A 56,392-nucleotide genomic window follows, 5' to 3' on the forward strand; every position below is an offset into this window, starting at 1 on the left:
GTGTTAAAAAGTGTTCACCATCTCCCCGAACACCTGTCTACCATGTCCCCGGACTGTACACCCCATGGGAGAGGGTGTAATCGTTCCCTCTCCCTGTGGGAGAGGGTTAGGGTGAGGGCATCAGGCAGCGCAGTCGTTGCAATATAGCCATCAACACCTCCTCCTCGTTTGTCCTGAATTCATTATTCCAGAACCGTAGTATTTCCCAGCCGTTCGCATTCAAAAATTCAGCACGACGTGAATCATACATTTCGTTGTTCTGATGTTGTCCACCATCCAGCTCAATGATCAGTTTCGCCTTAAAGCAGGCAAAATCTACGATATACGCACCAATCGGCATCTGGCGGCGAAACTTATAGCCAAAGAAGCGGCGTCCCCTGAGTAAATACCAGAGGCGTAACTCTTCGGGCGTCATGTGTTTGCGGAGTTGTTTTGATTTGTCCATCCCCACACTCTGCCAGCCTCTCCCTCAGCCGGCAGCGCGGGATGCAAAATCCTGAATCAGCCTTCAGATTCTTCGGCGAGGAACAGCTCGAGAAGGGAGTTTAAGAACAGTTTGCCGTGCTCGGTGATCTGCCAGTATTCCTCACATTCCGTGAGATACCCCTTCGCCAGCGCTTCGTCAATCTGTGGACGAATCACTGCCTCCGGCAGCCCGGTGTAACGCGAAAATTCCGCACGCGGTGCGGCTTCCAGCAGGCGGAAGCGGTTCATAAAGAACTCAAACGGTTTATCCACCGCCTCGACATCATGCTGACGTTCCAGGTAACGGCCTTCCATATAGCCACGCGGGTGGCGGGTCTTCGCCGTGCGCAGAATGCGCCCATCCGGGAAAGTCACTTTACCGTGCGCGCCGCAGCCAATCCCCAGATAGTCGCCAAACCGCCAGTAGTTCAGGTTGTGCTGACACTGGTAGCCCGGCTTCGCATAGGCGGACGTTTCATACTGCTGATAGCCTGCGGCAGTCAAAAGCCTGTGGCCCTGCTCGAAGATATCCCACAGGGCGTCGTCATCCGGCAGCACTGGCGGGCGCGAACCAAACAGCGTGTTGGGCTCGATGGTGAGCTGGTACCACGAAAGGTGTGGCGGGTTCAGTTCAATCGCCTGGCGCAGGTCGTCCAGCGCCTCGTCCAGCGACTGGTCCGGCAGGCCGTGCATCAAATCCAGGTTGAAGCTGCGAAGATTAAGCCCCGTCGCCAGCGTTGCCGCACGCTTCGCCTCTTCCGGGCCGTGAATGCGCCCCAGGCGTTTCAGTTTCGGCTCGCTAAAGCTCTGCACACCGATGGAGATGCGGTTCACGCCTGCACGCTGATACTCGACAAAACGGTCGGCCTCAACGGTGCCGGGGTTGGCTTCCATCGTAATTTCAGCATCCGCTGCCAGGTTCAGGCGCGCACGCACGCCGTCCAGCAGCGTTTGCATCGCCGGGCCTGACAGCAGGCTCGGCGTACCGCCACCAATGAAAATGGTCTTAACTTCACGTCCCTGTGCGTACGCGACATCGGCGTCCAGGTCGGCCAGCAGATGCGCAACGTAGTCATCGTGCGGCACTTCGCCCTTCAGCGCGTGCGAGTTGAAATCACAGTACGGGCATTTCTGCACGCACCACGGGATGTGAATATAAAGACTCAGAGGTGGCAGATTAGCCATTACGCAGTGCTTCCAGTAACAGTTTCAGGGCGCGTCCGCGGTGGGAAATCTCGCTTTTCTCTTCGCGGGTCAGTTCCGCAGCGGTCTTGCCCTCGGACGGGACAAAGAAAATAGGGTCGTAGCCAAAACCGCCGTTACCTGCCGCTTCGCGGGTAATCACTCCCGGCCAGCTGCCGTGGCAGACGATGGGGGTCGGGTCTTCCGCATGACGCATATAGACCAGCACGCAGTGGAACTGCGCGGTACGCTGCTCGTCCGGCACGTCTTTCAGCGCGACAAGCAGCTTTTCCAGATTCTGCTGGTCGGTCGCGTCCACGCCGGAATAGCGTGCAGAGTAGATCCCCGGCGCGCCGCCGAGAAAATCGACCGCCAGGCCGGAGTCGTCAGCGATTGCGGGCAGGCCCGTAATCTGTGCGGCATGGCGTGCTTTCAGGATCGCGTTTTCGATAAACGTCAGCCCCGTCTCGTCGGCGGAATCCACGCCGAGCTCGGTCTGGGCGACCACATCCAGCCCAAAATCATGTAATAGCGAGGCCAGCTCGCGCACTTTACCGGCATTACCGGTCGCGAGAACAACTTTCTGCATGGTTTAGTCCTGTTCTGTCAAAGCCGCGACTTCCGTCGGGATAGATTGCGGGTTGAGGATTTTTACCTGTTTATGCCGCCCCAGTTCGCCTTTTTCAATGATGACCTGGCTTTTAGCCACGCGAAACTGTTTTGCCAGATATTTGGTCAGATGCGCGTTCGCCTGGCCGTCAACGGGCGGGGCAGTGATGGCGACTTTTAACTCGTCGCCATGCAGTCCAACAATAGTGTCACGGCTGGCTTTCGGCTGAATATACAGCCGTAAAACCAGCCCGTCAGCGCAGGTGCTTACTGCACTCATAGCGCCATCCACAGCCCCGGCAGCAGCATATCGCCCGTGGACTGTAACAGCTCGGCGATCCCCATGTTGACCACATAAAGCAGCAGAACGAGGATCATCGGCGAAAAATCGATACCGCCCATAGACGGAAGCAGGTTACGGATCGGACGCAGCAGCGGTTCGGCCAGCTGAATCAAGGCGTACTCCACCGGGCTACGACCCTGGCTGACCCAGCTCATGATGGCCATCACCAGCAGCACCCAGAAGATCAGCAGACCGATGGTTTTAATCAGGATCAGGACGGCTGCAATCCAGATGATCGGCTGGAAGGTAATGACCATAAACAGCACGATTGCTTTGATAACGCTCAGAATAAACGCCACCAGCAAAGACGCGCTGTCGATGGGACCCATTGCCGGGATAATACGGCGCAGCGGTCCGACAACAGGTTGCGTGATTTTCACGACAAACTGCGAGAACGGGTTGTAAAAATCACAGCGGGCCCACTGCATCCAGACGCGCAGCAAAAGCGCCATCGTATACAGCTCAATGACCGTTGAGAGCAGGAAAGTCAACGTCTTCATGGCGTTCCTCAGGTTTCCTTATTATTGGGTGTAGTCGCGCGCACCGAAAATGGCTGTACCGATGCGCACCATAGTGCTGCCTGCCGCGATGGCGGCTTCCATATCATCCGACATGCCCAGAGAAAGCGTGTCTACCGTGTCATAGCGCGCTTTAAGCGCCTCAAATGCTACAGCCATTTGCTGTGCCACGGCAAACTGCCTTTCATAACTTGACTCAGGGGCTGGAATGGCCATCAGCCCGCGCAGGGTTAAGCGCGGCAGGGCGGCCACCTCTGCCGCCAGCGCATCTAATTCACCGAGCGCAATGCCGGACTTGCTGTTTTCATCGCTGATGTTGACCTGAATCAGCACGTTAAGCGCAGGCAACTCTGCCGGACGCTGGTCATTCAGGCGGGTCGCAATGCGCAGACGGTCAATGGTGTGGCACCAGTCGAAGTGCTCTGCCACCAGACGGCTTTTGTTCGACTGCAGGGGACCAATAAAGTGCCACTGCAGAGACGTATTCCCCTGTTGCTGGAAGTAGCGAATTTTGTCCACGCCTTCCTGTACGTAGTTTTCACCAAACGCTTGCTGGCCTGCATCAATGGCTTCTGCGATGGCGCTCGCAGGCTTCGTTTTGCTGACTGCAAGTAACGTAATTTCTTCTGAAGCACGGCCGCAACGCGTTGCGGCGGTTGAGATTTTGTCCCGGACCTGTGCCAGGTTATGCGCAATGTCGTTCATTTTCCGAGGAGTAGTCTATGGATGTGGAAGAAATTGTGGCCCTTAGTGTAAAGCATAACGTCTCCGATCTACACCTGTGCAGTGATTCGCCACCCCGCTGGCGCAGAACAGGCCGTCTTGAGCCGGCACCGTTTCCGCCTCCGGACGTTGAAGCATTGCTAAAAGCGTGGCTCAACGACGAGCAGCAGGGAATATGGTGGGCAAACGGGCAGGTGGATTTTGCGATGACGGTATCGGGGGGCCAGCGCCTGCGCGGCAGTGCCTTCAGGCAGATGAGAGGTGTTTCCGTAACGCTGCGGCTGTTGCCGCGAACCTGTCCGCAACTCGCTTCGTTGGGCGTGCCGCGGGCCACTTCGGAACTGTTATCCAATGATGCCGGGTTGATTCTGGTGACGGGGGCAACCGGTAGCGGCAAATCCACTACGCTCGCTGCGATGGTCGATTTTCTCAACCATCATACCGACGGCCATATCCTCACGCTTGAAGACCCGGTGGAGTTTATCTACCAGAGTGAACGCTGCCTGATACAACAGCGGGAGATAGGCCAGCACACGCCGTCATTTGCGGAAGCGCTGCGCGGTGCGTTACGCGAGGATCCGGACGTGATCCTGCTGGGGGAGCTGCGCGACAGCGAGACAATCCGCCTGGCGCTGACGGCGGCCGAAACCGGGCATCTGGTGCTGGCGACGCTGCATACGCGCGGGGCATCGCAGGCGATTGAACGGCTGGTCGATACGTTTCCGGCGCAGGAGAAAGATCCGGTGCGCAACCAGCTGGCCGGCAGCCTGCGGGCGGTGCTGGCGCAGAGGCTGGTTCCCGATCTCCAGGATGGACGCGTCGCGCTGTATGAACTGCTGGTGAATACCGCTGCGGCGGCGAATCTGATTCGCGAAGGAAAAACGTGGCAACTGCCCGGCATCATTCAAACCGGTCAGCAGGCGGGCATGCAGAACTTTGACCAGAGCCTGGCGGAGAGACGGGCGCAGGGGCGGCTGTAGGCCCCTTGCTCAGAAGCCCTGTTCGAAATAGCTTTCGAGGATGATGACGGCAGAAGCGGAGTCCACGCTGCCTTTGTTGAGCGCCCGGAAGCCGCCGTGTTCAAACAGACCCGCACGTGCTTCGACAGTGCTGAGACGCTCGTCGTGAAGCTTCACGGAAACGCCAAAGCGACCGTGGATTTTATTGGCAAATTTACGCGCCCTGGCGGTAAGCGGCTGTTCTGTGCCATCCATGTTGAGCGGCAGCCCAACAATCACGTCATCCGGTTGCCACTCTTTAAGCAGACGTTCAATGAGATTCCAGTCTGGCGTGCCGTCGTTGGCCTTCAGGGCCGTCAGCGGACGTGCGGTGCCGGTAATGCGCTGACCCACGGCGACGCCAATGCTTTTGGTGCCAAAATCAAAGGCCAGAAGTGTTCCGCTCATCAGGCGTGCCCCGCTACGCCAGGCATGGTCAGAATATCAATGCCAATCAGTTTCGCCGCGTCACGCCAGCGATCGGCGATAGGGGTTTTAAACAGGATATTCATGTCCGCTGGGGCGGTGAGCCAGGCGTTATCGAGGATCTCTTGCTCAAGCTGGCCTTTTTCCCACGAGGAATAGCCCAGCGCCACCAGCACTTCTGAAGGCTGCTCAGCGGTGCCCAGCGTTTCAAGCACGTCGCGCGAGGTGGTGATGACGGTGTTATCCGAGATGCGAATACTGGAAGCGAATACCGGCGGCGTATGAAGAATAAAACCGCGATCTTCTGCAAGAGGTCCACCCAGCATCACGGGTTTATCCAGCCGGATTTCCGGCAAGCGCGCTTCAGCCGGGATTTTCAGCTTGTCCAGAATCCCTTCAACCTGAAGATTTTCCAGCGGTTTGTTGATGATAATGCCCATCGCGCCGTCTTCATTGTATTCACAAATATACACCACAGCGCGGCGAAAAATCGGGTCCTGGAGAGCAGGCATGGCAATAAGAAAGTGATGCTGTAAATTCATTGTCAGAGGTACTGTTTCCTGGTTTAAAAAGCGACAGCGACCAGTATGCGGAGAAACCCGGGCGCTGTCACTCATTGGTGGGTTATTTCTGCAGGCGTTTTTCGATGGCGTCCATCAGCATTCCGGTGATCGAGACCGGGAATTCCGCTTCAATTTCACGAATGCAGGTGGGGCTGGTGACGTTCACTTCAGTCAGACGATCGCCGATGATATCCAGGCCAACGAAGATAAGCCCCTTCGCCTTAAGGGTCGGACCGACGCGGCGGGCAATTTCCCAGTCACTTTCGGTCAGCGGGCGCGGCTCACCGCGGCCACCAGCGGCCAGGTTACCGCGGGTTTCGCCACCCTGCGGGATGCGTGCAAGGCAGTAAGGAACCGGTTCGCCATCCACCACCAGCACGCGTTTGTCGCCGTCTTTGATCGCCGGAATATAGTTCTGCGCCATGCAGTAACGGGTGCCCAGCTCGGTCAGGGTTTCGGCAATCACGCCAATGTTCGGATCGCCTTCTTTCACGCGGAAAATCGACGCGCCGCCCATGCCGTCCAGCGGCTTCATGATGATATCACCGTGTTTCTGCCAGAATTCCTTCAACTGGGTTTTGCTGCGGGTCACCAGCGTTTCAGGCGTCAGGTCAGAGAACCAGGCGGTGTAGAGTTTTTCATTACAGTCGCGCAGGCTCTGCGGTTTGTTGACAATCAGCGTCCCTTTCTCTTCTGCACGTTCAAGGATATAGGTGCAGTAGATATACTCGGTGTCGAATGGCGGATCTTTACGCATCAGAATGACGTTGAGATCGGCAAGCGCGATGTCCTGCTCTGTGCCGAATTCGTACCATTTGTCGTAGTTCTGCTCGACGTTAACGATGCGGGTGCGCGCCCGGGCTTCACCGTTGATCAGGTAAAGATCGTTCATCTCCATATAGTGGAGTTCATAGCCGCGACGCTGCGCTTCCAGCAGCATAGCGAAGCTGGAATCTTTCTTGATGTTAATGTTTGCGATGGGGTCCATCACGATGCCGAGCTTGATCATCTTTCTCTCCAATATGCGTCAACCCAGATCGCCAAACCGTACCTGTAGCGCGGTAATGGCCGTGAGTGCCGTTGTCTCAGTGCGCAGAACGCGAGGTCCCAACAGAATATCAGTAAACTGGTAACGCGCCGTCATCGCGATTTCATCCGCCGAAAGCCCACCTTCGGGACCAATCAGCAGGCGTACGCGCTCGACGGGCAAGGGCAGCGTATTGATGCTGGCGCTGGCGCGCGGATGAAGATTGAGCTTCAGCCCACTTTCCTCTTCTGCACACCACGCCTCCAGATCCATCGCCGGGCGGATCTCCGGAATACGGTTACGGCCGCACTGTTCACAAGCCGCAATGGCAATTTTCTGCCACTGCTGGATCTTCTTGTTCAGACGTTCCGCATCCAGTTTAACGCCACAGCGCTCGGAAAAAAGTGGCGTAATGAGGCTTACACCGAGTTCAATGGATTTCTGAATGGTGAACTCCATCTTTTCCCCGCGCGACATCACCTGGCCCAGATGAATGTGCAGCGGTGATTCGCGATCATCCACCTCGCCATGCAGCACGCTAACGTGCACGCTTTTTTTATCGGACCGCGTAATTTGTGCGTCGAAAACCTGGTTAGAGCCATCGAACAACTGAATGGCCTGACCTGCGCTCATGCGCAGCACGCGACCAACGTGGTTGGCGGCGTCATCAGACAGGGCGATTTCTCGGCCTGCGGTAATCAGTTCAGGATGGTAAATGCGGGGAATGCGCATAGTCAGAAATTCCGTGTGTCATACGATGTAAGCAAATTGCCGCTAGTGTAGGTTAGCTCTTTTGCGCCTGGCAAGCCCGCTGGACGTAAGGGTTATGATTCCCCTGAACCCTGGCGATGCGTTCGTCGCGCTGGCATTCCCACTCTGTCACCGGGTATTGCTTGTCCCAGGCGTTGAACAGCTGCGTCTGCTGGCGGGAAAGGTTGAGGTTGTAACGGTCACGCATATAGAAGTAGGTGCGGGCAATACTGCCGCGCGCGCGGGCAGGAGGATCGGCGACTTTCTCTTTGAAATCAACCTTCATTCCACACTGGCCGTACTGGCCTTCGCCACCGTTCCACTGGCTGTACATGAAATTGCCGCGGTCGCCATTCACTTCACCCACAGCGGGCTGCAGGTTATGCATATCGCTTTCCATCTGGCGATAAACCGGATCTTTGGCGCAGTTTTTACGTCCGCCATCCTGCCAGCACTGGCGCTGGTGACCAAACTGCCATGCCGGAACGACATGTTCCCATTCAATACGGCTGGCGCGGTTTTCGTTTTTACGCACCTTATATCCGCAAGACTCAAGGTCAACGACCCCTTTTTTACCCTGCCAGTTAATTTTACAGCCGCAGTAGAAATCGCCCGGCACGTCAGCGTTAACCTTTACACCGGCCGCTTTGGCCTGAGAGAAACTGGTGATACCGTCAGCCAGCGCGTGGCCTGAGAGCGCCGTCGTCAAAAAGGCGACCGCGAGAGAAACATTACGGGACATCTTACACTCCGTGTCAAAACGAGCCCGCAACGTAACGAATGTTGTTCCTGTATGCAATCAGTCAGATCAGGAAAGTTCCTGAAAGTTCAGGTGATTATTCCGCAACCAGCGGTTCACCGCATTTCACGCAGCGGTAGGTCGCTTCGCCGCGCACCACGCGATTATGGCGACGGACGGTAAGCTGGTGCTGCTGACACTGGCAGCGGTAGGGGAAGGTATTGCGGCGTACTGATTCCAGCTCGAACTGATGGGTCCGGCGCGCCGGAACGCCGAGCACCGCCTCCATCATCCACTTCCACTCTTTCCCGTGGGGGGCGACGCGCCCAAAGTGCTTCCACACCAGCAGGTGCGCCAGCTCATGCGGTACCACTTCATCGATAAACGCCTGCTGATTTTCCATCATCAGAACCGGGTTAAGGCGGATCTCATAAGACTCAAGCCAGGCGGTACCGGCCGCGGTGCCACGCTGCTGATACACGATCTTAGGTTCAGGATAGTTGCGACCGAGCTTCAGGTTCGCCTGGGCAAGTTTTTCCCGCAGGCTGCGCATAACGGCTTGCTGGATGGCAATGGGGAGACGGGGAGCTTTCATAGGGGCAGAGCATAAAGCGCGAAGCGGGGAGGTGCAAGGGGCACCTCCCGCGTGAGGATTAGTCGTGGGCGCCGATTTCGCGCAGAGGACGACCTTTCATCAGGTTACGTTCAATATGTTCCAGGGACACATGTTTGGTTTCTGGAACCAGCCAGATGGTCAGCACAATAAAGAAGATGTTCAGACCGGCGTAAACCCAGAAGGTGTTGGCGTTACCCAGGGTGTTGAGCATGGTCAGGAACGTTGCGCCGACGATCATGTTGGCAATCCAGTTCGTTGCGGTAGAGCAGGTGATACCAAAATCACGCCCTTTCAGCGGCTGAATTTCGGAGCAGAGCACCCAAATCAGCGGACCGGCGCTCATCGCAAACCCGACGATAAACATTAGCAGCATGCCTACCGCAAAGTACTGTGCGGTTGGTGAGTGAATGCCTACGTGCATCATGGTCCCGAGGACACCCATGCCGGCCGCCATCACCAGGAAGCCCAGCGTCAGGGTTGGCTTACGTCCCCAGCGGTCCACCAGGCCGATGGCGATAAAGGTCGCCAGCACGTTGGTCAGACCCACGATGACTGTCCCCCACATCTGCTCGGTGGTGTTGGTGTAACCCGCCAGCTCAAAGATTTTTGGCGCGTAGTACATGATGACGTTCATCCCGGTGAACTGCTGCATGACCTGCAACAGCACGCCGAGGAAGACCGCACGGCGGAAGTTACTGTTCTCTTTGAACAGCGCCCAGCCAGACTGTTTAATCTTCAGGCTTTCGCGGATCTCTTCCAGTTCGTTCTTCGCCTCTGCGCTGGTATCACGCAGGCGAAGCAACACGCGCTCGGCATCGACGAAACGGCGTTTAGCGGCAAACCAGCGCGGGCTGTCCGGCAGGAAGAAGACGCCAATCAGCAGCAGAACCGCAGGGATAATGATCACGCCGAGCATCCAGCGCCATGCGCCGCTGTAGCTAAACGCGGTATCGGAAAGGTATGCGCCCAAAATACCGATGGTAATCATCAGCTGGTACATCGAGATCATGCTGCCGCGGATCTTTTCCGGCGCGATTTCCGACAGGTAAAGCGGTGCGGTGTAGGATGCCACGCCCACGGCCAGACCGAGCAGCACACGGGAAACCAGCAGCACTTCAACGTTAGGCGCAGCGGCAGAGAAGAGTGAACCGGCAACGAACAGGATCGCGCCGATCATCAGACTCTTTTTACGTCCGAGTTTGAAGGAGAGCCAGCCGCTACCGACGGCCCCGACGGCAGCACCAAACATCATGGAGCTGACCACCCACTCCTGGGTGTGAGCGCTGATCTGGAACTCTTCAGTGATAAAGGGTAATGCACCGGCAATTACGCCGATATCCAGGCCAAAAAGTAATCCTGCCAGGGCGGCGAGGAAACAGACGAAGAAAGTCATCGCCTTGTTGGACGTACGCCCCTGTTTTTTATTGTCAGGCATTATGCCCTCCAGTTGGGTTATCAGTTTTATTGATATTAAGGGTAGGTGAGCGACCCGTAAAAATATGTGAGATTAATCACATTGGTGTAATCGGTTACACTAATGTGCAACCGTAAATAAAATTAAGGCTTTGAAAATATAGAGGTAAATGAGGTGATGTGCATCGCGAAAGAGCACATTTCAGACTTAACTGAAAGGGGATGTAACAGCAGAAGAAAGGCGATCATGCAAAGAGAATATTCTGAAAGCGGAAGGCTTCCGTTGCGGTGTAATCGGTTCCATATAGTACGCCTTTCAGCCGCCACCCGACAAAAAAAGGCCAGCCCGAAGGCTGGCCTTTTAAAAGAGATGTCAGTCGATTACTTCAGACCGGCAGCTTCACGCAGCAGGGCGGCTTTGTCGGTTTTTTCCCATGGGAAATGTTCGCGACCAAAGTGACCGTATGCAGCGGTTTCTTTGTAGATAGGGTGCAGCAGATCCAGCATCTGAATCAGGCCGTATGGACGCAGGTCGAAGAACTCGCGCACCAGCAGGGTCAGCTGTTCTGAAGGCACTTTCTCAGTACCAAAGGTTTCAACCATGATGGAGGTGGGTTCCGCCACGCCGATAGCATAGGAAACCTGAATCTCACAGCGGTCAGCCAGGCCGGCAGCAACGATGTTTTTCGCCACATAACGCGCCGCATACGCCGCAGAACGGTCCACTTTAGACGGGTCTTTACCGGAGAACGCACCGCCGCCGTGACGCGCCATGCCGCCGTAGGTATCAACGATGATTTTACGGCCGGTCAGACCGCAGTCACCCATTGGGCCGCCGATCACAAAGCGTCCGGTTGGGTTGATGAAGAATTTGGTTGCGCTGCTCAGCCATTCAGTCGGCAGAACAGGTTTGATGATCTCTTCCATCACTGCTTCCTGCAGGGATTTCTGATCGATCTCTTCTGAATGCTGGGTAGAGAGAACCACCGCGTCAATGCCGACGATTTTGCCGTCGTCGTACTGGAAGGTCACCTGGCTTTTCGCATCCGGACGTAGCCACGGCAGGGTACCGTTTTTACGTACTTCAGCCTGGCGCTGCACCAGACGGTGTGCGTAGGTGACAGGTGCTGGCATCAGCACGTCGGTTTCGTTGGTTGCATAGCCGAACATCAGGCCCTGGTCACCCGCACCCTGTTCCAGCGGATCGGCACGGTCAACGCCCTGGTTGATGTCTGGAGACTGTTTGCCAATCGCGCTCAGTACCGCGCAGGAGTTGGCATCAAAGCCCATATCAGAATGCACATAACCGATCTCACGCACCGTGTTACGGGTGATCTCTTCGATATCAACCCATGCGCTGGTGGTGATCTCACCGCCAACCAGAACCATGCCGGTTTTGACATAGGTTTCACACGCTACGCGCGCTTTTGGATCCTGGGCCAGGATCGCATCCAGCACCGCATCGGAGATTTGGTCAGCAATTTTATCAGGATGTCCTTCTGATACGGACTCGGACGTAAACAGGTGTTTTGCCATGTTTTATTTCACCTAAGAGGAATTTGGTTAGCTCAAGCTGCTGTGTGGAATAGCCAAAGGAGATAATTCTACCAAGGCCTGCAGGTTTTTGACACTGGCAGTATGAGTGTTAATCAGTATAGATGGATTAACATCTGGATGGCTATTTTAGGTCACTTCTTCGCCCGATTTCCAGTTTTTTTTGACTCACCTCTCACTGAGTTGAAAACAGCGCTGGAAATTTTTCCTGACGGTACTGGCAACACGCGCATTTTTGTTTTGCTTTTTAGCCCCCTTCTCGGTATAAAACGCGGCGCGCGGCTCATATCCGTCATACTTCAAGTTTCATGTGCGTTGGCTTCCTCGCTCACCCCAGTCACTTACTTTTGTAAGCTCCCGGGGATTCGCTGCGTCGCCGCCTTCCTGAAACTCGAATTATTTAGGATAACCAAAAAAGCGCTCGATGGATTCATCGTGTCGCCACTTCCAGCCGGGTTAAGCAGTGAACTTTTAGCTTTGGCTTGTGGTCCGTTTCAACAGAGGCGGCCGTGGAGGTGATACGAGATAATGAACCATCGTTTTTCGCTAATTCAGCGCAGCCGTTCTGGCGCGCATTTGATTCCCGCAACCCGCATTTCTAGTCTGCAAACCTGCCGATGTTATACCCATCTCGGCGCTTCTCAGGATTCCAGGGCCGGTCACGCTTTGTGAAAACTGAACAAGGGCGCTCTTGTTAATACAAGAGTTTTCTCGTGGTTTCGCCGAACCTTGTCATACAGAGTTCGGATACGTGTTTTACAATGATATGAATAAGAAACCGGTCGCACGGTCTGGATTTCAGCATACTCTGCTGAGAAACGGAGCCGTTTATGGGTTGTTATCGCCGTATAACGCTGCGATAGTAGTCAACTGTTTTACACTTAATACAAAGAGTTGAGGTTCGCTATGTCTGACGACATGTCTTCTTTTTCGCCTTCGTCAGCGGGCGAACAGGGTGTACTACGTTCTATGCAGGAGGTTGCGATGAGCTCCCAGGAAGCCAGCAAGATGCTGCGCACTTACAATATTGCCTGGTGGGGCAATAACTACTACGACGTCAACGAACTGGGCCACATTAGCGTCTGCCCGGATCCCGACGTCCCTGAAGCGCGCGTGGATCTTGCCAAACTGGTAAAAGCCCGCGAAGCACAGGGCCAGCGTTTGCCTGCACTGTTCTGCTTCCCGCAGATCCTGCAACACCGTCTGCGTTCGATTAACGCCGCGTTCAAGCGTGCGCGTGAATCTTACGGCTATAAAGGCGACTACTTCCTGGTTTACCCGATCAAGGTGAACCAGCACCGCCGCGTGATTGAATCCCTGATCCACTCCGGTGAACCGCTGGGTCTGGAAGCGGGCTCCAAGGCAGAGCTGATGGCCGTGCTGGCGCATGCGGGCATGACCCGTTCGGTGATCGTCTGTAACGGTTATAAGGACCGTGAGTATATTCGTCTGGCGCTGATTGGCGAGAAGATGGGCCACAAGGTCTATCTGGTTATCGAGAAGATGACCGAAATTGCGATCGTGCTGGAAGAGGCCGAGCGTCTGAACGTGGTGCCACGTCTTGGCGTGCGTGCGCGTCTGGCATCCCAGGGGTCCGGTAAATGGCAGTCGTCCGGTGGCGAAAAATCCAAGTTCGGCCTGGCGGCCAACCAGGTGCTGCAGCTGGTGGAAATTCTCCGCGAGCGCGGTCGTCTGGACAGCATTCAGCTGCTGCACTTCCACCTCGGCTCGCAGATGGCCAACATTCGCGATATCGCCACTGGCGTGCGTGAATCAGCGCGTTTCTACGTTGAACTGCATAAGCTTGGCGTCAATATTCAGTGCTTTGACGTGGGCGGCGGACTGGGCGTGGACTATGAAGGTACCCGCTCGCAGTCCGACTGCTCCGTGAACTACGGCCTGAACGAATACGCCAACAACATTATCTGGGCGATTGGCGATGCCTGTGAAGAGCATGGCCTGCCGCACCCGACGGTGATCACCGAATCCGGACGTGCCGTTACGGCGCACCATACCGTGCTGGTCTCGAATATCATTGGCGTTGAGCGCAGCGAAACCACCGAAGCGACGCCGCCGGCAGAGGATGCTCCGCGTTCCCTGCAAAGCATGTGGGAAACCTGGCAGGAGATGCACGAGCCGGGCACGCGTCGTTCCCTGCGCGAGTGGCTGCACGACAGCCAGATGGATCTGCACGATATTCACGTCGGCTACTCTTCAGGCACCTTTAGCCTGCAGGAGCGCGCGTGGGCAGAGCAGCTCTATCTGAACATGTGCCACGAAGTGCAGAAGCAGCTCGATCCGAGCAACCGTGCGCACCGTCCGATTATCGACGAGCTGCAGGAACGTATGGCGGACAAGATTTACGTCAACTTCTCGCTGTTCCAGTCGATGCCGGATGCCTGGGGTATCGATCAGCTGTTCCCGGTTCTGCCGCTGGAAGGGCTGAATCATGCTCCGGAACGTCGTGCGGTGCTGCTGGATATTACCTGCGACTCTGACGGCGCTATCGACCACTACGTAGATGGCGACGGTATCGCCACGACGATGCCAATGCCGGAATATGACCCGGAGAACCCGCCAATGCTGGGCTTCTTTATGGTCGGGGCGTATCAGGAGATCCTCGGCAACATGCACAACCTGTTCGGTGATACCGAAGCGGTTGACGTGTTTGTCTTCCCTGACGGCAGCGTGGAAGTTGAGCTGTCCGACGAAGGGGACACCGTGGCGGACATGCTGGAATATGTGCAGCTGGATCCGAAAACGCTGCTGACCCAGTTCCGCGATCAGGTGAAAAACACCGGTCTGGACGATGCGCTGCAGCAGCAGTTCCTGGAAGAGTTTGAAGCGGGTCTGTACGGGTATACGTATCTGGAAGACGAGTAGTCGCTGATGCCCGGTGGCGCTGCGCTTACCGGGCCTACGACTGTAGGCCGGATAAGGCGAAGCCGTCATCCGGCAGAGTGCTATACTCACTTGAACCCGTATGCATTACCGGCGATAATTCGCCCCAATTAGCGATTTACGAATCAATCCCTTCCTCGTCGGGTTTAACGACGCGGAGGGGATTTTTTTTACATAGACTTTGAATGAGGTCAGGACATGAGCACTTTAGGTCATCAGTACGATAACTCTCTGGTATCTAACGCGTTTGGTTTTTTACGCCTTCCGATGAACTTCCAGCCGTACGACAGCGATGCTGACTGGGTCATCACCGGTGTGCCGTTCGATATGGCCACTTCTGGTCGCGCGGGTGGTCGTCACGGCCCGGCAGCGATCCGTCAGGTTTCCACTAACCTGGCCTGGGAGCATAACCGCTTCCCGTGGAACTTCGACATGCGTGAGCGCCTGAACGTGGTTGACTGCGGTGACCTGGTGTACGCCTTCGGTGACGCGCGTGAGATGAGCGAAAAGCTGCAGGCCCATGCCGAGAAGCTGCTGGCTGCCGGTAAGCGCATGCTCTCCTTTGGCGGCGACCACTTCGTGACCCTGCCACTGCTGCGCGCCCACGCGAAGCACTTCGGTAAAATGGCGCTAGTGCACTTCGATGCACATACCGACACCTATGCGAACGGCTGCGAGTTCGACCACGGCACTATGTTCTTCACCGCGCCGAACGAAGGTCTGATCGACCCGAACCACTCCGTGCAGATTGGTATCCGTACCGAGTTCGACAAAGACAACGGCTTCACCGTGCTGGATGCGGGCCAGGTTAACGATCGCGGCGTGGATGACATCATCGCGCAGGTGAAACAGATCGTGGGTGATATGCCTGTCTATCTGACCTTCGACATTGACTGCCTGGATCCGGCATTTGCCCCGGGTACCGGTACGCCGGTGATCGGCGGCCTGACCTCAGACCGTGCCATTAAACTGGTGCGCGGCCTGAAGGATCTGAACATTGTCGGGATGGACGTGGTGGAAGTGGCCCCTGCCTATGACCAGTCCGAGATCACTGCGCTGGCCGCAGCGACTCTGGCACTGGAAATGCTGTACATCCAGGCAGCGAAAAAAGGCGAATAAGCCAGCCCCTCGTGGCGTAAAAAAACCTCTCCGCGGAGAGGTTTTTTTTCATCAGAACACGTTAAACGGGTACTCCACGTAAGCGCGGATTTCGTCCCCACCGACGTTGTAATCGCTGGCGTTGCTGGAGACGCGCAGGACGGAGTAACGCAGTTTGAGTTTAAGATCCTTCGCCGGACCATCCTGCACCTGGTACTGGATCTGGTTAAACCACTCGTGCTCTTTGCCGTTGCTGGTTTCAGACGTTTTGATATTGTCACCACGCACGTAGGCGGTGGTCCAGCTCAGACCCGGCAGGCCGAGACCCGCGAAGTCCAGACCGTAAGAAGCCTGCCATGAACGTTCGTCTTCACCGTTGAAATCTGACCAGTAGGAGTTCGCCAGCCAGATGGTGTTGCCACCGTCACCCACGCCGCCCTGGTCGCGGTAGCCGCCGTAGTTGTAGCCGGTGCTGCCGCTGCTCTGCTGGTACGCCACTTTAAACGTGTGAATATCCCAGATATAGCTTGCCGCCAGGCTCCAGATGGTGTTGCTGCGGCCCGTGTTGAGGCTGTCAGCGTAACTCTGATCCAGACGGGAGTTATACCCGTTGAAGTCGAGCACCAGCTGTTGTCCGGTGCTGAACGGCTGTTTGAAGTTCATGCCCAGATACCGCTTGTTCATCACCTCTTCATTATGCGAGGCGTACAGCGCGCCGCTGAACTGGTCGTTGAACTGGTAGCTTGCGCCGCCGAAGGAGAGACTCTTCAGTCCGCTGTCGTGGCGATCGTCGCTTTTACGCTGCTCGTCGGTGAAGTAACCGGCGTTGATTTCCAGACCGTCGATCTCTTTTGAGGTCAGCATGGTGCCGGTATAGCTTTCAAACAGCAGGCGGGAGCTGTCGGCATTAACGATGGGCAGCTCAGGGCGCTGATTACCGTAGCTCAGGACGGTGTTTGAAAAGCGCATTTTTGCGGTTGCACCAAACTTTGCCAGATCGGATTTCGCCCGGCCGTCGTCTTCCTGTTTAAAGAAGTCGATGCCACCCGCGCCGCTCTTGCCGCGACCACCGTCCAGACGCACGCCGTATTGCGCGATGCCATCGACCCCAAAGCCCACCACGCCTTCGGTATAGCCGGATTCAAAGGTCGCGATGATGCCCTGGCCCCATTCGGCTTTATCCTGCTGGCCCTGATGGTAATCACGGCTGATATACGCATTACGTAAAAACAGGTTCAAATGGCTGTCGTTAATAAAACCCTGGCTGTCGGATTGCTGGCTTGCAGCGGCGGGTAATGCGGCAAATAAGCTTAAAGCAACTAATGATAATTCTTTTTTCACGGAGGGAACGTCTCTGTATGGATATATTAATTTGAATGACTGCGGACGTGATAATTACCGGAAAGATTAACGTTTGCAATAATAATGTGACCAAAGATTTCAATGGGTAAAGCTGATTTGGCGGGGCTTCTGGAGGGCGTTACCGATACGTGCGGTTAAGTTGACAATTCATGCGAAATAAAAAGGAGGCAAATTTGCCTCCTTCCAAAATTATTTAATTCCGTCTGCTGCCATACGGTCGCGAATATGCTGTGCGCGTTCTTCTGAGGCCGGATGATCGTCAAACATGGAGCTTTGGCGTCCCGCTTCCAGTTTGGCCAGTTTTTCAAAGCTGGTGGCTAAACCGGAAGGATTAATCCCGCGTTTGCGCAACAGATCGTAGGAGTAGTCATCCGCTTCGGACTCCTGGCGCTGTGAGAACTGGGAGTTAACCAGTTTTTCACCGACATCGCCCAGTTGTGATTGTGACAGGCTGCCAACGATACCGCCCGCTGAGGCCGCCGCTGCGCGAATGGCATTGGTGCCCAGGGCAACCTGCATCCCTTTCTTCACGTGGCCGAGCGCAACGTGGCCCATCTCATGGCCGATGACCGCTTCGACTTCATTGTCATTCATCATGTCCATCAGCCCGCTATAGACGCGGATACAGCCGTTCGCCATGGCGAACGCGTTCACGTCTTTCGCCATGTAAACCTTATAATTCACCGGCTGGCCGTTGATGTTATCGCCCAGCGCGGAAGCAATCTTATTCAGACGCTGCGTGTAGGTACTGTTAGCCGGCGCGAGGGTGGCTTTTCCGTCCATATCTTTACAGGCCTGGTCGCTCAGCGCTTTAACCTGCGCATCGCTCAGGGAATAGGCCTGAAAGGCTTCTGCGCCTGACGTCATCAGACCGTTAGAATCCATATTCTGACAGCCGCTCAGCAGGAGCGTTGTACCCAGGGCCAGCACTATTGCACGCATTTTCATGAGGTTGTTTCCGTACTCGTTAATCTGAATAAAATCTGAAAAGTGCACCGGCAGCGAAGCCGGACTCGGGCTAAGTATAAGGAATATCGACGAGGCCGGGCGAGCAGATTGCGCAACATGCGAGCATGATCCAGAGATTTCTTAAGCTGCAAAAGAATGGTCCATGTACATGGCATGCCGCTTGGGTTACATTGTTGGCACTTTTTTCCGGCGTAGCCCAAAACGCGCTGTCGTCAAGGGCATGGCCTTTAACAGTCCGATCTGGAGTTAAAATGTCCTCACGTAAAGAGCTTGCTAATGCTATTCGTGCGCTGAGCATGGACGCAGTACAGAAAGCCAAATCCGGCCACCCAGGGGCCCCTATGGGTATGGCTGATATCGCCGAAGTCCTGTGGCGTGATTTCCTGAACCACAACCCGCAGAACCCGTCATGGGCTGACCGCGACCGTTTCGTACTGTCTAACGGCCACGGCTCTATGCTGATTTATAGCCTGCTGCATCTCACAGGCTACGATCTGCCTATCGAAGAGCTGAAAAACTTCCGTCAGCTGCACTCCAAAACACCAGGTCACCCGGAAGTGGGTTACACCGCTGGCGTAGAAACCACCACCGGCCCACTGGGTCAGGGTATTGCTAACGCAGTGGGTATGGCGATTGCTGAGAAAACCCTGGCGGCGCAGTTCAACCGTCCTGGTCATGACATCGTTGACCACTTCACCTATGCGTTCATGGGTGACGGCTGCATGATGGAAGGCATTTCTCACGAAGTGTGCTCTCTGGCAGGTACCCTGAAGCTGGGCAAACTGGTTGCGTTCTATGACGACAACGGCATCTCCATCGACGGTCACGTTGAAGGCTGGTTCACTGATGACACCGCTAAACGTTTCGAAGCCTACGGCTGGCACGTGGTGCGTGGCGTTGATGGCCACGATGCTGACTCGATTAAACGTGCGGTAGAAGAAGCGCGCGCTGTCACTGACAAACCATCCCTGCTGATGTGCAAAACCATCATCGGCTTTGGTTCACCGAACAAAGCGGGTACTCACGACTCCCACGGTGCGCCACTGGGCGACGCGGAAATCGCGCTGACCCGTGAAGCGCTGGGCTGGAAACACCCTGCATTCGAAATCCCTTCTGACATTTATGCGCAGTGGGATGCAAAAGAAGCAGGTCAGGCCAAAGAAGCGGCATGGAACGAGAAGTTTGCTGCGTACGCGAAAGCCTTCCCGCAGGAAGCGGCTGAATTCACCCGTCGTATGAAAGGTGACATGCCGTCTGACTTCGACGCGAAAGCGAACGAGTTCATTGCTAAACTGCAGGCGAACCCATCCAAAATCGCCAGCCGTAAAGCGTCTCAGAACGCGATCGAAGCGTTCGGTCCTCTGCTTCCGGAATTCCTTGGCGGCTCCGCTGACCTGGCTCCGTCTAACCTGACCCTGTGGTCTGGCTCTAAGCCAATCAACGAAGATACTGCCGGTAACTACATCCATTACGGTGTCCGTGAATTCGGTATGACGGCGATCGCGAACGGTATCGCGCTGCACGGTGGTTTCCTGCCGTACACCTCTACCTTCCTGATGTTCGTGGAATATGCACGTAACGCCGTGCGTATGGCTGCGCTGATGAAACAGCGTCAGGTGATGGTCTATACCCACGACTCCATCGGTCTGGGCGAAGATGGTCCAACTCACCAGCCGGTAGAGCAGGTGGCTTCCCTGCGTGTGACCCCGAACATGAGCACATGGCGTCCATGTGACCAGGTTGAGTCCGCTGTGGCGTGGAAATACGGTGTTGAGCGTCAGGACGGCCCAACCGCGTTGATCCTCTCCCGTCAGAACCTGGCTCAGCAGGATCGTACGCCAGAGCAGCTGGCGAACATCGCTCGCGGTGGTTATGTGCTGAAAGATTGCGCAGGCCAGCCTGAGCTGATCTTCATCGCAACCGGTTCTGAAGTGGAACTGGCTGTCGCCGCCTGGGACAAACTGACTGCCGAAGGCGTAAAAGCGCGCGTGGTATCCATGCCGTCTACCGATGCGTTCGACAAACAGGATGCTGCTTACCGTGAATCCGTTCTGCCTAAAGCGGTAACCGCGCGTGTGGCAGTGGAAGCGGGTATCGCTGACTACTGGTTCAAATATGTGGGCCTGAACGGCGCCATCGTCGGTATGACCACTTTCGGTGAATCTGCTCCGGCAGAACAGCTGTTCGAAGAGTTCGGCTTCACCGTTGAGAACGTTGTCGCGAAAGCGAAAGAACTGCTGTAATTGTTTGTACGGTGCGGGCTGATGCCCTCACCCCAGCCCTCTCCCACTGGGAGAGGGTGCAAACACTAAAAACGGTAACCTCTCGGTTACCGTTTTGCTTTTACCTCGCCGTAAATTATTCCACCTAAAATGTGACGCAAGTCATATAGCTTGCTTATTCATCTGGACAGACATTCCTTTTATTCCTCGTTTCGCTTATTCTTGCTGAAGCGTTTCAGTCGATTAAATGTTCGACAATTGACCAATCAATCGCAGTTTGTGACAGCAAGGATTCCCCTTCGGGCGTAGCTGGATTACTCTTTCAGCCACCTCAAACCCAGGGAGTGCTTTGCAGGAGATCTATGACCGTACGCGTAGCGATTAATGGCTTCGGTCGCATCGGGCGTAATGTGGTTCGTGCTCTGTATGAATCCGGACGTCGGGCGGAAATAACCGTGGTGGCAATCAATGAACTGGCGGATGCTACGGGCATGGCGCATTTATTGAAATATGACACCAGCCACGGACGCTTTGCCTGGGATGTGCGCCAGGACAGAGATCAGCTCTATGTGGGTGACGACGCTATTCGTGTGCTGCATGAGAGCAGCATTTCCGGGCTACCCTGGCGCGAACTGGGTGTGGATGTGGTGCTTGACTGTACCGGTGTGTATGGCAACCGCGAACATGGCGAAGCGCATCTCGCGGCAGGTGCGAAGAAAGTCCTGTTCTCCCATCCCGGCAGTAACGACCTCGACGCGACCGTCGTGTTTGGCGTCAACCAGCATGAGCTGCAAGCTGAACACCGCATTGTCTCCAACGCCTCCTGTACCACTAACTGCATTATTCCGGTCATCAAACTGTTAGACGATGCGTATGGCATTGAATCCGGTACCGTGACCACGATTCACTCCGCCATGCACGATCAACAGGTAATTGACGCTTACCACCCGGATTTACGGCGCACGCGTGCAGCGAGCCAGTCAATCATTCCGGTGGATACCAAACTGGCGGCAGGGATCACCCGAATTTTTCCGCAGTTTAATGACCGCTTTGAAGCGATTGCCGTGCGTGTTCCGACGATCAACGTCACCGCCATCGACCTGAGCGTGACGGTGAAAAAACCGGTAAAAGCCTGTGAAGTCAACCAGTTGCTGCAAAAAGCGGCACAGGGGGCATTTCATGGTATAGTTGACTATACGGAATTACCGTTGGTCTCAGTGGATTTTAACCACGACCCGCACAGCGCCATCGTCGATGGTACTCAAACGCGCGTCAGTGGCGCACACCTTATCAAGACGCTGGTCTGGTGTGATAACGAATGGGGCTTTGCTAACCGAATGCTCGACACCACGTTAGCAATGGCCGCTCAAGGTTTCAGGTAAGACGCATCGTGCGTCTGCAAAACTTTAAGAATCAACGAGAGGATTCACCATGTCTGTAATTAAGATGACCGATCTGGATCTGGCTGGTAAACGCGTTTTCATCCGTGCTGATCTGAACGTACCGGTTAAAGATGGCAAAGTGACCAGTGACGCGCGTATCCGTGCATCACTGCCAACCATCGAACTGGCTCTGAAGCAGGGCGCGAAAGTGATGGTTACCTCCCACCTGGGTCGTCCAACCGAAGGCGAGTACAACGAAGAGTTCTCTCTGCTGCCAGTTGTTAATTACCTGAAAGACAAACTGTCCAACCCGGTTCGCCTGGTAAAAGATTACCTGGACGGCGTTGAAGTTGCTGCCGGTGAACTGGTGGTTCTGGAAAACGTTCGCTTCAACAAAGGCGAGAAGAAAGACGACGAAACCCTGTCAAAAAAATACGCTGCACTGTGCGACGTATTCGTGATGGATGCTTTCGGTACGGCTCACCGTGCGCAGGCGTCTACCCACGGTATCGGTAAATTTGCAGACGTTGCGTGTGCCGGTCCTCTGCTGGCTGACGAACTGGAAGCACTGGGTAAAGCACTGAAAGAACCCGCTCGCCCAATGGTGGCTATCGTGGGTGGTTCTAAAGTGTCTACCAAACTGACCGTTCTGGATTCCCTGTCTAAAATCGCTGACCAGCTGATCGTTGGCGGTGGTATCGCGAACACCTTCGTTGCCGCTCAGGGCCACAACGTCGGTAAATCCCTGTATGAAGCAGACCTGGTTGACGAAGCTAAACGCCTGCTGGGTACCTGCGATATCCCGGTTCCAACGGATGTTCGCGTCGCAACCGAGTTCTCTGAAACCGCGACTGCGACCCTGAAATCTGTAAACGACATCAAAGATGAAGAGCAGATTCTGGACCTGGGCGACGTTTCTGCACAGAAACTGGCTGAAATCCTGAAGAACGCAAAAACTATCCTGTGGAACGGTCCTGTTGGCGTGTTCGAATTCCCGAACTTCCGCAAAGGTACTGAAATCGTTGCTAACGCTATCGCAGACAGCGAAGCGTTCTCTATCGCAGGCGGCGGTGACACCCTGGCAGCAATCGACCTGTTCGGTATCGCTGACAAGATCTCCTACATCTCCACTGGTGGCGGTGCATTCCTCGAATTCGTGGAAGGTAAAGTACTGCCAGCAGTAGCAATGCTCGAAGAGCGCGCTAAGAAGTAAGCCATTCAGGGGCAGGGAAACCTGCCCAATTTTCAGCGCGCTTTTAAGAGCTCGCACCTTTTCTAACGGCCGAAGATACAGGACTAAGCAACATGTCTAAAATTTTTGATTTCGTAAAACCTGGCGTGATCACTGGTGATGACGTACAGAAAGTGTTCCAGGTAGCTAAAGAAAACAACTTCGCTCTGCCAGCAGTAAACTGCGTGGGTACCGACTCCATCAACGCCGTACTGGAAACCGCTGCAAAAGTTAAAGCGCCGGTTATCGTTCAGTTCTCTAACGGCGGTGCTGCGTTTATCGCGGGTAAAGGCGTGAAAACTGACATTCCTCAGGGTGCTGCTATCCTGGGCGCGATCTCAGGTGCGCACCACGTACACCAGATGGCTGAACACTACGGTGTTCCTGTTATCCTGCACACTGACCACTGCGCGAAGAAACTGCTGCCGTGGATCGACGGTCTGCTGGACGCGGGTGAAAAACACTTCGCGGCAACCGGTAAGCCACTGTTCTCTTCTCACATGATCGACCTGTCTGAAGAATCCCTGCACGAAAACATCGAAATCTGCTCTAAATACCTGGCGCGCATGGCCAAAATGGACATGACCCTGGAAATCGAACTGGGTTGCACCGGTGGTGAAGAAGACGGCGTGGACAACAGCCACATGGACGCTTCTGCCCTGTACACTCAGCCAGAAGACGTTGATTACGCTTACACCGAGCTGAGCAAAATCAGCCCACGCTTCACCATCGCAGCGTCCTTCGGTAACGTACACGGCGTTTACAAACCAGGTAACGTGGTTCTGACCCCGACCATCCTGCGTGACTCTCAGGAATACGTGTCCAAAAAACACAACCTGCCGCACAACAGCCTGAACTTCGTCTTCCACGGCGGTTCCGGTTCTTCTGCTCAGGAAATCAAAGACTCCGTAAGCTACGGCGTAGTGAAAATGAACATCGATACCGACACCCAGTGGGCAACCTGGGACGGTATTCTGCAGTACTACAAAGCGAACGAAGCTTACCTGCAGGGCCAGCTGGGCAACCCGAAAGGCGAAGACCAGCCGAACAAGAAATACTACGATCCACGCGTATGGCTGCGCGCAGCGCAGACGTCCATGGTGACCCGTCTGGAGCAGGCTTTCAAAGAACTGAACGCGATCGACGTTCTGTAATCAGAGCTGCTAACAGCATCAGAAGGCCCGCAAATGCGGGCCTTTTTTTATGCTTTTTCAATAGCCTGTCGGGCTGGTTTTTGTGATCTGTTTGGCAAATCCGGTGCTTTTTGTTTACCCTTTACTGACCTGCCTGTCTCCACGGGGGATGGATTTTATGTTTGGGTTTAACAAAAGGAAGAATAAATGGAACAACTCGATGTTGTAGACAGCATCAATACCGCCGGTAACTGGCTGGTGCGCAACCAGGCACTGCTGCTGAGCTATGCCGTGAACATTGTCGCGGCGATCGCCATCATTATCGTCGGGATGATCGTGGCGCGTATTGTCTCGAATGCGGTTAACCGAGTGATGCTGGCTCGTCATATTGACGCTACGGTCGCTGATTTCCTCTCCGCACTGGTGCGCTACGGCATCATCGCCTTTACGCTGATTGCTGCCCTGGGGCGCGTGGGCGTACAGACGGCATCCGTCATCGCAGTGCTCGGTGCCGCCGGCCTGGCTATTGGTCTGGCACTGCAGGGCTCGCTGGCGAACCTGGCGGCAGGTGTCTTGCTGGTAACCTTCCGCCCGTTCCGCTCAGGTGAATATGTCGACCTTGGCGGCATTGCCGGAACCGTGCTGCAGGTGCAGATTTTCTCAACGACACTGCGTACCGTTGATGGCCGCATCGTGGTCGTGCCGAACGGGAAAATCATTGCAGGCAACATCATTAACTTCTCCCGTGAACCGGTGCGTCGTAACGAGCTGATTATCAGTGTGGCGTATGACTCCGATATCGATCAGGTGAAGACGCTGATTAGCAACATCATTGCCTCAGACGATCGCATTCTGAAAGACAAAGAGCAGACCGTTCGTCTGAACGAACTGGGGGCATCATCTATTAACTTTGTGGTGCGTATCTGGAGCAAGAGTAGCGATCTGCAAAATGTCTACTGGGACGTGCTGGAGCGTATTAAGCGCGACTTCGACGCCAACGGCATCAGCTTCCCGTACCCGCAGATGGACGTCAACGTCAAAAAAGTCAAAGAAGCAGAATAACATCCTCAGGCCCGGTACGCGCTCGCGCCACCGGGCTTTACTTTTATAAGCCCCGCTAATCCCCAATTAATATTATCAATTTCCTCTAATGTGATTCACGCAGTATAGTCTGCTTCCAGGACAATACAGTGAGAATCTCGTCATGTTATCGTATTACTTTCAAGGGCTTGCATTAGGTGCGGCCATGATCCTTCCCCTCGGTCCACAAAATGCGTTTGTGATGAACCAGGGCATCCGCCGCCAGTATCATCTGATGATTGCCCTGCTGTGCGCGGTAAGCGATTTACTGCTGATCTGTGCCGGCATATTTGGCGGTAGCGCACTGCTGATGCAGTCTCCCTGGCTGCTGGCGCTGGTTACCTGGGGCGGCGTGGCGTTCCTGCTCTGGTATGGTTTCGGCGCGCTGAAAACGGCCATGAGCAGCAACCTCGAACTGGCAAGCGCTGAAGTGATGAAGCAGGGGCGATGGAAGATTATCGTCACCATGCTGGCGGTGACCTGGCTTAACCCGCATGTTTACCTTGATACCTTCGTGGTGCTGGGCAGCCTGGGCGGACAGCTGGACGTTGAACCTAAACGCTGGTTTGCGCTCGGTACGGTAAGCGCCTCTTTCCTCTGGTTCTTCGGACTCGCGATTCTGGCGGCCTGGCTGGCCCCTCGTCTGCGTACGGCCAAAGCGCAGCGGATCATCAACACGCTGGTGGGCGTGGTGATGTGGTTTATCGCCTTTCAGCTGGCAAAAGAGGGGATTCACCATGTCCAGCAATTGTTCAACTAAGCCTTGTCTTATGGACAACTGAACAAGACGCGCTAAGCTTGCTGGCATGCGCCCTGTTGTTGGGGCACTCTTTGCAACATGGAGGAATGACAGTGAAGTTTAAGGTGATGGCCCTGGCGGCATTAGTAAGTTTAGGTGCGGTGTCGGTGCAGGCAAGTGAACTGCCGGATGGTCCGCACATCGTCACGTCAGGCACCGCAAGCGTGGATGCGGTACCCGATGTTGCAACGCTGGCAATTGAAGTGAATGTGGCCGCGAAAGATGCGGCGTCTGCCAAGAAGCAGGCTGACGATCGCGTTGCGCAATACCTCTCTTTCCTTGAGCAGAACGGTGTCGGTAAAAAAGATATCAACTCCGCTAACCTGCGCACTCAACCCGATTACGACTACCAGAACGGCAAAAGTATCCTGAAGGGCTACCGTGCCGTACGTACCGTTGAAGTGACCGTCCGTCAGTTGGATAAGCTGAACGCTTTGCTGGATGGCGCGCTGAAGGCGGGCCTGAATGAAATTCGTTCCGTGTCACTGGGTGTTGCGCAACCCGAGAAATACAAAGACCAGGCACGTAAAGCGGCAATTGATGACGCAATGCACCAGGCACAGCAGCTGGCTGCCGGTTTTAACAGCAAGCTCGGCCCGGTATACAGCGTGCGTTACCACGTCTCTAACTACCAGCCAAGCCCGATGGTGCGAATGATGAAAGCCGATGCGGCGCCGGTATCCGCTCAGGAAACTTACGAGCAGCCGACGATCCAGTTCGACGATCAGGTTGATGTGGTGTTCCAGCTGGAACCCGTTGCAGCACAGCCGAAACCTGCACAATAATCAACAGGCCGGGTAAGGCGTAGCCGCCACCCGGCTTTTCTTTTAATCCTGTCGCAACACCCTATGCCCGTAGGCCAGCAGCGCGTCGGTGACGTTGCGCATCATGCGGCTTTCTGGCGCAAAACGGTGCCAGTAGAGCATCCGGCGCTGATACAGCCCCGGCGTCAAATCAATCAGCTCTCCGCTTTTCAACTCTTTCTCAATCTGCAGATGCGGGATCATGCAGCAGGTCGTGCCCTGACGCGCAAGCTGCACGAAGGCTTCCGATGAGTTAACGATATGACACGGCACGCTGCCCGGCGGCAGGTCAAAGTTTTGCTGCAGGAACGCCTGATGCATATCGTCCAGATGGTCAAACGCCACGGCAGGCGCTTTCAGCAGCGCGGCGCGGGTCACGCCGTTGGGGAAATAGCGCTCGGCAAAGGCTTTTGAACCAACAAACAGGTAATCCAGCGCACCCAGCTGATCGACAAGACAGCTAGGAAGCGCCTGAGGCTGAATACTGACCGCCCCAACCACTTCACCACGACGCAGGCGCTCCTGGGTACGGGTTTCATCTTCAACCTGCAAATTCAGGCGGATAGGGGAGTCCGCCAATACCGGCGCAAGGGCCGGCAGCAGCCAGGTTGCCAGACTGTCGGCGTTAACCGCCAGAGAGAGCAGCAGCGGCGTAGAGCCCGTTTGTTCGTCACCCAGCCACTCATCTTCCAGCAGCTCAACCTGACGCAGCAGGGCGAGGAGTTTTTGTCCTTGCTCCGTTGGGCGAGGCGGCACGGTACGCACCAGCAGTGGCTGGCCGAACATATTTTCGAGCTGTTTGATACGCTGCGATACGGCGGACTGCGTGATGCAAAGCTTTTGCGCCGCGCGCTCAAAACCTCGTTCACGAATAACTGCATCAAGTGCCTGTAGTGTTCTGTAGTCCGGACGTTTCATTGCTCTGGCTGGCTCCTTAATTTTGCTTATTCTGCACTATGACACAATTTTCCCTTCGTGGCAGACGAATTCCATTCGACGTGTTCTATAATGCGCCCTGAGTTTTCACACCACAGGCAAAACGATCATGACGCAGGATGAACTGAAAAAAGCAGTAGGATGGGCCGCTCTCCAGTACGTACAACCGGGCACCATTGTCGGTGTTGGTACCGGGTCGACGGCGGCGCACTTTATCGATGCGCTGGGCACGATGAAAGGGCAGATTGAGGGGGCTGTGTCCAGCTCTGATGCTTCCACGGAAAAGCTGAAAAGCCTCGGCATTACCGTTTTCGATCTGAACGAAGTTGATCGTCTGGGCATTTACGTTGATGGCGCGGATGAGATCAACGGCCATATGCAGATGATCAAAGGCGGCGGCGCGGCGCTGACCCGTGAAAAAATCATCGCTTCCGTTGCGGATAAGTTCATCTGCATCGCTGATGCGTCCAAGCAGGTCGATATTCTGGGTAAATTCCCGCTGCCGGTTGAAGTGATCCCGATGGCACGCAGCGCCGTGGCGCGTGAACTGGTCAAACTGGGCGGACGTCCGGAATATCGTCAGGGCGTAGTGACCGATAACGGCAACGTGATCCTCGACGTTCACGGACTGGAAATTCTCGACGCGATTGCGCTGGAAAACGCCATCAATGGCATTCCGGGCGTTGTCACTGTAGGGTTATTTGCCAACCGTGGCGCGGACGTGGCGCTGATTGGTACGGCTGACGGTGTGAAAACCATCGTAAAATGATCTGACGGGGGGCGCTCACCCCCCGCTAAAAAATTTTTGAAAAGCTAAATTCGGTGACTTGTATCACGTTTTTACGCCTCGTTTGCCGATCCTGCCACGTACGTAAAATTCCGCAGCATTTTCCTCTGTCATTTTGCCCTGTATGACTTTTCTTCAGAGTGCTGACGCAAACGTTCATATTGCTGCAATAGTTTTTTTTGATATGTTGGCTAGAGCGGATTTCAATCCAGCACAACATCAGTTCAGATAAAATACAGGGTCGGGTAAATGGCAAAGGTATCACTGGAGAAAGACAAGATTAAATTCCTGCTGGTCGAGGGTGTGCATCAGAAAGCACTCGATAGCCTTCGTGCGGCAGGTTACACCAACATCGAATTCCATAAAGGCGCGCTGGATACCGAAGAGCTCAAGGCAGCCATCCGGGATGCTCACTTCATTGGCCTGCGATCCCGTACCCACCTGACTGAAGATGTGATTGCCGCGGCGGAAAAGCTGGTTGCCATCGGTTGTTTCTGCATCGGTACCAACCAGGTTGATCTGAACGCCGCCGCTAAGCGCGGTATTCCTGTATTCAACGCACCTTTCTCCAACACCCGTTCCGTGGCGGAGTTAGTGATTGGCGAATTGCTGCTGTTGCTGCGCGGTATCCCGGAGGCTAACGCCAAAGCGCACCGTGGCGTCTGGAACAAACTGGCTACAGGTTCATACGAAGCCCGTGGTAAGAAACTGGGTATCATTGGTTATGGCCACATCGGTACTCAACTCGGGATTCTGGCGGAATCTCTGGGGATGCACGTTTACTTTTATGACATTGAAAGCAAACTGCCTCTGGGGAACGCCACTCAGGTTCAACATCTCTCCGACCTGCTGAACATGAGCGATGTGGTCAGCCTGCATGTGCCGGAAAACGCCTCCACCAAAAACATGATGGGTGCGGAAGAGCTGGCGCTGATGAAGCCGGGTTCACTGCTGATCAACGCCGCGCGCGGTACGGTTGTCGACATTCCTGCCCTGTGTGATGCGCTAAAACGCAAACATCTGGCAGGTGCCGCGATTGACGTCTTCCCGACTGAGCCTGCGACCAACAGCGATCCGTTTAACTCTCCGCTGTGCGAGTTCGACAACGTGATCCTGACGCCGCACATCGGCGGTTCGACTCAGGAAGCGCAGGAGAACATCGGTCTGGAAGTGGCGGGTAAACTGAGCAAATACTCTGACAACGGCTCGACGCTCTCCGCCGTTAACTTCCCGGAAGTGTCTCTGCCGCTGCACGGCGGCCGTCGTCTGCTGCACATTCACGAAAACCGTCCAGGCGTGCTGACTGCCATTAACCAGATCTTTGCTGAGCAGAGCGTCAACATCGCCGCGCAGTATCTGCAAACCAATTCGCAGATGGGCTATGTGGTTATTGATATCGAAGCGGATGAAGACGTTGCCGAGAAAGCGCTGCAGAGCATGAAGGCGATTCCAGGGACGATTCGCGCACGTCTTCTTTACTGATAGTGCGGGCTGTGTGTCGGGTGGCGCTTACGCTTACCCGACCTACAAAGTTCGAGGATTTATGTAGGCCGGGTAAGCGTAAGCGCCACCCGGCTTTATTCTACCAGGTCCAGGTTTTACTGGGCGTCACCACCGCCGGCAACGGCACATCCCATTTTTCTACCGGTAAGGCCTCCACGCCCTGGCAATCATGCGCGTAACCCACCGGCTGTAAACCGTATTGCTGCCAGTTTTGCAGCGTCCGGTCGTAAAAACCGCCGCCCATGCCCAAACGCTGACCCTGTTCATCAAACGCCACCAGCGGCGTGACCAGCACATCCAGTTCGGCAAGCGGCAGAACGTCGCGCACGTCGAGTTTGGGTTCTGTGATTTTCAGACGATTCACCACCAGCTCGCTGTGTGGGTGGTAGTGCAGAAACAGCAGGTTTCCTTTGCTAAACGGATGCAGCACCGGCAGATAGACCTTCTTCCCGGCTCGCCAGAGTTGCTCGATGAGCGGTTGGGTATCCAGTTCGCCATCAAACGACAGAAACAGTGCGACCGTATGCGCCATCACAACAGGGGGATACGCCATCATGCGAGCGGCGGCCTGCTGCGCAAAATGCGCTTGCTGTTCTGGAGTTAACGCACGACGGCGTTGACGAATGAGCTGACGAATATCCTGGCGTGAGGCAGAAACTTCAGGGAATTGAGTCATGGTAGTCGGTAGAAGAAAAGAGAGGGAATCTCCGAGATGCCGCCGCAGGCTGTAACCCTTGAACCCTTGGTTCAAGGTGAATGTGTCGTCATAGTTTTAAGGCTTCTCGGACGGACCGAGCATGCTCACCAACCATGGAGCGCCACATTCTTGTGGTATGAAATATCGGCTCAGGGGACTGGCCCGCTTGCGAACATCTCAGAGAAATTTTGTCTTCACAGTTACTCTACCATAGTCAACTGAGAAGTGTTATTCAAACTTTGGTCCCGGTCTTTCGGGATTGCGACCCTGATCAAGCAATGCCTGTTCAATGGTCTGCTGGAGCATTTTAATGCGCTGCTCCATGCTTGCCGCGTAGTCGCGGGTTTTCGCTTTTTCCTGAGTCAGTTCATAGCTGATGTTCAACGCGGCGATGAAAACCAGCTGCTCAGTATTTGTGACTCTAGTGCGTTCTTTTAGATCTTGCAACCGCTGATTCAAATCGTCCGCGGCCTGATTCAAAGCATCCCTTTGTTCAGGCGGACAATTCACTCGCAGTGAACGGCCAAAAATCTGGAGATCGACGGGTTGTGCAGACATGCCACCTTCCTGCTGATTGACTGCGCTGCCTTCGCCTGATGCCCCGGGGGCTGCGAAGGGGCGACACTATAGCTACCCTGATGTGAAGATACAAGCCCTTTTCTGGTATCACCAGGGTCCAAAGTGGTAGCATATCATGAAACTTCCCCCCAATGATGACGAATGCGCATGTCTATACAGAACGAAATGCCTGGTTACAAGGATTTAAACCAGTTACTGAACCAGCAGGGAGTCGGTTTAACCCCTGCCGAAATGCACGGTCTGATCAGTGGCATGCTGTGCGGCGGAAACAGCGACAGCTCATGGCAGCCGCTGATCCACGACCTCACGAATGAAGGGCTGGCGTTTGGTCACGAGCTGGCGGAAGCGCTGCGTAAAATGCATGCCGCCATCAGCGATTCGCTGGAAGACGATGGCTTCCTTTTTCAGCTTTATCTGCCTGAAGGCGACGACGTCAGCGTGTTCGATCGCGCCGATGCGCTGGCGGGTTGGGTAAATCATTATCTGCTGGGTCTGGGCGTCACGCAGCCTAAACTGGACAAAGTAACCGGCGAAGCGGGTGAAGCGATCGACGATCTGCGCAACATCGCCCAGCTTGGCTACGATGAGGACGAAGACCAGGAAGAGCTGGAAATGTCTCTCGAAGAGATCATTGAGTACGTGCGCGTGGCGGCACTGCTGTGCCATGACAACTTTACGCGCTCACAGCCGACCGCGCCGGAAGTCCGCAAGCCAACCTTACATTAAGAAAAATAACGCACAGGAGGGTGTCATGGTTATCTCGAGTCAAGAGTATTCGCGCCGCCGTCAGGCGCTGCTGGCAAAAATGCAGCCGGGCAGCGCCGCGCTGATTTTCGCTGCGCCCGAAGTGACGCGCAGCGCCGACAGCGAATATCCCTATCGCCAGAGCAGCGATTTCTGGTACTTCACTGGCTTTAACGAGCCGGAAGCGGTACTGGTGCTGATTAAGAGCAATGACACTCACAACCACAGCGTGATTTTTAACCGCGTGCGCGATCTGACGGCCGAAATCTGGTTTGGCCGCCGCTTAGGGCAGGAGGCCGCACCGGAAAAACTGGGCGTTGATCGTGCGCTGGCGTTTAGTGAAATCAACCAGCAGCTTTACCAGCTGCTTAACGGCCTCGACGTGCTCTATCACGCGCAGGGCGAATATGCGTACGCCGATGAGATTGTTTTCACCGCGCTGGATAAGCTGCGCAAAGGCTCGCGGCAGAATCTTTCCGCACCCGCTACCCTCACGGACTGGCGTCCGGTGGTGCATGAGATGCGTCTGTTCAAATCTGAAGAAGAGCTGAACGTGATGCGCCGTGCGGGCGAAATCAGCGCCCTGGCGCACACCCGCGCCATGGAGAAGTGCCGTCCCGGGATGTTCGAATATCAGCTGGAGGGCGAAATTCACCACGAATTTAACCGTCACGGCGCGCGTTATCCCTCTTACAACACCATTGTTGGCGGTGGGGAAAACGGCTGCATTCTGCACTACACCGAAAACGAAAGCGCGCTGCGCGATGGCGATCTGGTGCTTATCGATGCTGGTTGCGAATATCAGGGCTACGCGGGGGATATCACCCGCACCTTCCCGGTGAACGGTAAATTTTCACCGGCACAGCGCGCTATTTACGACATCGTGCTGGAATCCCTTGAGACGGCACTCAACCTGTATCGCCCGGGGACCTCCATACAGGAAGTGACCGGCGAAGTGGTACGCATCATGATTACCGGTCTGGTCAGGCTCGGGATCCTGAAAGGGGATGTGGATACCCTGATTGCTGAAAATGCGCATCGACCGTACTTCATGCATGGTCTGAGCCACTGGCTGGGGCTGGATGTCCATGACGTTGGTGCGTATGGCGCCGACCGTTCGCGCGTGCTGGAGCCGGGCATGGTATTAACCGTGGAGCCGGGGTTATATATCGCGCCGGATGCCGACGTGCCTGAAGAATACCGCGGGATTGGTATTCGTATTGAAGACGACATTGTCATTACCGAAACCGGTAATGAAAACCTGACCGCGAGCGTCGTGAAAAACGCTGACGATATCGAGGCGCTGATGGCAGCGGCGCGCGCATGAGCGTGATCATCGTGGGCGGCGGCATGACCGGGGCCACGCTGGCGCTGGCCATTTCGCATTTGACGCAGGGCCAGCTTCCGGTGCACCTGGTGGAAGCCGTTGCGCCAGAGGCGTCGAATCACCCCGGTTTTGATGCCCGCGCCATTGCGCTGGCGCAGGGAACCTGTCAGCAGCTTGCGCGTATTGGTATCTGGCAGGCGATAGCCGACCGTGCCACGGCTATCGGTACTGTTCACGTCAGCGATCGCGGCCATGCTGGCTTTGTCACGCTGGAGGCGCAGGATTACCGTATTGATGCCCTGGGTCAGGTCGTTGAGCTACACGATGTGGGTTTACGTCTGTTCCGCCTGCTTCAGGATGCGCCGGGCGTGACGCTGCATTGTCCGGCACGCGTGGCAAGCGTAAGCCGCAGTGAAGCGTCGGTCAGCGTGACGCTGGAAAACGGCACCGTGCTGGATGGCCAACTGCTGGTTGCCGCAGACGGTTCGCGCTCGGCGATCGGCACCCAGTGTGGCGTGGAGTGGCGTCAGCAGCCTTACGGGCAGGTGGCGGTTATCGCCAACGTCTCAACGGCTGCAGAACACAACGGCAGGGCGTTTGAACGCTTTACGCAGCATGGTCCGCTGGCGATGCTGCCGATGTCGAACGGTCGCTGTTCTCTGGTCTGGTGTCACCCGCAGGATAAGGCGGAAGAGGTTAAGGCCTGGTCAGACGAACGTTTTTGTACCGAGCTGCAAAAGGCGTTTGGCTGGCGGCTGGGGCGCATTACCCATGCCGGCAAGCGGACGGTATATCCTCTTTCGTTAACCACCGCGTCGCAGTCCATTTCCCATCGTCTGGCGCTGGTCGGTAATGCCGCGCAGACGCTGCACCCCATTGCGGGGCAAGGTTTCAACCTTGGATTACGCGACGTGATGAGTCTGGCAGAAACGCTTTCGCAGGCGTGGGGCGAGCAAAAAGACTGTGGCGCATATCAGGTGCTCAGCCATTACCAGAAACGACGCCAGGCGGATAAAGAGGCGACAATCGGTGTCACCGATGGCCTGGTTCATCTGTTTGCCAATCGCTGGGCGCCGCTGGTTGCGGGCCGCAACCTCGGGCTGATGGCGATGGAACTATTCATACCGGCACGTGACGTGCTGGCGCAGCGGACTCTTGGTTGGGTCGCGCGTTAAGGAGTTATCACCGTGCAAAATGTTGATGTCGCTATCGTTGGCGGCGGTATGGTTGGACTGGCGCTGGCCTGTGGTTTACAGGGCAGCGGCCTGCGCGTGGCGGTGCTGGAACAAAAGCAGCCCCAGCCGGTAGCCCAGGATGCGCCGCCGGAACTGCGCGTCTCGGCAATCAATGCGGCCAGCGAAAAGCTGCTGACGCACCTTGGCGTCTGGTCGGATATCGTGGCGCAGCGCGCCAGCTGCTATCACGGCATGGAGGTGTGGGACAAAGACAGCTTTGGTCATATTGCTTTTGATGATGAAAGCATGGGCTATAGCCACCTTGGCCACATTATTGAGAATGTCGTTATTCATCATGCGCTGTGGCAAAAAGCGCAGTCCTGTAGCGATGTCACCCTGATGGCACCCGCGCAAATCCAGCAGGTGGCGTGGGGGGAAAACGAGGCGTTTATCACCCTGCAAAGCGGCGACATGCTGACCGCGCGTCTGGTGGTGGGGGCTGACGGGGCGAACTCCTGGCTGCGTAATAAAGCCGATATCCCGCTGACCTTCTGGGATTACCGTCATCACGCGCTGGTCGCGACGATCCGCACCGAAGAGCCGCACGGCGGCGTGGCGCGGCAGATTTTCCACAACGACGGCATACTGGCGTTCCTGCCGCTTGCCGATCCGCACCTGTGCTCGATTGTCTGGTCGCTGGTGCCGGAGAAAGCCCGGCAGATGCATGAGGCGACGCCGGACGCCTTTAACCAGGCGCTGTGCGTGGCGTTTGATAACCGCCTTGGCCTGTGCACGCTTGAGAGCGAGCGGCAGGTGTTCCCGCTAACTGGCCGTTACGCGCGCCAGTTTGCGGCGCACCGTCTGGCGCTGGTGGGGGATGCAGCGCATACCATTCATCCGCTGGCCGGGCAGGGGGTTAACCTTGGCTTTATGGACGCGGCGGAGCTGGTAGAAGAGCTGCGTCGTTTGCATCGCGAAGGGAAAGATATCGGTCAGCATCTCTATCTGCGTCGCTACGAACGCAGCCGCAAGCACAGCGCGGCGGTGATGCTGGCGGGTATGCAGGGCTTCCGCGAACTGTTTGCCGGTGCCAATCCGGCGAAAAAACTGCTGCGCGACATTGGCCTCAAGCTTGCCGATACACTTCCGGGTGTTAAACCCCAACTCCTTCGTCAGGCGATGGGTCTGAACGACCTGCCGGACTGGCTACGCTAATTTAGACCCCCGTCACATTTTATTTTCCCGGCCTCTGCGCCGGGGAAATTTCCTCGTTTGAAATATTCTAATTTCACGCCATTTTTCGCATTAGATAATCTAATGCCGCGTTTTTCTGGTTACGGAAATTCAGCCCGTTTTTCCGCATGAAATATCACCATGTGCTAAATCCTGTTAGTGCGATGTTAATTTTGTGCGGGGTTAATCGCATTTTTCCAGTGAATAACTCTGTAGGCTTTTCAGCGTTTTTTGGTCATAAGCTAATGTGATGACCCGTTTTACCTTATGGTTAACCGCCGGTTTCGGTGGTAAGTTCAGGTAAAAGAGAACGTTTGCGTCGGGCCTGATAACGGGGCCGATACCGGGTTTCACGGTGAATTTTTCAACGAGGACAAGATGGCTCAACAGACTCCTTTGTACGAACAGCACGTGTTATGCGGTGCCCGCATGGTGGACTTCCACGGCTGGATGATGCCGCTGCACTACGGCTCGCAGATTGATGAGCACCACGCGGTGCGCACCGATGCCGGTATGTTCGACGTGTCCCACATGACGATTGTCGATCTGCACGGTAGCCGCACCCGGGAGTTTTTGCGTTATCTGCTGGCAAACGACGTCGCCAAACTAAAAACGCCGGGTAAAGCGCTCTATACCGGCATGCTGAATGCCTCTGGCGGCGTGATTGACGACCTTATCGTCTATTACTTCACCGAAGATTTCTTCCGCCTCGTTGTAAACTCCGCCACCCGCGAAAAAGACCTCTCCTGGATCACCCAACACGCCGAACCGTATGCCATCGACATCACCGTCCGTGACGATCTGTCACTGATTGCCGTGCAGGGGCCGAACGCGCAGGCGAAAGCCGCGTCTCTGTTCAACGATGAGCAGCGTAAAGCCACTGAAGGCATGAAGCCGTTCTTCGGCGTGCAGGCGGGCGATCTGTTTATCGCCACCACCGGCTACACCGGCGAAGCAGGCTACGAAATTGCGATGCCGAACGAGAAGGCCGCTGATTTCTGGCGTGCGCTGGTGGAAGCGGGCGTGAAGCCGGCTGGCCTTGGCGCGCGCGATACGCTGCGCCTGGAGGCAGGCATGAACCTCTACGGTCAGGAGATGGATGAAGGCGTCTCTCCGCTGGCCGCTAACATGGGCTGGACCATCGCATGGGAACCGGCTGACCGTGACTTTATTGGCCGTGAAGCGCTGGAGATGCAGCGCGAGAAGGGCACTGAACAGCTGGTTGGCCTGGTGATGAAGGAAAAAGGCGTACTGCGCGGCGAGCTGCCGGTGCGTTTTACCGATGCTGATGGCAATCCTCGCGAAGGCGTGATCACCAGCGGAACCTTCTCCCCGACGCTGGGCTACAGTATTGCACTGGCACGTGTGCCGGCAGGCATTGGCGAAACGGCGGTGGTGCAAATCCGCAACCGCGAAATGCCGGTCAACGTGACCAAACCGATTTTTGTTCGCGCCGGTAAGCCGGTCGCCTAACTATTTTTATCAGGAGAACTTCAATGAGCAATGTGCCAGCAGAACTGAAATACAGCAAAGAACACGAGTGGCTGCGCAAAGAGGCGGACGGCACTTACACCGTCGGGATCACCGAGCATGCGCAAGAGCTGCTGGGCGACATGGTGTTTGTTGACCTGCCTGACGTGGGCACGACCGTGAGCGCGGGCGACGACTGCGCCGTGGCGGAGTCCGTCAAAGCGGCATCCGATATCTACGCACCGGTAAGCGGTGAAATTGTCGCTGTCAACGACGCGCTGAACGACTCCCCGGAGCTGGTCAACAGTGAGCCTTATGGCGAAGGCTGGATCTTCAAGATCAAAGCCAGCGACGAATCGCAGGTTGCCGCGCTGCTGGATGCGACCGCGTACGAAGCCCTGTTAGAAGACGAGTAAGCCATTATCCCTCTCCCCTTTGGGGAGAGGGTAGGGTGAGGGGAACAGACGACACCCTCACCCCAGCCCTCTCCCTTAGGGAGAGGGAGAAAACACATTCACTGCACGTTTCAGGAACCATCGCTCATGACACAGACTTTAAGCCAGCTTGAAAACCGTGGCGCCTTCATTGAACGTCACATTGGGCCGGATGCTCAGCAACAGCAGGAGATGCTGAAGACGGTTGGCGCGGATTCATTAGACGCACTGATCGGCCAGATTGTGCCAAAAGACATCCAGCTTGCCACACCGCCGCAGGTGGGTGAAGCCACCACGGAGTTCGCCGCACTGGCGGAGCTGAAGGCTATCGCCGGCCTCAACAAGCGCTTTAAGTCTTACATTGGCATGGGCTACACCAACGTGCAGTTGCCGCCGGTCATCCTGCGCAACATGCTGGAAAACCCGGGCTGGTACACCGCCTATACCCCGTATCAGCCAGAAGTCTCTCAGGGTCGCCTGGAAGCGCTGCTGAACTTCCAGCAGGTGACGCTGGATCTGACCGGAATGGACATCGCTTCCGCGTCTTTGCTGGATGAAGCTACCGCGGCTGCCGAAGCCATGGCGATGGCGAAGCGCGTCAGCAAGCTGAAAAATGCTAACCGTTTCTTCGTGGCGGCGGACGTGCATCCGCAGACGCTGGACGTGGTGCGTACCCGAGCGGAAACTTTCGGCTTTGACGTGATTGTCGACGACGCTGATAAAGTGCTGGATCACCAGGACGTCTTCGGCGTGCTGCTGCAGCAGGTGGGAACCACCGGTGAAGTTCACGACTACGGCGCACTGATTGCCGAGCTGAAATCCCGTAAAGTGGTGGTCAGCGTTGCCGCCGATTTTATGGCGCTGGTGCTGCTGACGGCCCCGGGTAAACAGGGGGCGGATATTGTCTTCGGCTCTGCACAGCGCTTCGGCGTACCGATGGGCTACGGTGGCCCACATGCGGCGTTCTTCGGCGCGAAAGATGAATTCAAACGCTCCATGCCTGGCCGTATCATCGGCGTCTCAAAAGACGCTGCCGGTAACACCGCGCTGCGCATGGCGATGCAGACTCGCGAGCAGCATATCCGCCGCGAGAAAGCGAACTCCAACATTTGTACTTCGCAGGTGCTGCTGGCCAACATCGCCAGCCTGTACGCCGTGTTCCACGGCCCGGCTGGCCTGAAACGCATTGCCAGCCGCATTCACCGTCTGGCCGATATTCTGGCCTGCGGCCTGCAGCAGAAAGGCCTCAAACTGCGCCATGCCTACTACTTCGACACGCTGTGTGTGGACGTGGCGGATAAAGCGGCAGTGCTAGCTCGCGCGAATGCCGCAGAGATCAACCTGCGCAGCGACATCCACAATGCCGTCGGCATTACGCTGGATGAAAGCACCACCCGCGACGATATTCTCAACCTGTTCAACGTGCTGCTGGGTGACGCGCACGGTCTGGACATTGACGCGCTCGACAAAGAGGTTGCGCTCGACAGCCGCTCCATTCAGGACAGCATGCTGCGTAACGACGCGATCCTGACGCACCCGGTCTTTAACCGCTACCACAGCGAAACCGAGATGATGCGTTACATGCACTCTCTGGAACGCAAAGATCTGGCGCTGAATCAGGCGATGATCCCGCTGGGCTCCTGCACCATGAAGCTGAACGCCGCGGCAGAGATGATCCCAATCACCTGGCCTGAGTTTGCCGAGCTGCACCCGTTCTGCCCGCCAGAGCAGGCGGAAGGCTATCATATGATGATCAATCAGCTTTCCGACTGGCTGGTGAAGCTGACCGGTTACGACGCGCTCTGCATGCAGCCGAACTCTGGCGCGCAGGGTGAATACGCGGGCCTGCTGGCCATCCGTCATTACCATGAAAGCCGTAACGAAGGGCACCGCGATATCTGCCTGATCCCAAGCTCCGCGCATGGCACCAACCCGGCCTCCGCTCAGATGGCGGGCATGGAAGTGGTGGTCGTGGCGTGCGATAAGAACGGCAACATCGATTTGGCCGACCTGCGTGCGAAAGCCGAGCAGGCAGGCGACAAGCTCTCCTGCATCATGGTGACCTATCCGTCCACCCACGGCGTGTACGAAGAGACCATCCGTGAAGTGTGCGAAGTGGTGCATCAGTTCGGCGGTCAGGTATACCTCGACGGCGCGAACATGAATGCTCAGGTAGGCATTACTTCTCCGGGCTTTATCGGCGCGGACGTGTCGCACCTGAACCTGCACAAGACCTTCTGCATTCCGCACGGCGGTGGCGGTCCGGGCATGGGGCCAATCGGGGTGAAAGCGCACCTGGCGCCGTTTGTCCCAGGCCACAGCGTTGTGCAGATTGAAGGCATGCTGACCCGTCAGGGGGCGGTCTCTGCGGCACCGTTCGGCAGCGCTTCTATCCTGCCAATCAGCTGGATGTACATCCGCATGATGGGCGCGGAAGGGCTGAAAAAAGCAAGCCAGGTGGCGATCCTGAATGCCAACTACATCGCGACTCGCCTGAAGTCGGCCTTCCCGGTGCTCTATACCGGCCGTGACGGTCGCGTGGCGCACGAGTGCATCCTCGATATTCGTCCGCTGAAAGAGCAGACCGGCATCAGTGAGCTGGATATCGCCAAGCGCCTGATCGACTATGGCTTCCACGCGCCAACCATGTCGTTCCCTGTAGCGGGCACGCTGATGGTGGAGCCAACGGAGTCCGAAAGCAAAGCCGAGCTGGACCGCTTTATCGACGCGATGCTGGCCATCCGCATGGAGATCGATCGCGTGCAGGACGGCGAGTGGACGCTGGAAGATAACCCGCTGGTTAACGCCCCGCACACCCAGCACGAAATGGTGGCCGAGTGGAACCACGGCTATTCCCGCGAGCTGGCGGTCTTCCCGGCAGGTGTGGCAAACAAATACTGGCCGACCGTGAAGCGTCTGGATGATGTGTACGGCGACCGTAACCTGTTCTGCTCCTGCGTACCGATGAGCGAATACCAGTAATCGCGCGTGTGAAGTCATGTAAGCCGGGTAAGGCGAAGCCGCCACCCGGCTTTTTTATTGGGAGAAGAGAATGGGCATTGCACTTGTGACCGGCGCGAGCCGCGGCATCGGGAAAGCCACCGCGCTGCAGCTGGCACGTGAAGGCTATACCGTGGCGGTAAATTATCATCACAACATTAAGGCCGCGACGGATGTTATCAACCAGATTGTCAATGCCGGAGGCAAAGCCTTTGCCGTTCGCGCCGACATCAGCGATGAAGCTCAGGTGCTGGCGATGTTTGACAGCCTCGATCGTGATGGCGAGCCGCTTACCGCGCTGGTCAATAATGCGGGGATCCTGTTTGAACAATCGACTATCGAGAATTTGTCCGCAGAGCGCATTAACCGCGTACTGGCAACTAACGTCACGGGTTACTTCCTCTGCTGCCGGGAGGCGGTCAAGCGCATGTCTTTTAAACATGGCGGCAAGGGCGGGGCGATAGTGAATGTCTCGTCAGCGGCGTCCCGACTCGGTGCGCCAGGCGAATATGTGGATTATGCCGCGTCCAAGGGAGCGGTTGACTCTCTGACCACCGGCTTAGCGCTGGAGGTAGCGGCGCAGGGTATTCGCGTAAACTGTGTACGACCGGGGCTGATTTATACCGATATCCATGCCTCAGGCGGGGAACCGGGCCGCGTGGACCGGGTGAAATCGTTACTGCCGATGCAGCGCGGCGGGCAGCCGGAAGAGGTGGCCCAGGCGATTGTCTGGCTGCTGAGCGAGAAGGCGTCGTACGTGACGGGGAGTTTTATAGAGTTGGCGGGCGGGAAATAACCCCTCACCCTAACCCTCTCCCCAAAGGGGAGAGGGGATCAATCGTAGCGCCGCCCGGCGTTACGGAGTTAGAGTTTCTCGCCGTTGCTGGCAATCACGCCTTTATACCACTCGAAGCTTTTCTTACGGGAGCGCGACATGTCGCCCGTACCGTCGTCGTGTTTGTTCACATAGATAAAGCCGTAGCGCTTGCTGTACTGGCCGGTGGTGAACGACACGCAGTCGATACAGCCCCACGGCGTGTAGCCCATCAGATCCACGCCATCATGGGTCACGGCTTTGATCATCTCTTCCACGTGAGCGCGCAGGTAGTCGATGCGATAGTCGTCGTTGATGCTGCCGTCTTCTTCGACTTTATCGTAAGCGCCGAAGCCGTTTTCCACGATAAACAGCGGCTTCTGGTAACGCTCGTACAGTTCGCACAGCGAATAGCGCAGGCCCACCGGATCAATCTGCCAGCCCCAGTCGGAGGCCTTGACGTGCGGGTTTGGCACGCTGCCTTCAAAGCCCGAAATCGCATCTCCGGTGCCGCCTTCCGCTTTGACCGCGTTGGTCATGTAGTAGCTGAAGCCTAAGTAGTCGCAGGTACCTTCACGCAGGATCTGTTCGTCACCTGGCTCCATCCTGATGGAGAAGCCACGACGCTCCCACTCATTCAGCACGTAAGACGGGTAGTAACCGCGAAGCTGGACGTCGGTAAAGACATAGCGCTCGCGCATCGATTCCTGGGCGAACATCACGTCTTCCGGTTTGCAGGAGAAGGGATAGAGTGCCACCATGGCCAGCATGCAGCCGACTTTCATCTCCGGGTTGATACGGCGCGCGGCTTTTACCGCCAGGGCGCTGGCCACAAACTGGTGATGCAGTACCTGGTACATAGTCTCTTCCGGGTTGTCGTGATCGGTATAAACCACACCGGAGCAGCAATAGCCGAACAGCGGTGCACGCCAGTTACGCTGGTTATTGATTTCGTTGAAGGTCATCCAGTATTTGACCTTGTTTTTGTAGCGTTCAAAAACCACTTCCGCGAAGCGCACAAAGAAATCGACCACTTTACGGTTGGTCCAGCTGCCGTACTCCTGCACCAGGTGCAGCGGCATTTCGAAGTGGGAGAGGGTGATCACCGGTTCGATGTTGTATTTCAGCAGCTCATCGAACATGTCGTCGTAAAACTTCAGCCCTTCTTCGTTGGGCTGCGTTTCATCACCTTTCGGGAAGATACGCGTCCAGGCGATGGAGGTGCGGAAACATTTGAAGCCCATCTCGGCGAACAGCTTGATGTCTTCTTTATAGTGTCCGTGGAAGTCGATGGCCTCATGATTGGGGTAGTATTTACCCGGCACCACCTCCTGGGTGATCTCACGCGGCACACCGTGTGCGCCGCCGGTCAGAACATCACAAATGCTCGGCCCTTTACCGCCTTTATTCCAGCCGCCTTCCACCTGGTGAGCGGCAACGGCACCACCCCATAAAAAATCTTTTGGTAAGGTCAATTTTTTCATCGCTGCTATTCTCAATAAATGGCTTACTGGCATCGAGTCTAGCAAAGCGTAATTAAATGTCACGATATAACAATTTGCACTTAATGTGATTTGTTACATCAAAAAAACAGGATGTTTTATTCTGTCAGTTTCTTCGCCAGTTTACGGCCGAGAGATTCCAGAATATAGATGACAGGAATTTGCGTGGTAATATCGTAAACGCCCGCAATACGCGTCTGGGGGACATGCCAGGAGAGATTAAAGTCCGCCAGTTTTGCCAGACGCGAGTGCTCGTGGCTGGTAATGGAGAGCACCTTACAGTGGTGCAGGCTGAACTGGCTGGCGAAGCGCAGGATCTCTTCGGTCTCACCTGAGACGGAAAGGACAATGGCAAGTGCATTTTTCGCCATGTCATTGGTCACCGGGAAATACGGATCGTCGATATGGTTGCTGAATTTCCCAATATTTGAGAAGAAACGTGCGCCATATTTCGCCAGCGATCCTGATGTACCTGCACCGACAAATATAATTCGCTCTGAAGATAAAATAATATCGACTGCATCATCCAGTAACGCATCGAACTCTTCGTTATTCACGCTCTTAAAAAAGCTGATAATTTCGCTGGCACCGAAATTCGCCTGTTGGGGCTCATTTTGCTCTAAATAGAGCTTAAAGCGCACGCGAAACTCCGAATAACCTTCGCAGTTGAGTTTGCGGCAAAAGCGCAGGATCGTGGTGGTGGAGACCCCCGCCGCATCCGCCAGTTCGCGGATGGTCATGTACATCACTTTGTCACGGTTTTTAATGACATAGTTATAGACCATCATCTCAAGGTTATTGAGACTGGCAATGACGGAGTGGGTGAACATACTCACAATGGCATAACTCTCATTCAGACCTTATCTCCCCATCATAACATGCAGCCAGACGGCAGGATCCATTTTTATGCCTTTGATTCATAATGATTAAATTTTTATGTGAACAAATGTTAGGTGAAAAATTTATTTATGCCTATGATTTTTTAGGTATAAATTCTGAAATGAAATTATTTTAGCTAACAGGTGTTCACTGGAATCATTCTCAGTTAGCATAGTGATGCGATGAATAATCATCTTTTGTTTTCCCGGAGTTTTGTATGGTGAGTAGACCATTAATCGCACAGGGATATTCGCTGGCTGAGGAGATAGCCAACAGCATCAGCCACGGCATTGGCCTGGTGTTTGGGATAGTCGGTTTAGTGTTATTGCTGGTACAGGCGGTGGATACCAACGCCAGCGCGATGGCCATTACCAGCTACAGCCTGTATGGCGGGAGCATGATCCTGCTGTTCCTGGCCTCGACGCTGTATCACGCGATCCCGCATCAGCGGGCCAAGATGTGGCTCAAGAAATTTGACCACTGCGCTATCTATCTTCTTATTGCAGGTACCTATACGCCGTTTCTGCTGGTGGGGCTCAACTCACCGCTGTCGCGCGGCCTGATGATTGTTATCTGGAGCCTGGCGCTGCTGGGGATCCTGTTTAAGCTGACCATCGCGCACCGCTTCAAGGTGCTGTCGCTGGTGACTTATCTGACGATGGGCTGGCTGTCGCTGATTGTGGTGTATCAGTTGGCCGTCAAACTGGCGGTAGGAGGCGTGACCCTGCTGGCCTTAGGTGGCGTGGTGTACTCGCTCGGTGTGATTTTCTACGTCTGCAAGCGTATCCCCTACAACCATGCCATCTGGCACGGCTTTGTGCTGGGGGGCAGCGTGTGCCATTTTCTGGCGATTTATTTGTATGTGGGGCAGGTGTAGTTTTTTGTCGGGTGGCGGCTTCGCCTTACCCGACCTACGGGATCTGTAGGCCCGGTAAGCGCAGCGCCACCGGGCGATACAGCATCACTCTTCCAGAGAATACGGCAGCGGCTCAATGCTCAGCGTATTCGCGTCGTCACGCACGCGGAACACGCTGTCGGCTTCCATGTCGTTATTCATCACCGCCTGTACCAGAAGACGTCCGTCATCCAGCTGTACGGCGGCTAACACGGTGCCGGTACGGCGCCAGTTATCACCCATCTTCAGCTCGAGATCTTCACCGGCTTCCGGTACGCGGCTGGCGTGACCTGCCAGCGTCCACAGCGCACGTTTGTTTGCCCCGCGGAATTTAGCCCGCGCGACCATCTCCTGGCCGGTGTAACAGCCTTTTTTAAAGCTGATGCCGCCCAGCGCCTGCAGGTTGGTGGCCTGAGGAATAAACTGCGCGCTGTTGGCCGCGTCAATGACCGGCAGGCCCGCTTCGATATTCAGCGCCAGCCACTGCTGGCTGTTATTGAGCTGCGCTTCGCCGCGTAGCGCCTCGGTCACGCGCTCGGCCGTTGCGGCATCCGTGACTAACAGGAAACGCTCCGCCGGGTGTTCAAACCACAGAATGGACGTCGCGCCTTCGCTGACCACCTGCTTTTCTGCATCCGGCAGTTCACTGAACAGGTTTTTCAGCGCCGCACGTGCCTGGAAGCCGGCCACGCCCAGCAGGACATGTTCGTCATCCGGGGCGATAGTGACTTTGGAAAAGACGGCGTACTTTTTCAGCTCTTTGAGCTGTGCGTCACGCAGGCTGCGACGCTCAATAAAGGCAAAGCCGTCCTGACGGCGGAACAGACGCAGGTTGCTCCACATCTTGCCTTTTGGGTCGCAGTGCGCGGCCAGCAGGTGCTGGTGTTCGGTCATCTGACTGACGTCGGCTGTCACCTGGCCCTGCAGGTATTTTTCGGCGTCGGCACCGGTGAGGGTTGCCAGCGCCCAGTCATCAAGAGAAATAAGCGTCAGCGGCAGACGCGCAGAGGCGGCGGGCTGGCGAGGAGAAAATGGTGTAAATGCCATAACGATATCCTGAATTGCTTAACGCTTTGATAATGCCTAATGGTAAAAGAGCCTGCAGGCAATGCAAGCGCTTTCAACAGGCCATTTGTGCCTTAAACCGCTTAGGCGTAGCGCCACGCAAAATAGTGTAATCCGCTGTCTTCGTAGGGTTTATTCTGGAAGCTGACTCGTTGATCGCAATATTCCAGTAAAGAAACGGTCAAAAACACGTTACACTAACGAGTGTCCCCGTAGAGAAATAAAGAACACTGAACGGGGCGCCGACTGTGCCAAACGTAATGCAGGAAACTGAACATGGATATTAACAACAAGGCCCGTATCCACTGGGCGTGTCGTCGCGGCATGCGTGAGCTTGATATTTCCATCATGCCTTTCTTTGAATATGAGTATGACAGCTTAAGCGATGAGGATAAGCATCTGTTTGTTCGCCTGCTTGAGTCTGACGATCCGGATTTATTCAACTGGCTGATGAACCACGGCAAACCCGCCGACACCGAGTTGCAACGGATGGTGCAATTAATTCAAACACGGAATCGGGAACGTGGTCCTGTGGCAATCTGATCTTCGCGTCTCATGGCGCTCGCAGTGGATGTCGTTATTGCTCCACGGCCTGGTTGCGGCCATTGTGCTGCTGATGCCATGGCCGCTGAGCTACACGCCGCTGTGGCTGCTGCTACTGTCGTTTGTTGTATTTGACAGCGTACGCAGCCAGCGTCGCATCAATGCCCGTCAGGGAGAGATCAAATTACTGATGGATTCCCGCCTGCGCTGGCAGGGAACAGAGTGGGATATCCTCGGTATGCCCTGGATGCTCAATACCGGCATGATGTTACGGTTACGCAAGGTAGAAGGCGGACGTTGCCAGCATCTGTGGCTGGCCGCTGACAGTATGGATGCGGCCGAGTGGCGAGACCTGCGCCGTATGCTGTTGCAACAGACGACGCAGGGGTAATGCGCGTTAGCTAAACTTTTCCGCCATTTCGCCAAGAATCTGCTCGCACCAGGTTTGTAGGCGTTCATCGCTGAGATCGTACTGGTTGGTTTCATCCAGCGCGAGCCCAACAAACAGCTCGCCGTCGGCAATAATCGGTTTTTTACTGGTGAACTCGTAACCTTCGGTTGGCCAGTAGCCGATGAACGACACCCCTTTCGGCGCCAGCTTATCATGCAGCATGCCCAGGGCATCCAGGAACCACTCCCCGTAACCCAACTGATCGCCCATGCCGTACATGGCAACGATTTTGCCGTCGAGATTGACTGAATCGAGCTGATCCCAGATGGCTTCCCAGTCCTCCTGTATTTCACCGAAATCCCAGGTTGGGATGCCGAGGATCAGCACATCGTACTGCTCCATCAGCGCGACCGCGTCATCTTTCAGGTTATGCAACGTCACCAGTTCCGGGCCAATGATGTCGCGAATTTTTTCTGCCGCCATTTCGGTGTAGCAGGTGCTGGAACCATAGAACAGACCAATATTCATCGCGTAACTATCTCAATTCTTGCGTTGACTTTGCGCGTAGTGTACCAGAAACCGGTCACAATCAGGCATAATGGCCTGACTGCAGAATCAAAGGGGCTGACGTGGAAAAGGATCTCGCACTGATCGAACAGTTTCTCGATGCACTGTGGCTGGAGAAAAATCTGGCCGAGAATACCCTCAGTGCCTACCGTCGCGATCTCACCATGCTGGTGGAGTGGCTGGCGCACCGGGGGTTATCCCTTGCGAGCGCGCAAAGTGACGACCTGCAGGCGCTGCTCGGGGAACGTATCGCGGGGGGCTACAAAGCCACCAGTTCCGCACGTTTGCTCAGCGCTATGCGTCGGCTGTTCCAGCACCTTTACCGGGAGAAGATCCGCGAAGACGATCCCAGTGCGCTGCTGGCATCGCCGAAACTCCCGCAGCGGCTGCCGAAAGATCTCAGCGAAGCACAAGTTGAGAGATTATTACAGTCACCGGCAGTTGACCTGCCGCTGGAGTTACGCGATAAAGCCATGCTTGAGCTATTGTATGCTACCGGCTTGCGCGTTTCGGAACTGGTCGGCCTGACGATGAGCGATATCAGCCTGCGTCAGGGCGTGGTGCGCGTGATAGGTAAAGGTAACAAGGAACGGCTGGTACCGCTGGGTGAAGAGGCGGTGTACTGGCTGGAAACGTACCTGGAGCACGGCCGTCCGTGGTTGCTCAACGGTGCGTCTATCGACGTCCTGTTCCCGAGCCAGCGCGCCCAGCAGATGACGCGGCAAACGTTCTGGCATCGCATCAAGCATTACGCCACACTGGCGGGTATCGACAGTGAAAAGCTGTCGCCGCACGTATTGCGTCACGCCTTTGCGACGCATCTGCTGAACCATGGCGCCGATCTGCGCGTGGTGCAGATGCTGCTGGGACACAGCGATCTTTCCACGACGCAAATTTACACCCATGTCGCGACGGAACGCCTGCGGCAGCTACACCAACAGCACCACCCTCGAGCGTGAGTGCCGACGAATTGTAACAGGATCAACTATGAAAAAGTCTTTCGCGCTGTTCACCCTGCTGGCAGCCTCATTTACCGGTTTCGCCCATGCGGATGACGCCGCCATTAAACAGTCGCTGGCGAAGCTTGGCGTCACCAGTAGCGATATTCAGCCAGCCCCGGTTGCCGGCCTGAAAACGGTGCTGACCAACAGCGGCGTGCTGTACGTCACCGAAGACGGCAAACATATGATTCAGGGCCCGCTGTACGATGTGAGCGGCGCGCAGCCGGTCAACGTCACCAACCAGCTGCTGATGAAAAACCTGAACGCGCTCGAAAAAGAGATGATCGTCTATAAAGCGGCGCAGGAAAAACACGTTATTACCGTCTTCACCGACATCACCTGCGGCTACTGCCACAAGCTGCATGAAGAGATGAAAGACTACAACGCGCTGGGCATTACCGTGCGTTACCTGGCTTTCCCGCGTGCAGGCGTGCAGAGCCAGCCGGAGAAGGACATGAAGGCTATCTGGTGTGCGAAAGACCGCAACAAAGCGTTTGATGATGCGATGAGCGGGAAAGAGATTAAGCCAGCGTCCTGCGACATCGACATTGCTAACCACTACGCGCTGGGCGTGCAGTTTGGCGTGAATGGTACGCCTGCGATTGTGCTGAGCAACGGTTACGTTGTTCCGGGCTATCAGGGACCGAAAGAGATGAAAGAATTCCTCGATGCCCACCAGAAACAGTTTGGTGGTAAATAATCCGCGTGAAAGCCCCCATAAAATTGCGCCGCCGCGAGGCGGTTGAACCGGTTGATTTGCCAGACGAGCTCTCACCGCTGCTGAAGCGCCTCTATGCCAGCCGCGGCGTGCGCCGTGCTGAGGATCTTGAACGCAGCGTGAAAGGGATGCTGCCCTGGCAGCAGCTGAACGGTATCGAAAAAGCGACCGAGATGCTCTACGACGCGCTGCGCGAAGGCACGCGCATTGTGGTGGTAGGGGATTTCGATGCCGACGGCGCAACCAGCACCGCGCTGAGCGTACTCAGCCTGCGCGCGTTGGGCTGCGATAACGTTACCTATCTGGTGCCGAACCGTTTTGAAGACGGCTATGGCCTTAGCCCGGAAGTGGTCGATCAGGCCCACGCCCGCGGTGCGCAGATGATCATGACCGTGGATAACGGCATCTCCTCTCATGCGGGGGTCGATCATGCCCATCAGCTGGGGATCCCGGTGCTGGTCACCGATCACCACCTGCCGGGCGAAACGCTGCCTGCGGCGGAAGCGATCGTTAACCCAAACCTGCGCGATTGTGAATTTCCCTCTAAATCTCTCGCGGGCGTAGGCGTGGCGTTTTATCTGATGCTGGCGCTGCGCACGCTGCTGCGTGATAAAGGCTGGTTTGAATCCCGCGGGATTGCCGTACCGAACCTGGCTGAATACCTCGACCTGGTGGCGCTGGGTACCGTCGCGGACGTGGTCCCGCTCGATACCAATAACCGTATCCTGACCTGGCAGGGCTTAAGCCGTATCCGGGCAGGCAAGTGCCGTCCTGGGATCAAGGCGCTGCTGGAGATTGCCAATCGCGACCCGCTCAAGCTGGCGGCCAGCGATCTCGGCTTTGCCCTCGGGCCGCGCCTGAACGCTGCCGGACGACTGGACGATATGTCCGTCGGGGTCGCGCTGCTGTTGTGTGACAACATCGGTGAAGCGCGCGTGCTGGCCAACGAGCTGGACGCCCTGAACCAGACCCGTAAAGAGATTGAGCAGGGGATGCAGGCCGAAGCGCTGACCCTGTGTGAAAAGCTGGAGCGCAGCGGCGATACGTTGCCGGGCGGCCTGGCGATGTACCATCCCGAGTGGCATCAGGGCGTGGTCGGCATTCTGGCGTCACGCATTAAAGAGCGTTTCCACCGGCCGGTGATTGCCTTTGCCCCTGCGGGCGACGGCACGCTGAAAGGCTCCGGCCGCTCGATTCAGGGTCTGCACATGCGCGACGCGCTGGAGCGGCTCGATACGCTCTACCCGGGTCTGATGATCAAGTTCGGCGGCCATGCGATGGCGGCGGGGCTGTCCCTTGAAGAGGCGAAGTTCGACGAGTTTCAGCGTCTGTTTGGTGAGCTGGTCACCGACTGGATTGACCCGGCCCTGTTGCAGGGAGAAGTGGTGTCCGATGGCGAGCTCTCACCGCTGGAGATGACGATGGAGGTGGCGCAAATGCTCCGCGATGCGGGTCCCTGGGGGCAGATGTTCCCGGAACCGTTGTTCGACGGCCGTTTCCGTCTGCTGCAGCAGCGTATCGTCGGCGAGCGTCATCTGAAAGTGATGGTTGAGCCGGTCGGCGGCGGGCCGCTGCTGGACGGCATTGCCTTCAACGTGGACACGTCGATATGGCCGGATAACGGCGTGCGCGAGGTTGAACTGGCGTACAAACTGGATATCAACGAGTTTCGCGGTAACCGCTCCCTTCAGATCATCATCGACAATATCTGGCCAATTTAGCGGCAGTAATCTCTATAAAAAAGGGCGTGGATTCGGTACAATCCCGCTCTTATCACCGCATTTTGACTAGTCCATAAAAGAAAACAGACCATGTTTGAAATTAATCCGGTAAAAAACCGTATTCAGGATCTCACGGAGCGCTCTGACGTTCTTAGGGGGTATCTTTGACTACGATGCCAAGAAAGAGCGTCTTGAAGAAGTAAACGCCGAGCTGGAACAGCCGGACGTCTGGAACGAACCTGAACGCGCACAGGCGCTGGGTAAAGAGCGTTCCTCTCTCGAAGCTATCGTAGATACGCTGGATCAAATGGCTCAGGGGCTGGAAGATGTTTCCGGTTTGCTGGAGCTGGCTGTAGAAGCCGACGACGAAGAAACCTTTAACGAAGCCGTGGCAGAACTCGACGTGCTGGAAGAGAAGCTGGCGCAGCTTGAATTCCGTCGTATGTTCTCCGGCGAATACGACAGCGCTGACTGCTATCTCGATATTCAGGCAGGTTCTGGCGGTACCGAGGCGCAGGACTGGGCCAGCATGCTGATGCGTATGTATCTGCGCTGGGCTGAAGCGCGCGGTTTCAAAACCGAAATTATCGAAGAGTCTGAAGGTGAAGTGGCTGGTATTAAGTCCGTCACCATCAAGATCATTGGCGACTACGCCTACGGCTGGCTGCGTACCGAAACCGGCGTACACCGTCTGGTGCGTAAGAGCCCGTTCGACTCCGGTGGCCGTCGTCATACCTCCTTCAGTTCCGCGTTTGTTTACCCGGAAGTGGATGAAGACATCGATATCGAAATCAACCCGGCGGACCTGCGTATCGACGTTTACCGCGCGTCCGGCGCGGGCGGACAGCACGTTAACCGTACGGAATCTGCGGTACGTATTACCCACATTCCAACCGGGCTGGTCACGCAATGCCAGAACGACCGTTCCCAGCATAAGAACAAAGACCAGGCCATGAAGCAGATGAAAGCGAAGCTTTATGAGCTGGAGATGCAGAAGAAAAATGCTGAGAAACAGGCGATGGAAGATAACAAGTCTGACATCGGCTGGGGCAGCCAGATCCGTTCTTACGTCCTTGATGACTCCCGCATCAAAGACCTGCGTACCGGGGTTGAAACCCGCAACACGCAGGCGGTGCTGGACGGCAGCCTGGACCAATTTATCGAAGCAAGTTTGAAAGCAGGGTTATGAGGAACCAACATGTCTGAACAACAAGCACAGGGCACTGACGCGGTAGTCGATCTTAACAACGAACTGAAAACCCGCCGCGAGAAGCTGGCAGCGCTGCGTGAGCAGGGCGTGCCGTTCCCGAACGATTTTCGTCGTGACCACACCTCAGACCAACTGCACGCTGACTTCGACGCGAAAGAGAACGAAGAGCTGGAAGCGCTGAACGTTGAAGTGGCCGTTGCAGGCCGCATGATGACCCGCCGTATCATGGGTAAAGCCTCCTTCGTGACTCTGCAGGACGTTGGCGGCCGCATTCAGCTGTACGTGTCCCGTGACGATCTGCCGGAAGGTATCTACAACGAGCAGTTCAAGAAGTGGGACCTGGGCGATATCCTGGGCGCGAAAGGTAAACTGTTCAAAACCAAGACCGGTGAACTGTCTATCCACTGCACCGAGCTGCGTCTGCTGACCAAAGCCCTGCGCCCGCTGCCGGACAAATTCCACGGCCTGCAGGATCAGGAAGCGCGCTATCGTCAGCGCTACCTGGATCTCATCTCTAACGATGAATCCCGCAAGACCTTCAAAATTCGCTCCCAGATCATGGCCGGTATTCGCCAGTTCATGGTTAACCGCGACTTTATGGAAGTGGAAACCCCGATGATGCAGGTGATCCCAGGCGGCGCGTCTGCGCGTCCGTTCATCACCCATCACAACGCCCTGGACCTGGACATGTACCTGCGTATCGCGCCGGAACTGTACCTGAAGCGTCTGGTGGTCGGTGGTTTTGACCGCGTGTTCGAGATCAACCGTAACTTCCGTAACGAAGGTATCTCCGTTCGTCATAACCCAGAGTTCACCATGATGGAACTCTATATGGCGTATGCAGATTATAAAGACCTGATCGAGCTCACCGAATCCCTGTTCCGTACGCTGGCGCAGGATATTCTGGGCACCACCCAGGTCCCTTACGGTGAAGAAGTCTTCGACTTCGGCAAGCCGTTCGAAAAACTAACCATGCGCGAAGCGATCAAGAAATACCGTCCGGAAACCAACATGGCGGATCTGGATAACTTCGATTCTGCAAAAGCGATCGCCGAGAGCATCGGTATCAAGGTTGAGAAGAGCTGGGGTCTGGGTCGTATCGTGACTGAGATCTTCGAAGAAGTGGCCGAAGCGCACCTGATTCAGCCGACCTTCATCACCGAGTATCCGGCTGAAGTTTCTCCGTTGGCGCGTCGTAATGACCAGAACCCGGAGATCACTGACCGCTTTGAATTCTTCATCGGCGGCCGTGAAATCGGCAACGGCTTTAGCGAGCTGAACGATGCGGAAGACCAGGCTCAGCGTTTCCAGGACCAGGTTGATGCGAAAGCGGCAGGCGACGACGAAGCGATGTTCTTCGACGAAGACTACGTGACCGCGCTGGAGCACGGTCTGCCACCAACGGCGGGTCTGGGGATTGGTATCGACCGCATGGTGATGCTGTTTACCAACAGCCACACCATCCGTGACGTGATCCTGTTCCCGGCGATGCGCCCGGTGAAATAAGTCGAACCGACGTAAAAAAAGCCCCGAAAGGGGCTTTTTTATTGCGCGGCGAACGCTCTGAGGGCGTCTCGCGCGGCCGTCGCTTCCAGCACCATCCACGGGCTAAAGCTCCAGGGCGCGGCATCGAGGGCGTGGAATAACGACTCCAGCGTAACCCACTCGAACGCCATCACTTCATCGTGGTTAATCCGCAGTTCGCTGGTGATGCGTGCTGCGAATACCGGGCAAATCTCGTTTTCAACGATCCCGGAAGGATCGGTTTCACGGTAACGAAACTCGGACGCCACGGGGGTAATATCGGTAATTTCAGCGCCGATCTCATAGCGGCAGCGTCGGATAATGGCCTCTTGCGTCTCTTCACCCGATTGCGGATGCCCGCAGACGGAGTTCGTCCAGACGCCCGGCCAGGCTTTTTTGCTTAACGCACGCCGGGTTACCAGACATTCACCGTTGTCGTTAAACAACCAGGAGGAGAACGCCAGATGCAGAGGGGTTTGGGTCGTGTGCGCGGCGTACTTTTCCTGAGTGCCAATCACCTTTCCCTGGTCGTTTACCAAAATAACGTGTTCTTGAATACTCATTCCTGCTCCAGTGCCAACGATGCGGATGGTTCTGCACCATCAGCAGAGCAGCATTATACGGCATTCTTATACGAACGGTTTGTCTCCAGGAGCGGAAAAGGGCTGACCCTTCACACTTCTGGCTGGTATTATAGGGCGCCATTCACGCTGACCGAGGATCTGTTTTGTTTGCAGGAAGCCTGATGAGAAAACCCATCACCGCCATTTTTTGTCTGACGCTGACGCTATTACTGGCAGGCTGTTCAGGAAGCAAATCATCGGATATGGGCAGCTATACCGGTTCGGTCTATACCGTTAAGCGCGGGGATACGCTGTATCGCATTTCGCGTGCGACCGGGACCAGCGTGAAGGATCTGGCACTGCTCAATAATCTCTCTCCGCCTTACACTATCGAGGTGGGGCAGAAGCTGAAGGTTTCTGGCGGTTCGTCCGCAGGCAAAAAATCCTCCTCGAAGGGCAAAACCGCGAAAGTGACGCCGTCTTACGCGGTGCCGCAGTCTTCCTGGCCGCCGGTCGGTCAACGCTGCTGGATCTGGCCGGCCAGCGGTAAAGTGGTGCTGCCGTACTCCCTTGCTGAAGGCGGTAACAAAGGTATTGATATCGCTGCTGCACGCGGTACGCCGGTTTATGCCTCCGGTGCCGGAAAGGTGGTTTACGTCGGTAACCAGCTGCGCGGCTACGGTAACCTGATCATGATTAAGCATGGCGAAGACTACATCACGGCTTATGCGCACAACGACACGATGCTGGTCAACAACGGACAGAACGTGAAGGCAGGGCAGAAGATCGCCACCATGGGCAGCACAGGCACGGACACGGTGAAGCTGCATTTCCAGATCCGCTATAAGGCGACGGCCATCGATCCGCAGCGTTATCTTCCTGCGCCCGGCGGCAAACCGAAGTGCTAAGTGATTATTTTATCGCCGGTTAGTGGTGAAGAGGCTTGTATGAAGAAGCGTAAGGTCTATAATGCCTTACGCACCTCAAAGCGGGCGTAGTTCAATGGTAGAACGAGAGCTTCCCAAGCTCTATACGAGGGTTCGATTCCCTTCGCCCGCTCCAGATCTCTCTCCTTGTGGAGAAGCCTTAAAAGCCTTCTCTATCAGCAACTTAAATAGTTACCTATTTTAGTCGCCTATGGGTTCTACCATTGTGATCAGCCCTTGGTAACTGTCACGCTAAGTTACATGGTGAGATGACAGTATAACTCAGCGTTGGCGGCAGTTGCATCCTCACACCGCGATAGTAAAACGTGAAGAAAAAGCCCATCCAGGCATAGTTATGTCATCGAAAGATTGATCATACGCATTTCAAGCCCGATGTGCGGCTCTCAGAGCTACGTAAACAGGTTTATGGTGATAACGTACCTACAAACGACATGTAGGCTCTATGAGCGTTTCAGCCACGCTCCCGCAAGGGTACACGGTTATCCTGATAAGGTGTGATCCCTCTGACAGTCTGATGAAGTCGCTACGCTCCGCTTGTTGTTGTATCACCAACGGGGCTTTATGGCTTCTATTATCTAAAATTAGGGAAAAGGGGAAAGGCTGGATCTCTCCAGCCTTTGGCGGTCATCTCACTTTCTTGAAGATAAGCAGGATCAGAGGGACGCAGACAGCGAAACCAATGATAGAGGCTAAAGCCGAATCAGAGTGATTTTGCGATAGATCCTTAACAAACCAGGTGCATTGAGAAGGCGTAAGCTCCCCACTCTGGCTCATTGTCTCTGAAAAGTTAAGCGCGAAGACCAGATCGAAATACAGCACGATAACGTAATAGGCTATGCAGATCAGCGCGATAATCCCCCACCTGATCCAGAACTTCTTATTCATCATCTCACCTTTTTAAAGATCAGTAGGATGAGAGGCACGCAGATCGCAAAGCCAAAAAGGGCGACAGTAAAAACGCCATCAGTGGCTTGCATGATCGAGTCTATAGAAGCTTGGTACTCTTTTAATGGGATTGGGCCAGAAAACCGCATACTTTCACTCTCGCTGAATGCGGAAAAAGAGAAGGTAGATAGCACCAGTGCGATAAAGTAGCATAGCGATACAATGACAATCCCACCCCATCGGAAAATGGTTTTAATTCTATTCGTCATCGCCATAAGATCCCCCTAATACGCCACCTACAGTGCCGCCGGAATACGGAGACAATGAATCGCCAGTGGCTGCACCTTCCGCTGCAACATGCTGAGCTACACCACCG

Annotated in this window: 59 protein-coding genes, 1 tRNA gene and 1 other RNA gene (1 of these 61 cut by a window edge); 33 read left to right on the plus strand and 28 right to left on the minus strand. The window is 55.6% G+C overall.

The features are described 5' to 3' along the window. Nucleotides 1–106 precede the first annotated feature (106 nt). The 6 genes from C5687_RS04980 to C5687_RS05005 are packed head-to-tail and all read right to left on the minus strand — an operon-like array spanning nt 107 to nt 3,822. A complete protein-coding gene (locus C5687_RS04980; protein WP_047959437.1) occupies nt 107–445 on the minus strand; it encodes an endonuclease domain-containing protein in 339 nt (112 codons plus the stop codon). A gap of 56 nt (nt 446–501) precedes the next feature. After that, complete coding sequence (hemW, locus tag C5687_RS04985) at nt 502–1,650, minus strand: radical SAM family heme chaperone HemW (protein WP_104556518.1); 1,149 nt, start codon at nt 1,648–1,650, stop codon at nt 502–504. Then, entirely contained in the window at nt 1,643–2,236 is a 594-nt protein-coding gene (locus tag C5687_RS04990; protein ID WP_104556519.1) for an XTP/dITP diphosphatase, read from the minus strand. Before C5687_RS04990 ends, hemW begins: the two co-directional genes overlap by 8 nt. Nucleotides 2,237–2,239: 3 nt before the next feature. Further along, complete coding sequence (yggU, locus tag C5687_RS04995) at nt 2,240–2,536, minus strand: DUF167 family protein YggU (RefSeq protein WP_025757710.1); 297 nt, start codon at nt 2,534–2,536, stop codon at nt 2,240–2,242. Further along, a complete protein-coding gene (locus tag C5687_RS05000; protein ID WP_013098667.1) occupies nt 2,533–3,099 on the minus strand; it encodes a YggT family protein in 567 nt (188 codons plus the stop codon). The genes yggU and C5687_RS05000 overlap by 4 nt, the downstream gene beginning before the upstream one ends. Before the next feature lie 21 nt (nt 3,100–3,120). Beyond that, the gene (locus C5687_RS05005; protein ID WP_095451746.1) at nt 3,121–3,822 is read right to left on the minus strand and encodes a YggS family pyridoxal phosphate-dependent enzyme; all 702 of its coding nucleotides are present in this window, start codon (nt 3,820–3,822) and stop codon (nt 3,121–3,123) included. Between the two features lie 17 nt (nt 3,823–3,839). On the opposite strand from C5687_RS05005, the gene C5687_RS05010 reads away from it, so the two are divergent. Further along, nucleotides 3,840–4,820 (plus strand): type IV pilus twitching motility protein PilT, encoded by a 981-nt coding sequence (locus tag C5687_RS05010; RefSeq protein WP_104556520.1) that lies wholly within the window; start codon nt 3,840–3,842, stop codon nt 4,818–4,820. Between the two features lie 9 nt (nt 4,821–4,829). On the opposite strand, the gene ruvX is transcribed toward C5687_RS05010, so the two are convergent. The 8 genes from ruvX to metK form a co-directional block, all read right to left on the minus strand. After that, the gene (gene ruvX / locus C5687_RS05015) at nt 4,830–5,246 is read right to left on the minus strand and encodes a Holliday junction resolvase RuvX (RefSeq protein WP_021242076.1); all 417 of its coding nucleotides are present in this window, start codon (nt 5,244–5,246) and stop codon (nt 4,830–4,832) included. Further along, nucleotides 5,246–5,806 carry a YqgE/AlgH family protein gene (locus C5687_RS05020; RefSeq protein ID WP_025757717.1) on the minus strand — a complete coding sequence of 187 codons (561 nt, stop codon included), beginning with the start codon at nt 5,804–5,806 and terminating at the stop codon, nt 5,246–5,248. The genes ruvX and C5687_RS05020 overlap by 1 nt, the downstream gene beginning before the upstream one ends. A gap of 82 nt (nt 5,807–5,888) precedes the next feature. Beyond that, nucleotides 5,889–6,836 carry a glutathione synthase gene (gene gshB, locus C5687_RS05025; protein ID WP_025757718.1) on the minus strand — a complete coding sequence of 316 codons (948 nt, stop codon included), beginning with the start codon at nt 6,834–6,836 and terminating at the stop codon, nt 5,889–5,891. Between the two features lie 18 nt (nt 6,837–6,854). Then, nucleotides 6,855–7,586, minus strand: a complete 732-nt coding sequence (gene rsmE / locus C5687_RS05030) for a 16S rRNA (uracil(1498)-N(3))-methyltransferase (protein ID WP_104556521.1) — start codon at nt 7,584–7,586, stop codon at nt 6,855–6,857. A gap of 52 nt (nt 7,587–7,638) precedes the next feature. Then, a complete protein-coding gene (gene endA / locus C5687_RS05035) occupies nt 7,639–8,346 on the minus strand; it encodes a deoxyribonuclease I (protein ID WP_104556522.1) in 708 nt (235 codons plus the stop codon). Nucleotides 8,347–8,440: 94 nt separating this feature from the next. Beyond that, nucleotides 8,441–8,938 (minus strand): SprT family zinc-dependent metalloprotease, encoded by a 498-nt coding sequence (locus C5687_RS05040; RefSeq protein WP_025757721.1) that lies wholly within the window; start codon nt 8,936–8,938, stop codon nt 8,441–8,443. Nucleotides 8,939–8,996: 58 nt separating this feature from the next. Continuing rightward, on the minus strand, nt 8,997–10,394 hold the full coding sequence (gene galP / locus C5687_RS05045) for a galactose/proton symporter (protein ID WP_104556523.1): 1,398 nt from the start codon (nt 10,392–10,394) through the stop codon (nt 8,997–8,999). Between the two features lie 359 nt (nt 10,395–10,753). Then, nucleotides 10,754–11,908: a methionine adenosyltransferase gene (metK, locus tag C5687_RS05050; RefSeq protein WP_014885184.1), complete on the minus strand. Its 1,155-nt coding sequence runs from the start codon at nt 11,906–11,908 to the stop codon at nt 10,754–10,756. 138 nt (nt 11,909–12,046) lie between these two features. Here metK and C5687_RS25000 point away from each other — a divergent pair, with 138 nt between their 5' ends. The 5 genes from C5687_RS25000 to speB all read left to right on the plus strand — a co-directional run bounded on the left by C5687_RS25000 (nt 12,047) and on the right by speB (nt 15,946). Next, nucleotides 12,047–12,445 carry a hypothetical protein gene (locus C5687_RS25000; RefSeq protein WP_025757723.1) on the plus strand — a complete coding sequence of 133 codons (399 nt, stop codon included), beginning with the start codon at nt 12,047–12,049 and terminating at the stop codon, nt 12,443–12,445. Nucleotides 12,446–12,454: 9 nt separating this feature from the next. After that, nucleotides 12,455–12,598: a hypothetical protein gene (locus C5687_RS25330; protein WP_420796100.1), complete on the plus strand. Its 144-nt coding sequence runs from the start codon at nt 12,455–12,457 to the stop codon at nt 12,596–12,598. 94 nt (nt 12,599–12,692) lie between these two features. After that, on the plus strand, nt 12,693–12,824 hold the full coding sequence (gene yqgB / locus C5687_RS05060; RefSeq protein WP_146086268.1) for an acid stress response protein YqgB: 132 nt from the start codon (nt 12,693–12,695) through the stop codon (nt 12,822–12,824). 8 nt (nt 12,825–12,832) lie between these two features. After that, nucleotides 12,833–14,809: a biosynthetic arginine decarboxylase gene (gene speA / locus C5687_RS05065; RefSeq protein ID WP_025757724.1), complete on the plus strand. Its 1,977-nt coding sequence runs from the start codon at nt 12,833–12,835 to the stop codon at nt 14,807–14,809. Nucleotides 14,810–15,025: 216 nt separating this feature from the next. Continuing rightward, nucleotides 15,026–15,946, plus strand: coding sequence for an agmatinase (gene speB, locus C5687_RS05070; RefSeq protein WP_014071686.1), 921 nt, complete (start codon nt 15,026–15,028; stop codon nt 15,944–15,946). Between the two features lie 51 nt (nt 15,947–15,997). Here speB and C5687_RS05075 read toward each other — a convergent pair whose 3' ends face one another. Continuing rightward, complete coding sequence (locus C5687_RS05075; RefSeq protein ID WP_104556524.1) at nt 15,998–17,266, minus strand: OprD family outer membrane porin; 1,269 nt, start codon at nt 17,264–17,266, stop codon at nt 15,998–16,000. A 210-nt stretch (nt 17,267–17,476) separates the two neighbouring features. After that, nucleotides 17,477–18,235, minus strand: a complete 759-nt coding sequence (gene loiP, locus C5687_RS05080; protein WP_025757728.1) for a metalloprotease LoiP — start codon at nt 18,233–18,235, stop codon at nt 17,477–17,479. A 272-nt stretch (nt 18,236–18,507) separates the two neighbouring features. Between loiP and tkt the strand changes: the two genes are divergently transcribed. From tkt to C5687_RS05115, 7 genes are all read left to right on the plus strand, one after another. Beyond that, on the plus strand, nt 18,508–20,499 hold the full coding sequence (tkt, locus tag C5687_RS05085) for a transketolase (protein ID WP_025757729.1): 1,992 nt from the start codon (nt 18,508–18,510) through the stop codon (nt 20,497–20,499). A 341-nt stretch (nt 20,500–20,840) separates the two neighbouring features. After that, nucleotides 20,841–21,860 carry an erythrose-4-phosphate dehydrogenase gene (gene epd / locus C5687_RS05090; protein ID WP_025757731.1) on the plus strand — a complete coding sequence of 340 codons (1,020 nt, stop codon included), beginning with the start codon at nt 20,841–20,843 and terminating at the stop codon, nt 21,858–21,860. Between the two features lie 49 nt (nt 21,861–21,909). Beyond that, on the plus strand, nt 21,910–23,073 hold the full coding sequence (pgk, locus tag C5687_RS05095; protein WP_023309116.1) for a phosphoglycerate kinase: 1,164 nt from the start codon (nt 21,910–21,912) through the stop codon (nt 23,071–23,073). Between the two features lie 92 nt (nt 23,074–23,165). Further along, entirely contained in the window at nt 23,166–24,245 is a 1,080-nt protein-coding gene (gene fbaA / locus C5687_RS05100; RefSeq protein WP_008499731.1) for a class II fructose-bisphosphate aldolase, read from the plus strand. A gap of 186 nt (nt 24,246–24,431) precedes the next feature. After that, a complete protein-coding gene (gene mscS, locus C5687_RS05105; RefSeq protein WP_045286591.1) occupies nt 24,432–25,286 on the plus strand; it encodes a small-conductance mechanosensitive channel MscS in 855 nt (284 codons plus the stop codon). 142 nt (nt 25,287–25,428) lie between these two features. After that, nucleotides 25,429–26,064 (plus strand): arginine exporter ArgO, encoded by a 636-nt coding sequence (gene argO, locus C5687_RS05110; RefSeq protein ID WP_025757735.1) that lies wholly within the window; start codon nt 25,429–25,431, stop codon nt 26,062–26,064. A gap of 92 nt (nt 26,065–26,156) precedes the next feature. Continuing rightward, nucleotides 26,157–26,888: an oxidative stress defense protein gene (locus tag C5687_RS05115; RefSeq protein WP_025757736.1), complete on the plus strand. Its 732-nt coding sequence runs from the start codon at nt 26,157–26,159 to the stop codon at nt 26,886–26,888. Nucleotides 26,889–26,930: 42 nt separating this feature from the next. On the opposite strand, the gene argP is transcribed toward C5687_RS05115, so the two are convergent. Beyond that, the gene (gene argP, locus C5687_RS05120) at nt 26,931–27,824 is read right to left on the minus strand and encodes a DNA-binding transcriptional regulator ArgP (protein ID WP_104556525.1); all 894 of its coding nucleotides are present in this window, start codon (nt 27,822–27,824) and stop codon (nt 26,931–26,933) included. A gap of 127 nt (nt 27,825–27,951) precedes the next feature. On the opposite strand from argP, the gene rpiA reads away from it, so the two are divergent. Both rpiA and serA read left to right on the plus strand, forming a co-directional pair. Continuing rightward, entirely contained in the window at nt 27,952–28,611 is a 660-nt protein-coding gene (gene rpiA, locus C5687_RS05125) for a ribose-5-phosphate isomerase RpiA (protein WP_013098630.1), read from the plus strand. A 267-nt stretch (nt 28,612–28,878) separates the two neighbouring features. Then, nucleotides 28,879–30,111, plus strand: coding sequence for a phosphoglycerate dehydrogenase (gene serA / locus C5687_RS05135; protein ID WP_094919346.1), 1,233 nt, complete (start codon nt 28,879–28,881; stop codon nt 30,109–30,111). A 100-nt stretch (nt 30,112–30,211) separates the two neighbouring features. Here serA and C5687_RS05140 read toward each other — a convergent pair whose 3' ends face one another. From C5687_RS05140 to zapA, 3 genes are all read right to left on the minus strand, one after another. Further along, nucleotides 30,212–30,808 carry a 5-formyltetrahydrofolate cyclo-ligase gene (locus tag C5687_RS05140; RefSeq protein WP_094919345.1) on the minus strand — a complete coding sequence of 199 codons (597 nt, stop codon included), beginning with the start codon at nt 30,806–30,808 and terminating at the stop codon, nt 30,212–30,214. Nucleotides 30,809–30,832: 24 nt separating this feature from the next. Continuing rightward, a non-coding RNA gene (ssrS, locus tag C5687_RS05145) (6S RNA) lies at nt 30,833–31,016 on the minus strand. 41 nt (nt 31,017–31,057) lie between these two features. After that, entirely contained in the window at nt 31,058–31,387 is a 330-nt protein-coding gene (zapA, locus tag C5687_RS05150) for a cell division protein ZapA (RefSeq protein WP_006811891.1), read from the minus strand. A 168-nt stretch (nt 31,388–31,555) separates the two neighbouring features. Between zapA and C5687_RS05160 the strand changes: the two genes are divergently transcribed. The 8 genes from C5687_RS05160 to C5687_RS05195 all read left to right on the plus strand — a co-directional run bounded on the left by C5687_RS05160 (nt 31,556) and on the right by C5687_RS05195 (nt 41,587). Next, on the plus strand, nt 31,556–32,134 hold the full coding sequence (locus C5687_RS05160; protein ID WP_024906571.1) for a YecA/YgfB family protein: 579 nt from the start codon (nt 31,556–31,558) through the stop codon (nt 32,132–32,134). A 31-nt stretch (nt 32,135–32,165) separates the two neighbouring features. Next, the gene (gene pepP, locus C5687_RS05165; protein ID WP_104556554.1) at nt 32,166–33,479 is read left to right on the plus strand and encodes a Xaa-Pro aminopeptidase; all 1,314 of its coding nucleotides are present in this window, start codon (nt 32,166–32,168) and stop codon (nt 33,477–33,479) included. After that, nucleotides 33,476–34,654 carry a 2-octaprenyl-6-methoxyphenyl hydroxylase gene (ubiH, locus tag C5687_RS05170; RefSeq protein WP_104556527.1) on the plus strand — a complete coding sequence of 393 codons (1,179 nt, stop codon included), beginning with the start codon at nt 33,476–33,478 and terminating at the stop codon, nt 34,652–34,654. The genes pepP and ubiH overlap by 4 nt, the downstream gene beginning before the upstream one ends. Before the next feature lie 12 nt (nt 34,655–34,666). After that, nucleotides 34,667–35,869, plus strand: a complete 1,203-nt coding sequence (gene ubiI, locus C5687_RS05175) for an FAD-dependent 2-octaprenylphenol hydroxylase (RefSeq protein WP_104556528.1) — start codon at nt 34,667–34,669, stop codon at nt 35,867–35,869. A gap of 396 nt (nt 35,870–36,265) precedes the next feature. Next, nucleotides 36,266–37,360, plus strand: a complete 1,095-nt coding sequence (gene gcvT / locus C5687_RS05180) for a glycine cleavage system aminomethyltransferase GcvT (protein WP_025757745.1) — start codon at nt 36,266–36,268, stop codon at nt 37,358–37,360. Between the two features lie 23 nt (nt 37,361–37,383). After that, nucleotides 37,384–37,773 (plus strand): glycine cleavage system protein GcvH, encoded by a 390-nt coding sequence (gcvH, locus tag C5687_RS05185; protein ID WP_104556529.1) that lies wholly within the window; start codon nt 37,384–37,386, stop codon nt 37,771–37,773. A 126-nt stretch (nt 37,774–37,899) separates the two neighbouring features. After that, nucleotides 37,900–40,773, plus strand: a complete 2,874-nt coding sequence (gene gcvP, locus C5687_RS05190) for an aminomethyl-transferring glycine dehydrogenase (protein WP_104556530.1) — start codon at nt 37,900–37,902, stop codon at nt 40,771–40,773. Between the two features lie 70 nt (nt 40,774–40,843). Next, entirely contained in the window at nt 40,844–41,587 is a 744-nt protein-coding gene (locus C5687_RS05195) for an SDR family oxidoreductase (RefSeq protein ID WP_045285852.1), read from the plus strand. A 68-nt stretch (nt 41,588–41,655) separates the two neighbouring features. Here the strand turns inward: C5687_RS05195 and bglA are convergent, their stop codons facing one another. Then, entirely contained in the window at nt 41,656–43,089 is a 1,434-nt protein-coding gene (gene bglA, locus C5687_RS05200) for a 6-phospho-beta-glucosidase BglA (protein WP_045285851.1), read from the minus strand. A gap of 116 nt (nt 43,090–43,205) precedes the next feature. Further along, on the minus strand, nt 43,206–43,937 hold the full coding sequence (locus tag C5687_RS05205; RefSeq protein WP_025757752.1) for a MurR/RpiR family transcriptional regulator: 732 nt from the start codon (nt 43,935–43,937) through the stop codon (nt 43,206–43,208). Nucleotides 43,938–44,203: 266 nt separating this feature from the next. Between C5687_RS05205 and trhA the strand changes: the two genes are divergently transcribed. Beyond that, entirely contained in the window at nt 44,204–44,863 is a 660-nt protein-coding gene (gene trhA, locus C5687_RS05210) for a PAQR family membrane homeostasis protein TrhA (protein WP_025757753.1), read from the plus strand. 84 nt (nt 44,864–44,947) lie between these two features. Here the strand turns inward: trhA and ygfZ are convergent, their stop codons facing one another. Beyond that, nucleotides 44,948–45,928 (minus strand): tRNA-modifying protein YgfZ, encoded by a 981-nt coding sequence (gene ygfZ / locus C5687_RS05215; RefSeq protein ID WP_025757755.1) that lies wholly within the window; start codon nt 45,926–45,928, stop codon nt 44,948–44,950. Between the two features lie 294 nt (nt 45,929–46,222). Between ygfZ and sdhE the strand changes: the two genes are divergently transcribed. Together sdhE and C5687_RS05225 are read left to right on the plus strand one after the other, a co-directional pair. Further along, the gene (gene sdhE, locus C5687_RS05220; RefSeq protein ID WP_025757757.1) at nt 46,223–46,489 is read left to right on the plus strand and encodes an FAD assembly factor SdhE; all 267 of its coding nucleotides are present in this window, start codon (nt 46,223–46,225) and stop codon (nt 46,487–46,489) included. Next, complete coding sequence (locus C5687_RS05225; RefSeq protein WP_025757758.1) at nt 46,470–46,880, plus strand: protein YgfX; 411 nt, start codon at nt 46,470–46,472, stop codon at nt 46,878–46,880. Before sdhE ends, C5687_RS05225 begins: the two co-directional genes overlap by 20 nt. Before the next feature lie 6 nt (nt 46,881–46,886). Here the strand turns inward: C5687_RS05225 and fldB are convergent, their stop codons facing one another. Continuing rightward, nucleotides 46,887–47,408, minus strand: a complete 522-nt coding sequence (gene fldB / locus C5687_RS05230) for a flavodoxin FldB (protein ID WP_025757760.1) — start codon at nt 47,406–47,408, stop codon at nt 46,887–46,889. A 101-nt stretch (nt 47,409–47,509) separates the two neighbouring features. Here fldB and xerD point away from each other — a divergent pair, with 101 nt between their 5' ends. The 5 genes from xerD (at nt 47,510) to lysS (ending at nt 53,603) form a co-directional block, all read left to right on the plus strand. Beyond that, the gene (xerD, locus tag C5687_RS05235; RefSeq protein WP_028016949.1) at nt 47,510–48,406 is read left to right on the plus strand and encodes a site-specific tyrosine recombinase XerD; all 897 of its coding nucleotides are present in this window, start codon (nt 47,510–47,512) and stop codon (nt 48,404–48,406) included. Nucleotides 48,407–48,434: 28 nt separating this feature from the next. Continuing rightward, the gene (gene dsbC / locus C5687_RS05240) at nt 48,435–49,148 is read left to right on the plus strand and encodes a bifunctional protein-disulfide isomerase/oxidoreductase DsbC (protein ID WP_025757763.1); all 714 of its coding nucleotides are present in this window, start codon (nt 48,435–48,437) and stop codon (nt 49,146–49,148) included. A 5-nt stretch (nt 49,149–49,153) separates the two neighbouring features. Further along, nucleotides 49,154–50,887, plus strand: a complete 1,734-nt coding sequence (recJ, locus tag C5687_RS05245; RefSeq protein WP_104556531.1) for a single-stranded-DNA-specific exonuclease RecJ — start codon at nt 49,154–49,156, stop codon at nt 50,885–50,887. 90 nt (nt 50,888–50,977) lie between these two features. Beyond that, nucleotides 50,978–52,076, plus strand: a protein-coding gene (prfB, locus tag C5687_RS05250; RefSeq protein ID WP_095908218.1) for a peptide chain release factor 2 whose coding sequence is annotated in 2 segments (ribosomal slippage) — nt 50,978–51,052 and nt 51,054–52,076 — 1,098 coding nt in all. Because the reading frame shifts where the segments join, the coding sequence is not laid out codon by codon here. Between the two features lie 9 nt (nt 52,077–52,085). Next, complete coding sequence (gene lysS, locus C5687_RS05255) at nt 52,086–53,603, plus strand: lysine--tRNA ligase (protein WP_104556532.1); 1,518 nt, start codon at nt 52,086–52,088, stop codon at nt 53,601–53,603. Nucleotides 53,604–53,641: 38 nt separating this feature from the next. Here the strand turns inward: lysS and idi are convergent, their stop codons facing one another. Continuing rightward, nucleotides 53,642–54,184 carry an isopentenyl-diphosphate Delta-isomerase gene (gene idi / locus C5687_RS05260; protein WP_025757767.1) on the minus strand — a complete coding sequence of 181 codons (543 nt, stop codon included), beginning with the start codon at nt 54,182–54,184 and terminating at the stop codon, nt 53,642–53,644. Nucleotides 54,185–54,348: 164 nt separating this feature from the next. Between idi and actS the strand changes: the two genes are divergently transcribed. Together actS and C5687_RS05270 are read left to right on the plus strand one after the other, a co-directional pair. After that, complete coding sequence (gene actS, locus C5687_RS05265; RefSeq protein WP_373467669.1) at nt 54,349–55,092, plus strand: amidase activator ActS; 744 nt, start codon at nt 54,349–54,351, stop codon at nt 55,090–55,092. An 80-nt stretch (nt 55,093–55,172) separates the two neighbouring features. Beyond that, nucleotides 55,173–55,246: transfer RNA gene (locus C5687_RS05270), tRNA-Gly, on the plus strand. Between the two features lie 509 nt (nt 55,247–55,755). Here C5687_RS05270 and C5687_RS25255 read toward each other — a convergent pair. The 3 genes in view from C5687_RS25255 to C5687_RS05290 are tightly spaced (each overlapping or abutting the next) and all read right to left on the minus strand, a layout consistent with a single transcriptional unit that may run on beyond the window. Then, nucleotides 55,756–56,019: a hypothetical protein gene (locus C5687_RS25255; RefSeq protein WP_104556535.1), complete on the minus strand. Its 264-nt coding sequence runs from the start codon at nt 56,017–56,019 to the stop codon at nt 55,756–55,758. After that, nucleotides 56,016–56,291: a hypothetical protein gene (locus tag C5687_RS05285; RefSeq protein ID WP_089600312.1), complete on the minus strand. Its 276-nt coding sequence runs from the start codon at nt 56,289–56,291 to the stop codon at nt 56,016–56,018. Before C5687_RS05285 ends, C5687_RS25255 begins: the two co-directional genes overlap by 4 nt. Further along, nucleotides 56,275–56,392, minus strand: partial view of a PAAR domain-containing protein gene (locus C5687_RS05290; RefSeq protein ID WP_104556536.1) — the end only. Its footprint extends 1,019 nt past the window's final position; only the last 118 of its 1,137 coding nucleotides appear in the window; its start codon lies beyond the right edge, outside the window — the gene reads right to left on this strand; the stop codon is at nt 56,275–56,277. The genes C5687_RS05285 and C5687_RS05290 overlap by 17 nt, the downstream gene beginning before the upstream one ends.

It is taken from the genome of Enterobacter sichuanensis (assembly GCF_002939185.1).
Classification (GTDB): Bacteria; Pseudomonadota; Gammaproteobacteria; order Enterobacterales; family Enterobacteriaceae; genus Enterobacter; species Enterobacter sichuanensis.

Bases quoted from the DNA above. Each gene is read 5' to 3' on its own strand.
- dsbC (WP_025757763.1), top strand. From the start codon at position 48,435: ATGAAAAAGTCTTTCGCGCTGTTCACCCTGCTGGCAGCCTCATTTACC.
- C5687_RS05205 (WP_025757752.1), bottom strand. From the start codon at position 43,937: ATGTTCACCCACTCCGTCATTGCCAGTCTCAATAACCTTGAGATGATG.
- argO (WP_025757735.1), top strand. From the start codon at position 25,429: ATGTTATCGTATTACTTTCAAGGGCTTGCATTAGGTGCGGCCATGATC.
- ruvX (WP_021242076.1), bottom strand. From the start codon at position 5,246: ATGAGCGGAACACTTCTGGCCTTTGATTTTGGCACCAAAAGCATTGGC.
- serA (WP_094919346.1), top strand. From the start codon at position 28,879: ATGGCAAAGGTATCACTGGAGAAAGACAAGATTAAATTCCTGCTGGTC.
- C5687_RS05195 (WP_045285852.1), top strand. From the start codon at position 40,844: ATGGGCATTGCACTTGTGACCGGCGCGAGCCGCGGCATCGGGAAAGCC.
- C5687_RS25000 (WP_025757723.1), top strand. From the start codon at position 12,047: ATGGCTATTTTAGGTCACTTCTTCGCCCGATTTCCAGTTTTTTTTGAC.
- C5687_RS05020 (WP_025757717.1), bottom strand. From the start codon at position 5,806: ATGAATTTACAGCATCACTTTCTTATTGCCATGCCTGCTCTCCAGGAC.
- yqgB (WP_146086268.1), top strand. From the start codon at position 12,693: ATGAATAAGAAACCGGTCGCACGGTCTGGATTTCAGCATACTCTGCTG.
- C5687_RS25255 (WP_104556535.1), bottom strand. From the start codon at position 56,019: ATGATGAATAAGAAGTTCTGGATCAGGTGGGGGATTATCGCGCTGATC.
- gshB (WP_025757718.1), bottom strand. From the start codon at position 6,836: ATGATCAAGCTCGGCATCGTGATGGACCCCATCGCAAACATTAACATC.
- rsmE (WP_104556521.1), bottom strand. From the start codon at position 7,586: ATGCGCATTCCCCGCATTTACCATCCTGAACTGATTACCGCAGGCCGA.
- zapA (WP_006811891.1), bottom strand. From the start codon at position 31,387: ATGTCTGCACAACCCGTCGATCTCCAGATTTTTGGCCGTTCACTGCGA.
- loiP (WP_025757728.1), bottom strand. From the start codon at position 18,235: ATGAAAATGCGTGCAATAGTGCTGGCCCTGGGTACAACGCTCCTGCTG.
- C5687_RS04980 (WP_047959437.1), bottom strand. From the start codon at position 445: ATGGACAAATCAAAACAACTCCGCAAACACATGACGCCCGAAGAGTTA.
- epd (WP_025757731.1), top strand. From the start codon at position 20,841: ATGACCGTACGCGTAGCGATTAATGGCTTCGGTCGCATCGGGCGTAAT.
- yggU (WP_025757710.1), bottom strand. From the start codon at position 2,536: ATGAGTGCAGTAAGCACCTGCGCTGACGGGCTGGTTTTACGGCTGTAT.
- C5687_RS25330 (WP_420796100.1), top strand. From the start codon at position 12,455: ATGAACCATCGTTTTTCGCTAATTCAGCGCAGCCGTTCTGGCGCGCAT.
- speB (WP_014071686.1), top strand. From the start codon at position 15,026: ATGAGCACTTTAGGTCATCAGTACGATAACTCTCTGGTATCTAACGCG.
- lysS (WP_104556532.1), top strand. From the start codon at position 52,086: ATGTCTGAACAACAAGCACAGGGCACTGACGCGGTAGTCGATCTTAAC.
- C5687_RS05005 (WP_095451746.1), bottom strand. From the start codon at position 3,822: ATGAACGACATTGCGCATAACCTGGCACAGGTCCGGGACAAAATCTCA.
- endA (WP_104556522.1), bottom strand. From the start codon at position 8,346: ATGTCCCGTAATGTTTCTCTCGCGGTCGCCTTTTTGACGACGGCGCTC.
- hemW (WP_104556518.1), bottom strand. From the start codon at position 1,650: ATGGCTAATCTGCCACCTCTGAGTCTTTATATTCACATCCCGTGGTGC.
- C5687_RS05010 (WP_104556520.1), top strand. From the start codon at position 3,840: ATGGATGTGGAAGAAATTGTGGCCCTTAGTGTAAAGCATAACGTCTCC.
- pgk (WP_023309116.1), top strand. From the start codon at position 21,910: ATGTCTGTAATTAAGATGACCGATCTGGATCTGGCTGGTAAACGCGTT.
- bglA (WP_045285851.1), bottom strand. From the start codon at position 43,089: ATGAAAAAATTGACCTTACCAAAAGATTTTTTATGGGGTGGTGCCGTT.
- C5687_RS05160 (WP_024906571.1), top strand. From the start codon at position 31,556: ATGTCTATACAGAACGAAATGCCTGGTTACAAGGATTTAAACCAGTTA.
- trhA (WP_025757753.1), top strand. From the start codon at position 44,204: ATGGTGAGTAGACCATTAATCGCACAGGGATATTCGCTGGCTGAGGAG.
- C5687_RS05040 (WP_025757721.1), bottom strand. From the start codon at position 8,938: ATGAAAGCTCCCCGTCTCCCCATTGCCATCCAGCAAGCCGTTATGCGC.
- speA (WP_025757724.1), top strand. From the start codon at position 12,833: ATGTCTGACGACATGTCTTCTTTTTCGCCTTCGTCAGCGGGCGAACAG.
- fbaA (WP_008499731.1), top strand. From the start codon at position 23,166: ATGTCTAAAATTTTTGATTTCGTAAAACCTGGCGTGATCACTGGTGAT.
- ubiH (WP_104556527.1), top strand. From the start codon at position 33,476: ATGAGCGTGATCATCGTGGGCGGCGGCATGACCGGGGCCACGCTGGCG.
- rpiA (WP_013098630.1), top strand. From the start codon at position 27,952: ATGACGCAGGATGAACTGAAAAAAGCAGTAGGATGGGCCGCTCTCCAG.
- sdhE (WP_025757757.1), top strand. From the start codon at position 46,223: ATGGATATTAACAACAAGGCCCGTATCCACTGGGCGTGTCGTCGCGGC.
- idi (WP_025757767.1), bottom strand. From the start codon at position 54,184: ATGAGTATTCAAGAACACGTTATTTTGGTAAACGACCAGGGAAAGGTG.
- mscS (WP_045286591.1), top strand. From the start codon at position 24,432: ATGGAACAACTCGATGTTGTAGACAGCATCAATACCGCCGGTAACTGG.
- tkt (WP_025757729.1), top strand. From the start codon at position 18,508: ATGTCCTCACGTAAAGAGCTTGCTAATGCTATTCGTGCGCTGAGCATG.
- C5687_RS05000 (WP_013098667.1), bottom strand. From the start codon at position 3,099: ATGAAGACGTTGACTTTCCTGCTCTCAACGGTCATTGAGCTGTATACG.
- gcvT (WP_025757745.1), top strand. From the start codon at position 36,266: ATGGCTCAACAGACTCCTTTGTACGAACAGCACGTGTTATGCGGTGCC.
- C5687_RS05285 (WP_089600312.1), bottom strand. From the start codon at position 56,291: ATGGCGATGACGAATAGAATTAAAACCATTTTCCGATGGGGTGGGATT.
- gcvH (WP_104556529.1), top strand. From the start codon at position 37,384: ATGAGCAATGTGCCAGCAGAACTGAAATACAGCAAAGAACACGAGTGG.
- gcvP (WP_104556530.1), top strand. From the start codon at position 37,900: ATGACACAGACTTTAAGCCAGCTTGAAAACCGTGGCGCCTTCATTGAA.
- C5687_RS05140 (WP_094919345.1), bottom strand. From the start codon at position 30,808: ATGACTCAATTCCCTGAAGTTTCTGCCTCACGCCAGGATATTCGTCAG.
- ygfZ (WP_025757755.1), bottom strand. From the start codon at position 45,928: ATGGCATTTACACCATTTTCTCCTCGCCAGCCCGCCGCCTCTGCGCGT.
- metK (WP_014885184.1), bottom strand. From the start codon at position 11,908: ATGGCAAAACACCTGTTTACGTCCGAGTCCGTATCAGAAGGACATCCT.
- C5687_RS04990 (WP_104556519.1), bottom strand. From the start codon at position 2,236: ATGCAGAAAGTTGTTCTCGCGACCGGTAATGCCGGTAAAGTGCGCGAG.
- argP (WP_104556525.1), bottom strand. From the start codon at position 27,824: ATGAAACGTCCGGACTACAGAACACTACAGGCACTTGATGCAGTTATT.
- fldB (WP_025757760.1), bottom strand. From the start codon at position 47,408: ATGAATATTGGTCTGTTCTATGGTTCCAGCACCTGCTACACCGAAATG.
- galP (WP_104556523.1), bottom strand. From the start codon at position 10,394: ATGCCTGACAATAAAAAACAGGGGCGTACGTCCAACAAGGCGATGACT.